Consider the following 55,985-nt stretch of genomic DNA (forward strand, 5'->3'; position numbering starts at 1 on the left):
AGCTTGTCAGACAGGCCTTGAAAGAGACCCACTGGGCCGGTCGATTGGAACGGATTCGTCCGCATATCTACCTAGATGGGGCTCACAATCTTCCAGCCTTGACTCGTCTGGTCGAGTTTATCCAAGGGAAAATTCAGCAAGGATACCAGGTTCATGTCCTTTTTGGTGCTCTTAAACGCAAGGATTATCAGGGGATGCTAGGCTATCTAACGGAGCAGTTGCCTCAGGTGGAACTTAAGGTAACAGGCTTTGACTACCAAGGCTCTTTAGAAGAAAGCGATGTTTCTGGTTATAAACTGGTTGACTCTTATCGTGATTTTATCAGCGAATTTGAAGAAAATGCCAATGATCAGGACCTGCTTTTCGTGACGGGCTCCCTCTACTTTATCTCGGAAGTGCGAGCAAGTTTGGTAGGAAGCGATGAGATTAGTTGACCTTCTAGGTTTAGGTTGCTATACTGTAGCTAGGAGGTATATCTGGAAACGATTCCAGCAAAACATTGGCACAAAAGAAAGGAAATCGCTATGAAAACGAGAACATTCACACTTTCTATTGCTTCTTTAGCAATTCTTAGTCTTTTAGCAGCTTGTGGACCTAAGGCACAAGCCTCTACCCAGCAATCTGCTCAGTAATCATCTACTCAACAAGAATCATCTTCTAGCACTGTTACAAGTGCTAGTCAACCACAGGCATCCTCAAGTCAGGACACTACTGTAGCTCAACCTACGAACATCGATGGTACCTATACTGGAAAAGATGAGAATGACCAAATCACTCTTGTTGTAACAGGTGAAACTGGTAGATGGACTGAGGTCGAGCCAGATGGAGATAAGGAAATCCAGCAAGTCACCTTTGAGCCAGAAAATCAACGTGTCATTATCGGTGATGATGTCAAAATTTACACGGTTAATGGTAATCAATTGATTATCGATGATATGGATCGAGAGCCATCTGACCGAGTGGTATTAACTAAGCAATAATCATTCAGTAAAAGTTCCAATGAGATAAAATCCATCTTTTTGGAGCTTTTTTGTTTAAAAACGTGACCAGTAGTTCTTTACTATTTTTTTATTTAAAGCGCTTACAAATATTTGTAAAATGAAGGGTAAGGTCGTATACTTAAGGTAAATAATCAAATAGCGCAAAGGCGCAGGAGGAAAAACATATGGCTACATTTTACGTTCCGGCAGTTAACCTTATTGGTAAAGGTGTTGTAAATGAAGTAGGTCCGTATATCAAGGAACTGGGGTATAAAAAGGCTCTTTTGGTGACAGACAAGTTCATCGAAGGCAGTGATATTTTACCCAAAGTCCTAAAACCATTAGATGCTGAAGGGATCGAATATGTGATCTTTAGCGATGTGGAGCCAAATCCGACTTGCAAGAACGTCACAGACGGAGTGGCTGCCCTGAAAGAGCATGGATGTGACTTTATCATCAGTCTTGGTGGTGGGTCTCCACAGGATGCGGCTAGTTGTATCTCTATCATCGCTACAAATGGTGGCAAACCACAGGACTACGAAGGACTTCACAAGTCTGCTGAAAAAGGGTTGCCAGTGGTTGCTATCAATACAACAGCTGGAACTTCAGCAGAAATCACCATCAACTATGTCATTACTGACGAAGAACGCAAGGCCAAGATGGTAATGGTTGATAAGAACAGCCTCGCCCTCATCTCTGTCAATGATCCAGAACTCATGCTTTCAAAACCTCAAGCGCTTACAGCAGCGACAGGTATGGATGCTCTTACCCACGCTGTCGAAGCCTTGGTAACACCGGGTGCTTATGATGTGACCAAGAAACTCTCTATCGGAGCGATTGAACTCATCAAGGAGTATCTTCCTCGTGCTGTGGCAAATGGCCATGATATTGAAGCGCGTGAGGGTATGGTCAATGCTATCTTCCTCGGTGGTATGAGCTTTAACAATGCTGGTTTGGGCTACGTTCACTCTATGGCTCACCAACTCGGTGCAGTATATAACTTGCCACATGGTGTCTGCTGTGCCATGCTTCTCCCAGTTGTAGAACGTGAAAATGCCAAGCGTGTACCAGAAGCTTTCCGCAATGTAGCCAAGGCCTTGGGACTTCATGTGGAAGGGAAAACAGACCAAGAATGTGCTGACTATGCTATCACTGAGATTGAGAAACTTTCTGAAACTGTTGGTATTCCTAAGAAACTCACTGAACTCGGTATCCAAGAAAAAGACTTTGACTTTGACTACCTTTCTAAGAATGCTTTGATTGATGCATGTGCGCCAGGCAATCCATTTATGCCAACTTTAGAAGAAACCATTGCTCTCTACAAAGAACTCTTCTAATTTTTAAAGTGAAAAAGAAACTAAATAATGCTGGAAAGAACTATCATTTTGGTAGTTCTTTTTTTAAAAATTTGCTATCCTAGACATATGAGAAAAATCAAAATTGATGTGGTTGTAGTGCCCTTAAGTGGGCATCTCTTCCCAACCTTGAATCTACTCGCACCCTTGTTGAAGGATCCCTTGTATGAGATTCGATTATTTACAGGACCGCAACGAAAAGCTGTCGCAGAGGAGATGGAATTCCAGGTGATTCCCATTTTAGAAAATTCTGTAGATGAATTTGAGCGCGTAGCCAACAATGAAGGGCAATTAAACCTTATTTCTGCTTATCGACAGTTGTCAGCTAGTCTTGATTTGATCGATGTGGTGTCTGACCAACTAGTGCAAGAGTGGCAGAAAAATCGACCAGATATTGTGATTGCGGACTTTATAACCCTCTCTGGAGGACTTGTAGCGGAAGAGTTGGGGATTCCTTGGGTTACCACTATGGCGACACAGTTTGCCATTGAAACAACAGATGGACCGCCTTGTTTCTTTGGAGGAATGGGTAGTCCAAAAACATCTTTCCAATCTGCTCAGCAATGGCTAGGAAGAAAAGGGACTCGTTTAGGGAAACGAATCGTAAGCTTTTTATTGAGAGAACGATTGAAACGTTACGATTTTAAGCTCTACAATCAGAAAGGTCAGGAAACCATCTATTCACCCTATTCCATCTTGGGGATTGGGATGAAAGAGTTGGAGCTGAAAAGTGGTTTTCCAGAGCACTACCTTTGGGTGGGACCTTTTGGCTCTTCGATTGAGAGGGCAGAGAATTACCTCCTCGATTTGGCTCCTTATGCAGGGTATAAGAAGGTCCTTGTCTCCTGCGGCACTCAGCTAGCATGGGCCAAAGACAATCTCCTCTATCAGACACAACAATTGGCTAAAGCCCATCCAGATTGCCACTTCTTTGTAACTCTGGGGTTTGGCGGACAAGACTTCCAATGTGAAGAGCTCATGGACAATGTTTCGGTGGTATCCTATCTTCCCTATAAGGAGTACATTCCTCAGATGGATTATGTGATTCATCATGGCGGTGCGGGTATTTTTTACCAGTGTATCATCTATGGCAAGCCTGCCTTGATTCTCCCCCATGACTATGATCAGTATGACTATGCGGTTCGTGGCTTAGAGGCAGGGATTGCTTTGACCGCTAAACGAGAGGATACGGAAGCGATTGGGCGAGCTTTTGATGAATTATTGGCTCGGGAGAACTGGCCAGATTTGAAGAACCTCAGTCGTGCAGCTCAAATCTATCAGCCAACAGAGATTCTGAAGAGCGAAATACATCGGCTCTTAGGGGACAAGGAGAAGTAAAAAATGAAGAAAGTATTGGTAACAGGTGCTACGGGCTTTCTAGGCAAGTATGTTGTTGAAGAGCTCAGTCAGCAGGGCTATCAGGTACGCGCTTTTGGACGCAATCCCAAGGCAGGTCAGTCTTTGGAAAATTCCTTAGTAACATTTTTTCAGGGAGATTTGACCAAGCAAGAGGATTTGGCTCAGGCTTGTCAGGGGATGGACATGGTTGTGCATGCGGGTGCTCTTTCTACCGTTTGGGGTCCTTGGGAGGATTTCTACCAGACAAATGTCTTGGGAACCAAGTATGTTCTGGATGCTTGTCGAGAGGCCGGTATTCAGCGTTTAGTTTATGTATCATCGCCGAGCATCTATGCTGCGCCTCGAGATCAGCTTGCTATCAAAGAAAGCGAAGCTCCGCAGGAAAACAAGCTTAACAACTATATACGTAGTAAACTGGCTTCGGAGAAGCTGTTTAAGGATTATCCGGATGTACCTAGCATCATCTTACGCCCCCGTGGGCTTTTTGGGATTGGGGATACCAGTATTTTACCCCGAGTTCTCAAACTCAGTCAGAAGATTGGCATTCCCTTGATAGGGGACGGTCGCCAGCTCATGGATATGACCTGTGTGGAAAATGTTGCTCTGGCCATTCGTTTGGCTCTAGAGGCCCCTCAAGCTAGTGGCGAAGTCTATAACATCACCAATGGAGAACCAAGGGAATTTAGGAGTCTGATAGAAGAAACTTTGAGAGGGCTAGGCTATCCGATAACATACCGAAAAGTGCCAGCTTCTCTTCTTTCAGCTATTGCGAGTACGCTAGAGTTTATTTACAAGATCTTGCATCTCAAAGGAGAACCGGTTCTGACACGCTATACCTATTACTTGCTGAGGTATAGCCAGACGCTGGACATCAGCAAGGCGGAGCGAGACTTGGGTTATCGCCCTCGAATCAGTATTTCAGAAGGGATTGACCAATATGTCCAAGATTATCGAAAGCATTGATTATTTCCCGGCCGGCTACTGTACCAGCTATGCGGGTTTACTGTTTAAGGGAGTCAAGAATAAAAAAATGACCTTCCCAGCGGGAGTATTTCTGATCAAGCATAGAGATAAGGGGTATCTGCTCTATGATACGGGTTATCACTATAACATTAAGACGAAGCTACGCTATGGTTTTTACCGTCTAGGAACTCCTGTTCAAATGACGGAAAAGGATCAGATTTCATACTTATTGAAGGCAAAAGGAATTAGGCCAGAAGAGATTACCTATGTCATGTTGTCTCATCTCCATCCAGACCATTTAGGAGGGGCTAGTTTTTTCCCGAACGCTCAATTTATCCTGACTCAAGAGGTTTTTGAAGTTTATCAGAAACCCAAGCTTAAGGATTTGATCTTTAAAGAGTTTTTACCAGCTGATTTTGAGAAAAGACTGACCGTTATCAAGGCAAATCAGCGCTATTCAAATTTTCCCTATGGTCCAATTTGTGACCTCTTTGGAGATGGCAGTATCCTAGTAGCATCAGTAGATGGACATGCCAAGGGGCAAGCCTGTCTCTTTATTCCTGATCATGACCTTCTCATTGCAGCAGACCTCTGTTGGGGAATTGACCTCTTACCTTATACCAAGCAGATGCACCTGATTCCTTCCTTGGTGCAGGACAACAAGGAAGCCTATATCAAGGGGGCAGAGTTCTTAGAAAATGTTCTAAGAGATGGTATCGAGGTACTGGTCAGCCATGACCCTGTAGAAAGGATTGAGCGAATTTTGTATGAAAAAAATAACCTTTCTTAAAACTTTTATCCAAACGCGTTGGCTTCATAATTTTAAGTCTCGAGAAGCCTTAGAAAACTATCAGAAAAAGCAATTAGCTAACTATATGGCCTTTCTAAAACGTGAGTCACCTTATTTTAAAAATGGGGTTCCTAGCGACTTTGATCATATGGACAAGGCCTTTATGATGGAACATTTCAATAAGCTCAACACTCAAGGAGTGGATCGAGATGAAGCTCTAGCTCTGGCCATAGAAAGTGAGAAAACACGTGACTTTACGGAACTAAAAGGTGAAGTAGCGGTTGGGCTATCTTCAGGGACGTCTGGACATCGAGGTCTCTTTATCACGACCGAGAAAGAGCGCAGTATGTGGGCGGCGGCTATTTTAGCCAAGATGTTGCCCAAGGGCCAGCTGTTTGGCCATCGCATCGCTTTTTTTCTGAGAGCTGATAATGAACTCTATCAGACTATTAATACAGCGCTCATTCGGTTAGAGTACTTTGATATTTTTAAAAATACGGATGACCATATCGGCCGTCTCAATAGCTACCAACCGACCATTGTGGTGGCGCCTGCCTCTATGTTGCTCGAGTTGAGCAAACGACTAAAGGCCGGAGAGTTAGCCATTCATCCACAAAAAATCGTTTCGGTGGCAGAAATTTTGGAAGATAAGGATAGGGAACGCATCGCAGAAGCCTTTTCTCTATCCATTATTGACCAGGTTTATCAGGCAACTGAAGGTTTTCTAGCCTGTACTTGCTCAGCTGGCAATCTCCATCTCAACGAAGACATTATCTTTGTGGAAAAGCAGTATCTGGATGACCGCCGTTTTTATCCAATCATTACGGACTTTAAACGAAGCAGTCAGCCTGTTTATCGCTACCAGCTCAATGATATCTTGGTTGAAAATCCGGAGCCTTGTCCATGTGGCTCCTGCTATACACGGATTGACAAGGTCGAAGGACGCTCTGACGACATCTTCTATTTCGATGGACTGGATGGGGGTCAAGTGACCATCTATCCAGACTTTATCAGACGGTGCATCCTCTTTGTGGAGAATGTAGGGGATTACCAAGTCAAGCAACATTCTGAGAAGTTAGTGGAAGTTTGCCTAAGTGAACGAGATGAGGCAGTGGAAGCATCTATTCTAGCACAGTTTCAACTCCTGGCCCAGCAAAAGCAGTTTATAGTTCCCGAAATCCAATTTTCAGATTATCACTGGGATACTAGCCGTAAACTCAAACGAATCCAACGTTTATGAAAGGATAATAGACAATGACAGAAGTAAAAAGACATGTAGAAATCGCTGGTTATGGTGTTTGCCTTCCCAAGCATACCGTCCAATTCAAAGACCAGACCCGTTATCGTGTAGTTGAAAATGAAGAAACGCAACTCGACTTGGCAGAAGGAGCTATCCAGCGCGCACTTGAACATGCAAATTTGGATATTAAAGATATCGATTGCCTTGTATCAGCTAGTGCAGTTGGAGTTCAGCCTATTCCTTGTACGGCAGCCTTGATTCATGAGCGCGTGGCAAAAGGACTCTCTATTCCAGCCATGGATATCAATACGACCTGTACCAGCTTTATTTCTGCTCTATCGACTATGTCCCACTTGATTGAGGCGGGCGAATACAATCGTGTCTTGATTGTGTCTAGTGAGGTTGGAAGTTTAGGGCTCAATCCCAAGCAAAAAGAAAGTTTTGAACTCTTTAGTGATGGGGCGGCAGCCTTTATTTTCCAAAAAAGTCATCAGGAAAAAGGGGTCATTGCTAGTCTCCAACGTACTTGGTCAGAAGGGGCTCACGATACGGAGATTCGTGGAGGTCTAACTTCTTTTCAACCAAAAGAGTACTCTGAAGCGAATAAGACCAACTATATGTTTGACATGAAGGGGAAGAAAATCCTCCTCTTGTCTGCTCGTAAAATCCCAGTCATGTTTGAAGAGTTTCAAGAAAAAACACAGCTAGCCTTGGGAGATGTGGACTATATCATTCCTCATCAAGCTAGTCGCGCCCTTCCTTTGGTTATGGAAAAGCTAGGTGTAGCTGAGGATCAATACCTCAACTTAGTTACTGACTATGGAAATATGGTGTCAGTCTCTGTACCGTTTGGCTTGGCTTATTCTTTGGGACATGGACTTATCAAGGAGGGAGATGTCGTCTACCTTATGGGGACTGCAGCTGGTATGACGGTCAATATGTTGGCTCTGAAATTGTAACAATCATCTAAACACGAAACGACTGGAATTTGAGCAAAGGCAAAAGGTTGCCATCTGCCCCTGAACTGAGGTATACTAGTAGAAAGATTAGTTTATCAAGCAGTTAAGGAGAATGTTAGAAAAGGAAGGGGATGTATGACGGCTAGAAAAATGCAGCTACTCATGTCCAAATATGGTTTTAGTATTACCGTTATGTTGGCAGAATTATTTATCGTCTTTGGTTTATTTCTCTATCTAGGGCGGATGGCTCCGATTGTCTGGATTATCCTAGTCATCTTAGTGAGCTTAGCGACCATTGTATCGATTGTGAATAGATCTATGAATCCTGAGAGTAAGGTAACATGGTTGTTAGTAGCCTTTGTGCCAGTTTTTGGCCCTTTGCTCTATATCATGTTTGGAGAGCGCCGTTTATCTAAAAAAGAATTGAAGCAGCTAAAGCAGCTCCAATCAATGGTTTACCGAGAGGACAATAGCAGGGCTCTCCGTTTGGAGTTAAAAGAACAAGACAAGTCGGCTTACGGGGTTATCAAATCTCTCCTCAGTATGGACACGAATGCAGATGTCTATAATCGAACGGATACCCAATTTTTTGCATCTGGTAAAAGCATGTGGCATCAGATGCTAGAAGATCTCAAGAAAGCAGAGAAGTTTATCTTTCTCGAATACTATATCATCGAAGAAGGTTTGATGTGGAATAGTATTTTGGAGATTTTGGAAGAAAAGGCAGCTCAAGGAGTAGAGGTGAAGCTCCTCTATGATGATATTGGTTGTATGGCCACTTTGCCTGGAGATTACACCATCCACCTTCGTGGTCGAGGAATTGAGGCCCATAAATTTAATAAGGTGATTCCGCGCTTAACCGTCGCCTATAACAACCGTGACCACCGTAAAATCATGGTTATTGATGGTCAAATTGCCTATACAGGTGGTGTCAATCTGGCAGATGAGTATATCAACCATATCGAACGCTTTGGTTATTGGAAAGATAGCGGTATTCGCCTAGATGGATCAGCGGTCAAGGCTTTTACTAGACTCTTTTTATCAACCTGGTATATCAACCGTGGAGAAATTAGCGACTTTGACCAATACCATCTCGAAAATCAACCAAAAGATGGGATGGGGCTCTGTATTCCCTACAGTAGCGGTCCCAAACCAATATACCGAGCCCAGGTTGGAAAAACGGTCTATCAAAATCTTATCAATCAAGCTACAGACTACGTCTACATCACGACTCCCTATCTGATCGCCGACTACGATCTAACTGAAAGTATCAAAAATGCAGCTCTGAGAGGGGTAGATGTGCGAATTGTGACGCCGTGTATCCCAGATAAGAAGGTTATTCAGTTAGTTACTCGAGGAGCCTACCCAGACTTGCTATCTGCGGGGGTTCGTATTTATGAGTATAGCCCGGGATTCCTTCATAGCAAGCAAATGCTTGTTGATGGAGAGGCGGCTACTGTGGGAACCATCAATTTTGACTATCGGAGTTTGCTTCACCACTATGAAAATGCCGTCTTGCTTTATAGAACGCAGGCCATCATCGATATTGAAAGGGACTTTGAAGAGATTTTTAAAGTTTCTCAAGAAATTTATCCCCACACCATCAAAACAAGCTGGTATCAAAGCCTGATCAAGGAAATTGTCCAGTTGTTTGCACCTATGCTCTAACTATCCATCAAGATCTAGCCCAAGGCTGGATCTTTTTTGTCTTCTTACGAATAGATAGGTAAAGGAGAAAACCATGCTTAATCTAGAAGATGACGATTTTATTAGAGAGTATAGAGACAGTCGATTCCACCGTTTTCGTGAAATCGAACGCTTTGCGATATTGGATAAGAAATTCAGCAAATATCAATCCCAAGCTGACATTCCTGTAAGATTTTGATATACTAAAACAGATAAACTTAGAGGAGAAATTGAATGAATGTATATGGGAAAATAGATGAGAAACAAGAAGAATCTCATTACCAAGACTGGTCTGTTCCAGAAAAGCGAGAAGGAGCTCCGACCCCCTTTTTTAGTATCTTGCTTTGGAGTTTAGTGGCTACAGCTATTTCTGTGGTTATCCCCCTTATTTTTGGTTTAGTGAGTCCGCGACAAACTCAGGATCTTTATACCGGTTGGGCTTTGCATCAAAATGGTCAAATGTATACAGATTATTTTGGGACGGAGGGATTGCTCTATTACCTGCTTGCATATCTTTCACAAGGCAGTATTCTGATTGCTTTGGTTGAGTGGTTGGCCTTGTTTGGAGCAGGCGTTTTTCTTTTTAAATCTGCGGATAGTCTTACAGACCGTGTAGAAGAAGCCAAGCAGCTTGTGTTTGTGTTTAATTTGTTGGTAGCAGGTCTCGCTTTTGGTGGTGGCTATGCTCTCTTGCTAGCCTTGCCTTTCCTATTTTATTCACTTAGCATTGTTACGAACTACCTAGCTTATCCAAACGGTGACAAAGGATTTTTACGTGTTGGTATGAGCCTTGCTCTCGCTTTCTTCCTTGCGCCAATCCCAACAGCCTTATTTGCAGCTACACTAGCCTTGGGAATTATCGGCTTTAACTTAGGCAAAGGTCACTTTGTTCATGGTTTATATCAATTTTTTGCGTCAGCCTTAGGGTTCTCACTCTTATTCTATCCTTTGGGCTACTATACAGTGTTAACAGGTAGTTTTGGGGATGCCATTAGCCAGACCTTGTATCCGGTAAATACTCTTAGCTTCTTTTCAAATGCGCATTTGCTTGAAAATGCAGCCTTCTACGGCTTACTTGCCATTGGGCTAGGTTCCCTTAGTTTGCTCTTTTCTGGTTTGTTCCAGTCAAAATCAGCTAAGCAATATTCCCTATCGATTGCTGCTAGTTTGGGCTTATTGCTTTCTTTGGGGCTCTTGATTTTTTCCAAAGAACCCATCAACGGTACTCATCTTGTGGTACTAATTCCTTTCTTGGTCTTGCTCCTTCTGACAGGAATCAAGGAAGATGTTTCGGATGGAGGCAGTCGTCGTAGAAGAAGACGTGAGAAACAAACTTCTTTCCTTAAAGGAAATTTCTATCTACCACTGATTGCCCTTGCCTATCTTATTGTTCTTCCTATCGTGAGTCGCTACCTTTCGCATCCAGCGACTTATCAGGAGAGAGAACGTCTTGCTAGCATGGTAAAACAGCAAACGAGTTCTGAGGATCGTGTCTATGCTTGGGATGATCGTCCTGATTTCTACCGTGCAAGTGAACGCTTGGCGCCGACTTCTCTATCAACTCCAACACTCTATACTGCAAGCGACGAAAATAAAACCAAACTGATGAATGATCTGAAAGAGAATCAACCGAAGATGATTGTGGTCAATCAAAAAGTTGCCTTGTGGTCAGATGTAGAGAGCTGGCTCAGTGAAAACTATGAGCTTGTTCAGACAAGTACTAGCGAGTTCAAACTTTATAAATCAAAATAACAAAAATCAATATCTTGTGGAATTTTAAAAATTTTAGGATTTTTAACACAAGATATTGATTTTTATTTTTAGAGTGGTATAATACTGAATATAAACTATTTAACAATATTTTAGAAAAGAGCATGGATATGATTGTATTAGAAGAAAAGCTTGCAACCGTTCCCACCTTGTTCGTTGAAAAACGAGATGGTAGACGTGTAGTATTTGATGTAGACAAGATTGACAAGGCTCTCCACAAGGCGGCAGAAAAAGTTATGGACGTTACGCCTCTAGTAGAAAAACGCCTAAATGGTCTAGTTGAAAGAATCGTTACCGAAATTCACAGTCGTTTCCCTAAAGGTGTGAAGATTTATGAGATTCAGAATATCGTAGAACATGAACTTCTTGAAGCCAAAGAATATGCCTTGGCTGAAGAGTATATCACCTATCGGACACAGAGGGATTTTGAGCGCTCAAAAGCGACAGATATCAACTTTAGCATTCATAAACTTCTCAATAAAGATCAAGCGGTTGTCAATGAAAATGCCAATAAAGACAGCGATGTCTTTAATACTCAACGTGATTTGACAGCAGGGATTGTGGGGAAATCAATCGGATTGCAAATGCTTCCTAAGCACGTAGCCAATGCTCACCAGAAAGGGGATATCCACTATCATGACTTGGACTACAGCCCCTACACTCCTATGACTAACTGCTGTTTGATTGATTTTAAAGGGATGTTGGAAAATGGCTTTAAAATTGGTAACGCAGAGGTAGAGAGTCCCAAGTCTATCCAGACTGCGACAGCTCAGATTTCGCAAATCATTGCCAACGTTGCTTCTAGCCAGTACGGGGGCTGTTCAGCTGACCGTATTGATGAAGTCTTGGCACCTTATGCAGAGAAGAATTACCAAAAGCACCTCAAAGATGCGGAAGAGTGGGTCTTGCCTGAAAAATGGGATGATTATGCTTGGAAGAAAACCCAAAAAGACATCTATGATGCCATGCAATCTCTTGAGTATGAAATCAACACCCTCTTCACTTCAAATGGACAAACACCTTTTACTTCACTAGGTTTTGGTTTAGGAACTAGTCGTTTTGAACGGGAAATTCAAAAAGCTATCTTGACCATTCGTATCAAGGGTCTTGGCTCAGAACACCGCACAGCCATCTTCCCTAAACTCATCTTTACGCTTAAAAGAGGCCTTAACTTGGAAGAAGGGACTCCAAACTATGACATCAAACAGTTGGCCCTCGAGTGTGCAACCAAACGGATGTACCCGGATGTCTTATCCTATGATAAGATTATCGAGTTGACTGGTTCTTTCAAGGTTCCTATGGGCTGCCGTTCGTTCCTCCAAGGATGGAAGGATGAGAATGGCGTAGAAGTCAATTCTGGTCGGATGAATCTAGGTGTTGTGACAGTCAATCTGCCTCGTATCGCCCTTGAGTCTGAGGGCGACATGAATAAGTTCTGGGAAATCTTCAACGAGCGGATGAATATCGCAGAAGATGCTCTGGTTTATCGTGTCGAACGAACCAAGGAAGCAACACCAGCAAACGCCCCTATTCTCTATCAGTACGGGGCCTTCGGACGCCGTCTTGGAAAAGACGAGAGCGTTGATCAGCTCTTTAAGAATCGTCGTGCGACAGTTTCGCTGGGCTACATTGGTTTGTACGAGGTAGCGACAGTCTTCTTTGGAAATAGCTGGGAACACAATCCAGAAGCCAAGGAATTCACGCTGGATATCATTCGCGATATGAAACGTCGGGTGGAAGAGTGGTCTGATCAATATGGCTATCATTTCTCTATCTACTCAACACCGTCTGAAAGTCTAACAGATCGCTTCTGTCGCTTGGATACAGAAAAGTTCGGTTCTATTCCTGATATTACAGACAAGGAATACTACACCAACTCGTTCCACTATGATGTGCGTAAAAATCCAACGCCGTTTGAAAAATTGGACTTTGAGAAGGCTTATCCAGAAGCAGGTGCAACAGGTGGTTTCATCCACTACTGTGAGTATCCAGTTCTCCAACAAAATCCAAAAGCCTTGGAAGCTGTCTGGGACTACGCCTATGATCGTGTAGGCTATCTAGGGACCAATACTCCGATTGATCATTGTTATAAGTGTGACTTTGAAGGGGATTTTGAACCGACAGAGAGGGGCTTTGCTTGTCCAAACTGTGGGAATAGCGACCCAAAAACAGTAGACGTAGTCAAACGAACTTGTGGCTATCTAGGTAACCCTCAGGCTCGTCCGATGGTTAATGGACGCCACAAGGAAATCGCTGCGCGTGTCAAACACATGAATGGTTCAACCATTAAAACAGCCGGACATGAAGTAACAAATTAGAAGGAAATGGAATGGGGAAATACCAATTAGACGATAAGGGACGTGCACAAGTGACCCGTTATCACGAGAAACATTCGAAAGGTGGAACAGGTAAAAAAGAACGCTTGCTCAATCTTAGAGAACAGTTTTTAAACAAGAACAAGAAAAAATAAAAGTGAGAGTCCGCTCTCGCTTTTCTCTTAGCAGGAGGTAAGGATGGAACTACGCAGACCAACATTGGCAGATAAAGAAACAGTTTTAGAGATGATGGCAGAGTTTGAACAGACTCAATCAGCCCACGATGGTGGGTTTTGGAACGCCAACAATTTTGTTTATGAAGAGTGGCTAGAAGAAAATCTTCAAGCGGAAGCGGGACTCAATATTCCTGAAAACTGGGTTCCTGCTATCCAGCTGGTTAGTTTTGACGTAGCAGGCCAAGCTCTTGGCTTTCTCAACCTTCGTCTCCGATTAAATGACTACTTACTAGAAAATGGGGGCCATATTGGCTACTCCATTCGTCCATCTGAAAGAGGTAAGGGTTATGCGAAAGAATCCCTCCGACAAGGTCTACAAGTTGCTAAGGGAAAGAATATCAAACGAGCTCTGGTAACTTGTAGCACAGAAAATCCTGCCAGCCGAGCTGTTATCTTAGCTAATGGTGGTGTCTATGAGGATGTTCGAAACGGAACGGAGCGCTACTGGGTTGATGTCGATTAAGGAGGAAGCATGGAGCTAAGACGACCAACTTTGGAAGATAAAGAAGCGATATTAGAGATGATTGCGGAGTTCGATGCAGCAAAATCCTATATGCACGGTGGCATGGGCTCCGCTTGGAAGCGAGCAAAGGATTATGAGGATTGTTTAAAGATTGTAGAGCAGCAAGAGGATGCTGCCAACCTGCCAGTAGGCTGGGTTCCTGCAATCAAATTTTTATCCTTTGGTGAGACTGGCTTGCCTTTGGGATTTTTAGCCCTGCGCTTGTCCTTGAATGACAAATTATTTGTGGAAGGCGGTCATATTGGCTATTCTATCCGTCCCAGTCAACGAGGCAAAGGATATGGGAAGGAGCAGTTGAGATTAGGACTAGCAGAGGCTCGAAAGCAAGGATTGGAACGAGTGCTGATTACCTGCGATGAAGACAACGAAGCCAGCCGCCGCACGATTCTCTCCGCTGGCGGTGTTTACGAAAATACAATCGATAGAAGTCAGCGCTATTGGATAGATTTGGAGTAGAAGGATGACATGGAATACACCAAAACCTGGTGAATGGAAAAGCGAGGAACTTAGTAAAGGGCGGATCATTGATTATAAGGCCTTTAACTTTGTCGATGGAGAAGGTGTGCGCAACTCTCTCTATGTATCAGGCTGTATGTTTCACTGCGAGGGGTGCTATAATGTTGCGACTTGGTCTTTCAACGCAGGCATTCCCTATACGCCAGAGTTAGAAGAACAGATCATGGAAGATCTTGCCCAACCTTATGTTCAAGGCTTGACCTTACTTGGAGGAGAACCTTTTCTCAATACTGGTATCCTCTTGCCCCTCGTTAAACGCATTCGGAAGGAATTGCCAGATAAAGACATCTGGTCCTGGACGGGCTACACGTGGGAAGAAATGATGCTGGAAACTCCAGATAAACTGGAACTCTTATCACTGATTGACATCCTTGTCGATGGACGGTATGATAAAAGCAAGCGTAATCTCATGCTCCAGTTTCGAGGTTCCTCTAATCAACGGATTATCGATGTGCAAAAATCTCTCAAAAGTGGGCAAGTAGTGATTTGGGATAAGCTTAATGACGGAAAAGAAAGCTATGAACAGGTGAAGAGAGAATGAAGAAAAAAGACCTGATAGAACAACTGGTTTCAGAGATTGAAACGGGAAGGGTTAGGACGCTGGGGATTTACGGTCATGGGGCTTCAGGTAAATCAACCTTCGCTCAGGAATTATATCAAGCCCTAGATTCTACTACAGTAAATTTGCTAGAAACAGATCCCTATATCACCTCAGAACGTCACCTGGTAGTACCAAAGCAAGCACTTGATCAAAAGGTGACAGCTTGTCTGCCTGTAGCGCATGAACTGGCAAGTTTGCAGAGAGATATTCTCGCCTTGCAGGCAGGTATGGATGTCTTAACAATCGATGAACCGTGGAAGGCTAGTGAAATCTTATCTGGAGCAAAACCAATTCTGATTGTTGAAGGGATGTCTGTGGGCTTTCTACCCAAGGAACTCTTTGACAAAACTATCTGCTTCTACGCGGACGAAGAAACAGAAATAAAAAGGCGTCTAGCTCGAGATACGATTATGAGAAATCGAGATACTTCCTTTATACTAGCTAGCCATCAAATGAGACGGGAGCAGTATCTGCGTTACTATAGAGAAACCGAGTCTAAAGCAGATATCTTAGTGGATCAATCGCAAGACAAATTCAAAGTCAAAATGACTCGTATTATATAGAAGAAAAGATTGGTTTTAATAGTCGTAAATTAGTAATTGTATGAAGATGAAATAGGAAAACAGTTTCATCCCAAAAAAACGAAAAAAACCTAACAAATCCCTTGCAATCGCAGGGGCTTTGTGTTATTCTATTATGGTGCTGTAAATTACAGCCTTAGCTTTGATGCAAGAGGTTGCGACACGCTCGGTTGCATTGCCACGCAACGCGCGTCGGTTTTCTTGTGGAGCTAGCCTATTATCTTAAATAGACGAAAAGGAGAAAAAGATGGCAAACAAAAAAATCCGTATCCGTTTGAAAGCTTACGAACACCGTACGCTTGACACAGCGGCTGCAAAAATCGTAGAATCAGCTACTCGTACAGGTGCACAAGTTGCGGGTCCAATCCCACTTCCGACTGAACGTAGCCTCTACACAATCATTCGTGCGACTCACAAATACAAAGACTCTCGCGAACAATTTGAAATGCGTACACACAAGCGTTTGATCGATATCGTTAACCCAACTCAAAAAACAGTTGATGCGTTGATGAAATTGGATCTTCCAAGTGGTGTAAACGTAGAAATCAAACTTTAATTTAAAGCTTGATACCTTGAGCATGAAAAACGCTCGTTAAAAACTTTTTGAATAAAAAATATAGAAAAGGAACTATTTTCTCATGACAAAAGGAATCTTAGGGAAAAAAGTGGGAATGACTCAAATCTTCACTGAAGCTGGCGAATTGATCCCTGTAACAGTTATTGAAGCAACTCCAAACGTTGTTCTTCAAGTTAAAACTGTTGAAACAGACGGATACAACGCTATCCAAGTTGGTTTTGATGACAAACGCGAAGTATTGAGCAACAAACCTGCTAAAGGACATGTAGCGAAAGCTAACACGGCTCCTAAGCGCTTCATTCGTGAATTCAAAAACGTTGAAGGCTTGGAAGTTGGTGCTGAAATCACAGTTGAAACATTCGCAGCTGGAGACGTTGTTGACGTAACTGGTACTTCTAAAGGTAAAGGTTTCCAAGGTGTTATCAAACGCCATGGACAATCACGTGGACCAATGGCTCACGGTTCTCGTTACCACCGTCGTCCAGGTTCTATGGGACCTGTTGCACCTAACCGCGTGTTCAAAGGTAAAAACCTTGCAGGACGTATGGGTGGCGACCGCGTGACAATTCAAAACCTTGAAGTTGTACAAGTTGTTCCAGAAAAGAACGTTATCCTTATCAAAGGTAACGTACCAGGTGCTAAGAAATCTCTTATCACTATCAAGTCAGCAGTTAAAGCTGGTAAATAATAAGGAAAGGGGAATACAGTCAAAATGGCAAATGTAACATTATTCGACCAAACTGGTAAACAAGCTGGCGAAGTTGTTCTTAACGATGCAATCTTTGGTATTGAACCAAACCAATCTGTTGTGTTTGATGTGATCATCAGCCAACGTGCTAGCCTTCGTCAAGGAACTCACGCAGTTAAAAATCGCTCAGCTGTTTCAGGTGGCGGACGCAAACCATGGCGTCAAAAAGGAACTGGACGTGCTCGTCAAGGTTCTATCCGCTCTCCACAATGGCGTGGTGGTGGAACTGTCTTCGGACCAACTCCACGTAGCTATGCGTACAAACTTCCTCAAAAAGTTCGTCGCCTTGCGCTTAAATCTGTTTACTCAGAAAAAGTTGCTGAAAACAAATTTGTAGCCGTTGATTCTCTTGAATTTACAGCTCCAAAAACTGCTGAATTTGCAAAAGTTCTTGCAGCTTTGAGCATCGATTCTAAAGTCCTTGTTATTCTTGAAGAAGGAAACGAATTCGCAGCTCTTTCAGCTCGTAACCTTTCAAACGTGAAAGTTGCGACTGCTACAACTGCAAGTGTTCTTGACATCGCAAATAGTGACAAACTCCTTGTTACTCAAGCAGCTATCTCTAAAATCGAGGAGGTTCTTGCATAATGAATTTGTATGATGTTATCAAAAAACCTGTTATCACTGAAAGCTCAATGGCTCAACTTGAAGCAGGAAAGTATGTATTTGAAGTTGACACTCGTGCACACAAACTTTTGATTAAGCAAGCTGTTGAAGCTGCTTTTGAAGGTGTTAAGGTTGCAAATGTCAATACAATCAACGTAAAACCCAAAGCTAAACGTGTTGGACGTTACACTGGTTTTACTAACAAAACTAAAAAAGCTATCATCACACTTACAGCTGATTCAAAAGCGATCGAGTTGTTTGCTGCTGAAGCTGAATAATCTAAGGAGGAAATATCGTGGGAATTCGTGTTTATAAACCAACAACAAACGGTCGCCGTAATATGACTTCTTTGGATTTCGCTGAAATCACAACAAGCGCTCCTGAAAAATCATTGCTTGTTGCTTTGAAGAACAAGGCTGGTCGTAACAACAACGGTCGTATCACTGTTCGTCACCAAGGTGGTGGGCACAAACGTTTCTACCGTTTGGTTGACTTCAAACGTAACAAAGACAACGTTGAAGCAGTTGTTAAAACTATCGAGTACGATCCAAACCGTTCTGCAAACATCGCTCTTGTACACTACACAGACGGTGTGAAAGCATACATCATCGCTCCAAAAGGTCTTGAAGTTGGTCAACGTATCGTTTCAGGCCCAGAAGCAGATATCAAAGTCGGAAATGCTCTTCCACTTGCTAACATTCCAGTTGGTACTTTGATCCACAACATCGAGTTGAAACCAGGTCGTGGTGGAGAATTGGTGCGTGCAGCTGGAGCTTCTGCTCAAGTATTGGGTCAAGAAGGTAAATATGTTCTTGTTCGTCTTCAATCTGGCGAAGTACGTATGATTCTTGGAACTTGTCGTGCAACAGTTGGTGTTGTCGGAAACGAACAACATGGACTTGTAAACCTTGGTAAAGCAGGACGTAGCCGTTGGAAAGGTATCCGCCCAACAGTTCGTGGTTCTGTAATGAACCCTAACGATCACCCACACGGTGGTGGTGAAGGTAAAGCACCAGTTGGTCGTAAAGCGCCATCTACTCCATGGGGCAAACCTGCTCTTGGTCTTAAAACTCGTAACAAGAAAGCGAAATCCGACAAACTTATCGTTCGTCGTCGCAACGAGAAATAATAGTAAACTAGTCGCTTAAGCAACTAGGAAATCCGCCAGCTCGGTAGCGCTCCATGTGAGCGCAAGCCGCTGTGGTACAACATTTAAAGGAGAAAACATAAAAATGGGACGCAGTCTTAAAAAAGGACCTTTCGTCGATGAGCATTTGATGAAAAAAGTTGAAGCTCAAGCTAACGACGAAAAGAAAAAAGTTATCAAAACTTGGTCACGTCGTTCAACGATCTTCCCAAGTTTCATTGGTTACACTATTGCAGTTTATGACGGACGTAAACACGTACCTGTTTACATCCAAGAAGACATGGTAGGTCACAAACTTGGTGAATTCGCACCGACTCGTACTTACAAAGGTCACGCTGCAGACGACAAGAAAACACGTAGAAAATAAGGAGAACATAAATGGCAGAAATTACTTCAGCTAAAGCAATGGCTCGTACAGTACGTGTTTCACCTCGTAAATCACGTCTTGTTCTTGACAATATTCGTGGTAAAAGCGTAGCCGACGCTATTGCAATTTTGACATTCACTCCAAACAAAGCTGCTGAAATCATCTTGAAAGTTTTGAACTCAGCTGTAGCTAACGCTGAAAACAACTTTGGTTTGGACAAAGCTAACTTGGTAGTATCTGAGGCATTCGCAAACGAAGGACCAACTATGAAACGTTTCCGTCCACGTGCGAAAGGTTCAGCTTCACCAATCAACAAACGTACAGCTCACATCACCGTAGCTGTTGCAGAAAAATAAGGAGGTAACATCGTGGGTCAAAAAGTACATCCAATTGGTATGCGTGTCGGCATCATCCGTGATTGGGATGCCAAATGGTATGCTGAAAAAGAATACGCGGATTACCTTCATGAAGATCTTGCAATCCGTAAATTCGTTCAAAAAGAACTTGCTGACGCAGCAGTTTCAACTATCGAAATTGAACGCGCAGTGAACAAAGTTAACGTTTCACTTCACACTGCTAAACCAGGTATGGTTATCGGTAAAGGTGGCGCTAACGTTGATGCACTCCGTGCAAAACTTAACAAATTGACTGGAAAACAAGTACACATCAACATCATCGAAATCAAACAACCTGATTTGGATGCTCACCTTGTAGGTGAAGGAATTGCTCGTCAATTGGAGCAACGTGTTGCTTTCCGTCGTGCACAAAAACAAGCAATCCAACGCGCAATGCGTGCTGGAGCTAAAGGAATCAAAACTCAAGTATCAGGTCGTTTGAACGGTGCAGATATTGCCCGTGCTGAAGGATACTCAGAAGGAACTGTTCCACTCCACACACTTCGTGCAGATATCGATTACGCTTGGGAAGAAGCAGATACTACATACGGTAAACTTGGTGTTAAAGTATGGATCTACCGTGGTGAAGTTCTTCCAGCTCGTAAAAACACTAAAGGAGGTAAATAACCAATGTTAGTACCTAAACGTGTTAAACACCGTCGTGAATTCCGTGGAAAAATGCGCGGTGAAGCAAAAGGTGGAAAAGAAGTAGCATTCGGTGAATACGGCCTTCAAGCTACAACTAGCCACTGGATTACTAACCGCCAAATCGAAGCTGCTCGTATCGCCATGACTCGTTATATGAAACGTGGTGGTAAAGTTTGGATTAAAATCTTCCCACACAAATCATACACTGCTAAAGCTATCGGTGTGCGTATGGGATCTGGTAAAGGGGCACCTGAAGGTTGGGTTGCACCAGTTAAACGCGGTAAAGTGATGTTCGAAATCGCTGGTGTATCTGAAGAGATTGCACGTGAAGCGCTTCGTCTTGCTAGCCACAAATTGCCAGTTAAAACTAAATTCGTAAAACGTGAAGCAGAATAAGGAGAAGGCATGAAACTTAATGAAGTAAAAGAATTTGTTAAAGAACTTCGTGGTCTTTCTCAAGAAGAACTCGCGAAGCGCGAAAACGAATTGAAAAAAGAATTGTTTGAACTTCGTTTCCAAGCTGCTACTGGTCAATTGGAACAAACAGCTCGCTTGAAAGAAGTTAAAAAACAAATCGCTCGTATCAAAACAGTTCAATCTGAAGCGAAATAATAGACTAGGGAAGGAGAAATTTCAATGGAACGCAATAATCGTAAAGTTCTTGTTGGACGTGTTGTATCTGACAAAATGGACAAGACAATCACAGTTGTAGTTGAAACTAAACGTAACCACCCAGTCTATGGTAAACGTATTAACTACTCTAAGAAATACAAAGCACATGATGAAAACAATGTTGCCAAAGAAGGCGATATCGTACGTATCATGGAAACTCGTCCGCTTTCAGCTACAAAACGTTTCCGTCTTGTAGAAGTTGTTGAAGAAGCGGTCATCATCTAATCAAACCTGAAAGGAGAAAACTGAAATGATTCAAACAGAAACTCGTTTGAAAGTCGCAGACAACAGCGGTGCACGCGAAATCTTGACTATCAAAGTTCTTGGTGGTTCTAAACGTAAATTTGCGAACATCGGTGATGTTATTGTGGCATCTGTAAAACAAGCTACTCCTGGTGGTGCGGTTAAAAAAGGTGACGTTGTAAAAGCTGTTATCGTTCGTACTAAATCAGGTGCTCGTCGTGCTGATGGTTCATACATCAAGTTTGACGAAAATGCAGCCGTTATCATCCGTGATGATAAAACTCCTCGCGGAACACGTATCTTTGGCCCAGTTGCACGTGAATTGCGTGAAGGTGGCTTCATGAAGATCGTGTCACTTGCTCCAGAAGTACTTTAATTTTTAGAAACAAACTAGTCCCCTAGCTTCAAGCTAGGGTGCCCTTGTGGGCGTAAGAAAAATCAAGGAGAAACCTAATGTTTGTAAAAAAAGGCGACAAAGTTCGCGTAATCGCTGGTAAAGATAAGGGAACAGAGGCTGTTGTCCTTACTGCCCTTCCAAAAGTAAACAAAGTTATCGTTGAAGGTGTTAACATCGTTAAGAAACACCAACGTCCAACTAACGAGCTTCCTCAAGGTGGTATCATCGAGAAAGAAGCAGCTATCCACGTATCAAACGTTCAAGTATTGGACAAAAATGGTGTAGCTGGTCGTGTTGGTTACAAATTTGTAGACGGTAAAAAAGTTCGCTACAACAAAAAATCAGGCGAAGTGCTTGATTAATCACGAAGGAAAGGAGAAGTATAATGGCAAATCGTTTAAAAGAAAAATATCTTAATGAAGTAGTTCCTGCTTTGACAGAACAATTCAACTACTCATCAGTGATGGCTGTGCCTAAAGTAGATAAGATCGTTTTGAACATGGGTGTTGGTGAAGCTGTATCAAACGCTAAAAGCCTTGAAAAAGCTGCTGAAGAATTGGCACTTATCTCAGGTCAAAAACCACTTATCACTAAAGCTAAAAAATCAATCGCCGGCTTCCGTCTTCGTGAAGGTGTAGCGATCGGTGCAAAAGTTACCCTTCGTGGGGAACGTATGTACGAATTCTTGGATAAATTGGTTTCAGTTTCACTTCCACGTGTGCGTGACTTCCACGGTGTTCCAACAAAATCATTTGATGGACGCGGAAACTACACTCTTGGTGTGAAAGAACAATTGATCTTCCCAGAAATCAACTTTGATGACGTTGACAAAACTCGTGGTCTTGACATCGTTATCGTAACAACTGCTAACACTGACGAAGAGTCACGTGCATTGCTTACAGGCCTTGGAATGCCTTTTGCAAAATAATATAGGAGGTAAATCTAATGGCTAAAAAATCAATGATTGCTAAGAACAAACGTCCAGCGAAGTTCTCTACTCAAGCTTATACTCGTTGTGAAAAATGTGGTCGTCCACATTCAGTTTACCGCAAATTTAAACTTTGCCGTGTTTGCTTCCGTGAATTAGCTTACAAAGGACAAATTCCTGGTGTAACAAAAGCATCTTGGTAATTTAAGATATCAAGGGCGTCAAAACTCCAGGTGAAAATAGGAAACTTGACGAAGAAACTGAAGTTTCTAGGAAAGTTTATCTTTTTCACGCAGAGTTTAGCCCGGGTTCAGTTGGGCTTGCCAATTTGAACACGAGCTACAGCTTTGGCAAAAAAGACCAATTTGCTTTGGAGCATCGCTCCTGCATCAAATTGCCTATTTTTGCTCTTGCTGTTACGCTCTTTGTATCATGTGTTAACTAGCAAGTGCAACTTGCAAACTACTAGTAAGAGGAGAAAAACAAAATGGTTATGACTGACCCAATCGCAGACTTCCTAACTCGTATTCGTAACGCTAACCAAGCGAAACACGAAGTACTTGAAGTACCTGCATCAAATATCAAAAAAGGGATTGCTGAAATCCTTAAACGCGAAGGTTTTGTAAAAAACGTTGAAATCATCGAAGATGACAAACAAGGCATCATCCGTGTATTCCTTAAATATGGACCAAACGGTGAAAAAGTTATCACTAACTTGAAACGTGTTTCTAAACCAGGACTTCGTGTCTACAAAAAACGTGAAGATCTTCCAAAAGTACTTAACGGACTTGGAATTGCTATCCTTTCAACTTCTGAAGGTTTGCTTACTGATAAAGAAGCACGCCAAAAGAATGTTGGTGGGGAAGTTATCGCTTACGTTTGGTAATTGATGATGTGAGAGCGTTAAAAGAATGCTGTGGAAATAGAAAGTTTGTAGCAGGAGTGATGCTCTAAGACAAACTTATCTTTTTCACCAAATTCTTAGCTCGAACTCAAATCAGATACAAAGCTCGTAAAGAACAAAGCAAAATTAGGAAGTCGGAGAAGTTTGTTTACAAACAAGCCAACTTATTTATTTTGCACAGTTCTTAGAGCGAGTTCAATTTAGCTATTGAACTCAATGAGTATCTTTAACCCCGTGAAAACTGGCCATTTAGGCCTGACAATTTAACAGGAGAAAATAAACATGTCACGTATTGGTAATAAAGTTATCGTGTTGCCTGCTGGTGTTGAAGTCACTAACAATGACAACGTAGTAACTGTAAAAGGACCTAAAGGAGAACTTACTCGTAAGTTCTCAAAAGATATTGAAATTCGCGTGGAAGGTACTGAAGTAACTCTTCACCGTCCAAACGATTCAAAAGAAATGAAAACTATCCACGGAACTACTCGTGCCCTTTTGAACAACATGGTAATTGGTGTATCAGAAGGATTCAAGAAAGAACTTGAAATGCGTGGGGTTGGTTACCGTGCACAACTTCAAGGATCAAAACTTGTTTTGGCTGTTGGTAAATCTCATCCAGATGAAGTTGAAGCTCCAGAAGGGATTACTTTTGAACTTCCAAACCCAACAACGATCGTTGTTAGCGGAATTTCAAAAGAAGTGGTTGGTCAAACAGCTGCTTACGTACGTAGCCTTCGTTCACCAGAACCTTACAAAGGTAAAGGTATTCGTTACGTTGGAGAGTACGTTCGTCTTAAAGAAGGTAAAACAGGTAAATAATGTTGAGTGGTTGATTTTTAACCACCAACCTATTTTCCAACTTTGTGCATAGCACGCGATTTAAAACTAAAGAGGTGAAAACTGTGATTTCTAAACCAGATAAAAACAAACTCCGTCAAAAACGCCACCGTCGCGTTCGCGGAAAACTCTCTGGAACTGCTGATCGCCCACGTTTGAACGTATTCCGTTCTAATACAGGCATCTACGCTCAAGTGATTGATGACGTAGCGGGTGTAACGCTCGCAAGTGCTTCAACTCTTGACAAAGAAGTTTCAAAAGGAACTAAAACTGAACAAGCCGTTGCTGTCGGTAAACTCGTTGCAGAACGTGCAAACGCTAAAGGTATTTCAGAAGTGGTGTTCGACCGCGGTGGATATCTATATCACGGACGTGTGAAAGCTTTGGCTGATGCAGCTCGTGAAAACGGATTGAAATTCTAATAGGAGGACACTAGAAAATGGCATTTAAAGACAATGCAGTTGAATTAGAAGAACGCGTAGTTGCTGTCAACCGTGTTACAAAAGTTGTTAAAGGTGGACGTCGTCTTCGTTTCGCAGCTCTTGTTGTTGTCGGTGACCACAACGGTCGTGTAGGATTTGGTACTGGTAAGGCTCAAGAAGTTCCAGAAGCAATCCGCAAAGCAGTAGAAGATGCTAAGAAAAACTTGATTGAAGTTCCTATGGTTGGAACAACAATCCCACACGAAGTTCTTTCAGAATTCGGTGGAGCTAAAGTATTGTTGAAACCTGCTGTAGAAGGTTCTGGAGTTGCCGCTGGTGGTGCGGTTCGTGCCGTTGTGGAATTGGCAGGTGTGGCAGATATTACATCTAAATCACTTGGTTCTAACACTCCAATCAACATTGTTCGCGCAACTGTTGAAGGTTTGAAACAATTGAAACGCGCTGAAGAAGTTGCTGCCCTTCGTGGTATTTCAGTTTCTGATTTGGCATAAGAAAGGGGATAAAATGGCTCAAATTAAAATTACTTTGACTAAGTCTCCAATCGGACGCATTCCATCACAACGTAAAACTGTTGTAGCACTTGGACTTGGCAAATTGAACAGCTCTGTTATCAAAGAAGACAACGCTGCTATCCGTGGTATGATCACTGCAGTATCTCACTTGGTAACAGTTGAAGAAGTAAACTAATGATTTTTAGGGGATGTGCAGTATACCATCCCCTAAAACTGGATATAGTCATCTATGATGACATCGTATAGGCGAGTTGATAAGGGAGACAACCTTTTCTCCCTTATCGGCGCTAGCATTTTACAAAAGAGGAGAAAATAAAAATGAAACTTCATGAATTGAAACCTGCAGAAGGTTCTCGTAAAGTACGTAACCGTGTTGGTCGTGGTACTTCATCAGGTAACGGTAAAACATCTGGTCGCGGTCAAAAAGGTCAAAAAGCTCGTAGCGGTGGCGGAGTTCGCCTTGGTTTTGAAGGTGGACAAACTCCATTGTTCCGTCGTCTTCCAAAACGTGGATTCACTAACATCAACGCTAAAGAATACGCAATTGTAAACCTTGACCAATTGAACGTCTTTGAAGATGGTGCTGAAGTGACTCCAGTTGTGCTTATCGAATCAGGAATTGTGAAAGCTGAAAAATCAGGCGTTAAAATTCTTGGTAACGGTGAATTGACTAAGAAATTGACTGTTAAAGCAGCTAAATTCTCTAAATCAGCTGAGGAAGCTATCACTGCTAAAGGTGGTTCTGTAGAAGTCATCTAAGAGAGGTGACCCATGTTTTTTAAATTATTAAAAGAAGCGCTCAAGGTTAAACAAGTTCGATCAAAAATTCTCTTTACGATTTTTATCATTCTTGTTTTCCGTATTGGGACAAGTATTACTGTTCCAGGTGTGAATGCGAAAAGTTTGGAAGCTCTCAGCGGATTATCTTTCTTGAACATGCTTAGTCTTGTTTCAGGGAATGCCATGAAGAACTTCTCCGTTTTCGCACTCGGAGTAAGTCCGTATATCACTGCTTCCATCGTTGTTCAATTGCTACAAATGGATATTTTACCGAAGTTTGTAGAATGGGGCAAACAAGGAGAAGTAGGACGGAGAAAACTAAACCAAGCTACTCGATATATTGCACTTGTGCTTGCATTCGTTCAATCTATCGGGATTACAGCAGGGTTTAATACCCTATCTGGAGCGAAATTATTAACGACAGCTTTAACTCCACAGGTTTTTGTTACCATTGGTATTATCCTCACAGCAGGTAGTATGATTGTAACTTGGCTTGGAGAACAAATTACGGATAAAGGATACGGAAATGGTGTGTCTATGATTATCTTTGCAGGTATTGTTGCTTCAATCCCTGAGATGATTAAAGGCATCTATGTTGACTACTTCGTCAATATTCCAAGTAGCCGTTTGACTTCATCTATTATCTTTGTCGTTATTTTGATTATCGCTGTCTTGTTGATTGTTTACTTTACAACCTATGTTCAACAGGCAGAGTATAAAATTCCAATCCAATATACAAAAGTTGCTCAAGGTGCCCCATCTAGTTCATACCTTCCATTGAAGGTGAACCCAGCGGGGGTTATCCCAGTTATCTTTGCAAGCTCTATTACAGCTGCACCTGCAGCCATTCTTCAATTTTTGAGTGCTACAGGTCACGATTGGGCTTGGGTACGTACAGCACAGGAAATGTTATCTACAACATCTCCAACAGGTGTTGCTATGTATGCCTTGCTAATCATTCTCTTTACATTCTTCTATACATTTGTACAGATCAATCCAGAGAAAGCAGCAGAAAACTTGCAAAAGAGTGGGGCCTACATTCATGGGGTCCGTCCTGGTAAGGGTACTGAAGAATTCATGTCGAAGCTTCTTCGTCGTCTTGCGACAGTCGGATCACTCTTCCTTGGTGTGATTTCAATTTTGCCGATTGTGGCAAAAGATGTCTTTGGACTTTCAGAAGCAGTTGCTTTTGGGGGAACTAGTCTTTTGATCATTATCTCGACAGGTATCGAAGGAATCAAACAATTAGAAGGTTACCTATTGAAACGTAAGTATGTTGGTTTCATGGACAAAACAGAATAAAAGCAAGATTACTTTTGCTTAGAGAGTGGAGTATGAAGGTCTATCGATTAGAGAGATTTTCGTCTCCCCTCTTCTATTTTGTTTTTAAATAGGGGTTGAAACAAATTTCTGCTTCTATTTAAATACAAAATAAGGAGATCCTATCATGAATCTTTTGATTATGGGCTTACCTGGAGCAGGTAAGGGAACGCAAGCAGCTAAAATTGTGGAGCAATTCCACGTGGCACACATTTCAACTGGAGATATGTTCCGTGCTGCTATGGCTAATCAAACTGAAATGGGTGTACTTGCAAAGTCATACATTGACAAAGGCGAGTTGGTCCCAGACGAAGTTACAAATGGTATTGTTAAAGAACGCCTTTCACAGGACGATATCAAAGAAACAGGTTTCTTGTTAGATGGTTACCCACGTACGATTGAACAAGCTCATGCCTTGGATGAAACATTGGCTGAACTTGGTATTGAACTTGAAGGAGTAATCAACATCGAAGTGAATCCAGACTGTCTCTTGGAACGCTTGAGTGGCCGTATCATTCACCGCAAAACAGGTGAAACTTTCCACAAAGTTTTCAATCCACCAGTTGACTACAAAGAAGAGGATTACTACCAACGTGAAGATGATAAACCTGAGACAGTTAAACGTCGTTTGGATGTGAATATTGCACAAGGTGAACCAATCATTGCTCACTATCGTGCTAAAGGTTTAGTTCATGATATCGAAGGAAATCAAGATATCAATGATGTGTTCAAAGACATCGAAAAAGTATTGACAAATTTGAAATAAAGCGTTTTTCGTACTTGCAAAAAATCGCGACAAATGTTATACTGAAATAGTCTGACTTATAATTGTTGCCTCTGTGTCTTGAGGCATCGAATCGAAATTTATGGAGGTGCTTTTGCGTGGCAAAAGACGATGTGATTGAAGTTGAAGGCAAAGTAGTCGATACAATGCCGAACGCAATGTTTACGGTTGAACTTGAAAATGGACATCAGATTTTAGCAACAGTTTCTGGTAAAATTCGTAAAAACTATATTCGTATTTTAGCGGGAGATCGTGTTACTGTCGAGATGAGTCCATATGACTTGACACGTGGACGTATCACTTACCGCTTTAAATAATCGAAAAACTTGGAGGGATAAGAAATGAAAGTAAGACCATCGGTCAAACCAATTTGCGAATACTGTAAAGTAATTCGTCGTAATGGTCGTGTTATGGTAATTTGCCCAGCAAATCCAAAACACAAACAACGTCAAGGATAAGATAGAAAGGAGAAAACATGGCTCGTATTGCTGGAGTTGACATTCCAAATGACAAACGCGTAGTAATCTCATTGACTTACGTTTATGGTATCGGACTTTCAACATCTAAGAAAATTTTGGCTGCTGCTGGAATCTCAGAAGATGTTCGTGTACGTGACCTTACATCAGATCAAGAAGATGCTATCCGTCGTGAAGTGGATGCAATCAAAGTTGAAGGTGATCTTCGTCGTGAAGTAAACTTGAACATTAAACGTTTGATGGAAATCGGTTCATACCGTGGTATTCGTCACCGTCGTGGACTTCCTGTCCGTGGACAAAACACTAAAAACAATGCTCGCACTCGTAAAGGTAAAGCTGTTGCGATTGCTGGTAAGAAAAAATAATATAGGAGGTAAAAGTCTTGGCTAAACCAACACGTAAACGTCGTGTGAAAAAGAATATCGAATCTGGTATTGCTCATATTCACGCTACATTTAATAACACTATTGTTATGATTACTGATGTGCATGGTAATGCAATTGCTTGGTCATCAGCTGGTGCTCTTGGTTTCAAAGGTTCTCGTAAATCTACACCATTCGCTGCTCAAATGGCTTCTGAAGCTGCTGCTAAATCTGCACAAGAACACGGTCTTAAATCAGTTGAAGTTACTGTAAAAGGTCCAGGTTCTGGTCGTGAGTCAGCTATTCGTGCGCTTGCTGCCGCTGGTCTTGAAGTAACAGCAATTCGTGATGTGACTCCAGTGCCACACAATGGTGCTCGTCCTCCAAAACGTCGCCGTGTATAATCATCGCATTACACTGCTTTTCGTTTAAGAGGGAGTAACTAAATGATTGAGTTTGAAAAACCAAATATAACAAAAATTGATGAAAATAAAGATTATGGCAAGTTTGTAATCGAACCACTTGAACGTGGCTACGGTACAACTCTTGGTAACTCTCTTCGTCGTGTACTACTAGCTTCTCTACCAGGGGCAGCTGTGACATCTATCAATATTGAAGGTGTCTTGCATGAGTTCGACACAGTTCCAGGTGTTCGTGAAGACGTGATGCAAATCATTCTGAACATTAAAGGGATTGCAGTGAAATCATACGTTGAAGACGAAAAAATCATTGAACTTGACGTTGAAGGTCCTGCTGAAATTACAGCTGGAGACATTTTGACAGACAGTGATATTGAGATTGTAAATTCAGATCATTATCTCTTTACAATCGGTGAAGGTTCTTCCCTAAAAGCGACAATGACTGTTAACAGTGGTCGTGGATATGTACCTGCTGATGAAAATAAAAAAGATAATGCACCAGTTGGAACACTTGCTGTAGATTCTATTTATACACCAGTTACAAAAGTCAACTATCAAGTTGAACCTGCTCGTGTAGGTAGCAATGATGGCTTTGACAAATTAACCCTTGAAATCTTGACTAATGGAACAATCATTCCAGAAGATGCTTTAGGGCTTTCAGCACGTATCTTGACAGAACATCTTGATTTGTTTACAAATCTTACTGAGATTGCTAAGTCAACTGAAGTGATGAAAGAAGCTGATACTGAATCTGACGATCGTATTTTGGATCGGACGATTGAGGAACTGGACTTGTCTGTGCGTTCATACAACTGTTTGAAACGTGCCGGTATCAATACTGTGCATGATTTGACAGAAAAATCTGAAGCAGAGATGATGAAAGTACGAAATCTTGGACGCAAGAGTTTGGAAGAAGTGAAACTAAAACTCATTGACTTGGGTCTTGGATTAAAAGATAAATAAAGGAGGAATACATGGCTTACCGTAAACTAGGACGCACTAGCTCACAACGTAAAGCAATGCTTCGCGATTTGACAACTGACCTTTTGATCAACGAATCAATTGTGACAACTGAAGCTCGTGCTAAAGAAATCCGTAAAACTGTTGAAAAAATGATTACTCTAGGTAAACGTGGTGATTTGCATGCACGTCGTCAAGCAGCTGCTTTTGTACGTAATGAAATCGCATCTGAAAACTATGATGAAGCAACTGATAAGTACACTTCTACTACAGCACTTCAAAAATTGTTCTCAGAAATCGCACCTCGTTATGCTGAACGTAACGGTGGATACACTCGTATCCTTAAAACTGAACCACGTCGTGGTGATGCTGCGCCAATGGCGATCATCGAATTAGTATAAAATCATCAATTTTGTTGAGTGTTATGATGATGGAGTCTTGTGCTCTTAGTCTAGCTCTGGTCTACCGCTGGGACTTCGGTCCTAGCGGGAACACTCATCATCATTTGATAGGGTAGACGCTTGTTTACGAAATTGTTTTTTTGTTTAAGAACAACTTCGTAAGCAGGCGTTTTTTATTATTCTTATTATATAGAAATAATTTGAAAATTAAACTTTTTTGACTTGTCTTAATTAAATAAATGTGCTATGATGTAGATAGGGCTGTATTTATCAAGATTTCACACTTGTATAAGTATGTAACACAACCAATGATTGAAAGTTTCCAGTGTGTAAGAAAGCGTTAACTTGTTTCAGCTAACAAACACCATGAGGGACTCTCGTTTGTTGGGATTTTCTTTTGGGCTTCGTTAAATCAAGGTCCTAGAGGGAATAGCATAACTTCCATACAGAAATGAATTTCATCCGGAAGGTGAAATAATTTTAGAAAAGGAGAGGCAATGAAGAAAAAAGGCAGTATATTTTTAGTTCTGATTCTGCTTATGAACACAATTTTACAAGGAGTGAGTGGTGTTTCTCTTGCTTTCGCACAAGAACAGACCAGCCCGTCTTCTGCTCTAGTAAGTAATCCTGCTGAAACTGCCAAAAAAGAAGGCTCGGAAAGTTCTAGTAGTGAAACTCAGAAAAGCACTGTCAACGTGAGTCAGGAAACCCCTAGTAGTTCTAGTCAAGAAAGTAGCAGCTCAACGAGTCAAACAACTCCAGCTGCGACTACATCAGAAGATGATGACGATGCATTACCACCGGGCCCTCCTCCTACGCCAACGGCAATATCAGGTGCTCCTAAAGTAACAATAACTCCCAACCCTCCGTCAGCCTATCGAACAGGTGAAGCAATTACCTCTTACGTTAACATTGATGGCTCTACGATAGGCTCCTCAACACCGTTAGAGGGGGCTTACCTAGATATTGAGATTCCAACAGCTTTGTATCCAAAAGGAAAGGTGTTAGAGACCAACGCTTATATAGAGGATATTGCCATAGGAGACGCTAAGAGCGGGAATGCAGCTGACCCGGGTCTGGTGAAAAATACAGAACTGATTAAGAAAAACGACAAAACTATTTTTCGTGTTTATTTCAATCCGATCTCTTCAACCGCTCAAATCAGCATGCCCTATGTTTTCAGATTCACTAAGGGTCTAGTTCCAAAAGACTATAAACTGCAACCTAAAGTTACGCTAAAGAATAAGAAAGGGAACATTTTAGCTACGGCAACGGATAAAGAGTATACTCCAACCTATCCAGATATGAACCTAAGGAAGGTGGTTGGTGTTAGCGATCAAGATGGTCAACTTTTCTACGGTGGGACGGCTAAGATTGGGGATTCAACTAGGATTTCTGAAACAGGCGCAGAACCAATAGCATTTAATTTTACTTACACTGTACAGCCAAACTCAGGTCAGCAGCGGATGATGCAAAAAGTTGTCATCAAGGACAAGTTGCCAACTTATATAGATAGTCATGGTCATCAGGTTACCGCTAAATTTGATCCGAGTCTGAATCCGGATTGGACAGATAACGGTGATGGGACAGTCACCTATACAAAGACTTTTTCAGAAAGTGAATTTGATACAGATTTCCGTCATAATATTGATGTCAGCAAGGCTACATTGTACCTGTCTTTCCCAGATGCTCAATACAAAAAGGATAATGGAGACAAACCTGATTTTACAAATCAGGCAGAAATCACAGCAACTCCTTTTAACCCATCATCAAATGAGCAATATACTGCCAGTGACAACATCACTTTTAATCTCATTGCGGACAATTTTGATGGAACAGGGATTCTTGCAAAAAGAACAGAACATGAAACAGTAAACTATGATGTGCTGGGACTTTATGCACAGCGACTAGACTATACAGTTAAGGTAGAAAATAAACTGTCAAAACCACTTAAAGAAATTGTGCTGACTGAAGATGCTAGTAAATTCGACAAAAGGCTTTATTTGACTAGTGTCAGTTCTTTCTTTGAAAGAGGTTCAACAGGGGATGTTCCTATCAGTAATGACAAGATAGAAATCCGTGCCTATAAGAGCGATGGTAATTATGATACTTTTAAGCCAGGACAGCAGATTAATGAAGAAGCACAAAATGAGCTAAATGCCGCTGCCCAAAAGATCCAAAATGGAGAAATGACAGAATCGGAAGCGCCGGCTGTCACTCCAAAATACACTAAAATAACTATCCACTTTATTAACGGATATGAATTACCAGTTGGAAAGTACATTGATGGTTTCGTCTATATGGCTTTCAAAGACCCTTATCATGTTTCCTACTCTCCTGAAAAAAACATTGAAAATGTGGTAAGCCTTGATGCTAAAGTAACGAACTTTAAAAATCAAGATGTTTCAATTAATACATCCGCTAAATGGAGTAAGCAATTCGTACCGTTTCAAGAAAAGATTAAACTTTCAAAAACGACTGACCAAGCAGGTAAAGCAGGTTTAGTAGGAGAATCTTTGACCTTTGCAATAAGTCTAGGGTTAGAAAATCTTTCCAAAGCGCGCTATCTAAAGAATCCAACGCTTGTTGATCTTCTTCCTAAGGGGGTTAGTATTGCATCAGGTGTAGACACAACAAAAGCAGAAGATATGCTTGAAGCAATCGGGCTAGCAAATCTGAGCATGATTGATAAATTTTCAGTCATTGAAAACTATGGTGGTACGGGTCGTACAGCTATAAAGATAAGGCTAAAATCAGGTTTAGTAAAAGACTTAAATAATGGTACGGGTTACAGCTTTAAATTAAAGAATTTTGTCATTAACGATGAAATCATTAAATCAACATCGGAGACAACAACTTTTAACAACAATAATGAACTTTATTTCTACCAAGACAATGGGGAACCGTTCCCAAGTGCTATTCAAGCAGATTCGGGTCAGATTGTGGATGACGACAAAGATATCAACATGAATGGCGAAACGACAGATAAAATCTTAAAAACAACTTCAAAAGTTTTGGGGAATACAGTATCAAGTCGACAAAGTTTCAAATATATCCGTAGTATAGAACCACTGGTTGAAGGTGGAGCTTTGTACTATGGCAGGTCTTTCACCAAAGCTGAGATTGAAACAGATTATAGTGGTGTAACGACTAATTCAGGTCACTTCCAATATGACCTACAAATTCAAAATTATATCAATGAATCTTTGACTAAAGTTGAGTTTTATGATGTTCTTCCCCATGTCGGTGATGGTAGAACGAAGGGAACCGAGAGTACGGCCTTCTCCAATACTTTGACTGGACCGGTCAAGCTGGAAATGGCAGGAAACGACGTAACAAATCAGTTTGATATTTATTACCGGACAGATAAATATCCGAGCATGAACGCCGCTACGGAGATGAATAGTCCAAATTGGACAAATACTCCAACTCACTGGGAGGATGTCACCGCAATCAAGATTGTTTCTAAAACGGGCACTGTTATTCCTCAAGATAACTTGCTCCATGCTCTTCTTGATATGAAAGTTCCGGCTTATGATAAGGATAATAATATCGGTGGCAAGATTGCTATCAATACTTTCCAAGTGAAGTATAATAACGGACCAAACTTTGGTGAGTCCAATGCAGTTACCAACAGGGTTAACAAGCGGATTACCATTCCGGTTGAGAAGAAGTGGCGTGACACTGAAACAACACATTCTAAAATAACGGCACAGCTCTACGCGACTTGGAAGGAAGACGGTGTTGCAAGAGAAAAGCTTAAAGAAGAAAAAGAGCTCTCTGAAAACAATAACTGGAAAGATACCTTTAGTCCGCTACCAGATGAAGAATCTGCCGCTAAATTATTACAAAAAGAAGCAGCAGAGAAGAAAATCACCGACTTTAAATACGTGGTCAGGGAAAAGGAGATTCCGCCTGAATATGATGTCGATTACAGTGGTGACGCTCAAAATGGCTTTGTCATCACCAACACGAGGTATCCGTCAATCAAGATCCAGAAACTCTGGTATGACAAGGACAGCAATCCGATTGCCAATGACCAGCTACCGAAGAAACTAGAGGTTAAGTTGTACCGGACAACGGACGGGCAAACTCAAAATGGAGAGCTTGTTGAGAAAATTCAGTTGGAACGAACTGCAACAACTCCATATCTATGGGAAGCTACAAAACGCTACCCACCTAAGGATAAGACCACCGGTAAGTACTACACCTACTACATCGAGGAGGTTGTTCCAAAGTATTATTTGGAAATCAGTAATGCCTCTGAAAAGAAAGTTACCTTTACAGATACAAATATCAGTGAAACGGCAACCCTGACGGTGAAAAACAAGGTGAACCCGACTTATCCAAACACAGGTGGCTCAGGTATCCTACCATATATCTTGATGGGAACTTTAACATTAACATTGGCAGTAATTTTACATTATATGCAAAAAAACAGAAAGGCTTTTTAGGAGGCAAAACAATGAAAAACGTAAAACGATATTTCCTCTCGTTCTTAGCAGCTCTTAGTATCGTGCTTTTAGCATTTGGAGCAGTTAAAGCTTTTGCGCAAGACAACGCACCTGGCGAAAACGATACCTACGATGTTGTTTTGACAAAGGTTAAACTGTCAGACTTGACAGGTTGGCCAAAACAAACTGGTGTAAACAATGAAGATTACACTGGTCAAAAATTGAATGTGACAGACTATTTTGGTTCTGGAGCTAAAACATTGGCAAATGTTTGGTTTGATGTCTACAAAGACACTCCAACAGGTACTCATGTAGCTGGAGCAGCAACAGGAGCTGATGGTACTGTTACATTTACTGGTCTCAAAGCTGGTAAATACTATATCGTTGAAAACAAAGCAAAATCAACACTTACTTCAGATGAACAATTGGCTAACTCAGCTGCTGTTCCTGTGGAAATCAATCTTCCAGTCTTTAAGGCTACAGGTGGATGGTACACAACTGGTACTGACGCTGTTCATGTTTATCCCAAAAATACCGTTGACAAACCAAGTATTGACAAAGTAGTTAGCGAAGACGCTAAACACGATACTGCTCTTGTTGGTGAAACAAAGACCTTCAAGGTCACTTCTACAATGCCAGAAGGTATTAAAGACTATAAAGTTTTAAAATTCACCGATAAGTTCTCAGCAGGTTTGACTTACACAGGTAAACTTGTTGTAAAAAAAGGTGACACTGTTGTAGATCCTTCTAACTATTCAACTGATGGTACGTCTGTAGCTGGTACAAAAGCCGCAGCAATCAATGTTGCCTTCAAAGAAGATTACATCAAAACACTATCTCCAAAAGATGTTATCACTATTACTTATGACGCAGTCATCAATGAAGAAGCAGTTATGGGTGCAGCCAACCCCAATGATGTTAAGTTGACTTATGGTACTAACCCAGATTCAACAAAAGAAGTTAAACCCAATGAAAACCCAGAACTCCACACTGGTGGTGCTAAGTTTGAAAAAGTTGACAAAGCGACATCAGCTAAACTTGCAGGGGCTAAGTTTGTTGTTACAAATGCAGAAGGCAAATATTTGAAAGTGACTGATGCAACCGCAACAACTATTGCGAAAAACGAGTGGATTGAAGCTACAGATGCTAAGGCTGCTGTTAATGCAGGTGCGAAAGTCTTCACTTCAGCAGCTGATGGTACTTTTGAAGTTAAGGGGCTTCCTTATGGTAAAAAAGGAGATGACAACGCCACTGGTGAAACTAAGTACAAATTGGTCGAAGTTGAAGCACCAACAGGTTACGCTTTGTTGCAGCAACCAGTTGAGTTCACCATCTCTTCAACAACTTACACAGGTGCAATTAACCAAGTTAACAACAACAAAGTTACTATCCCACAAACGGGTGGTATCGGTTCCGCTCTCGTGATTGCAGCGGGTGTCTTGGTTGTCGGTTTAGGTTTCATTGCGAAACGTCGTTCAGCTAAGTAATAAAATGAAGAAGTAAGGACAATCCTTACCTCTTCACTAGGGTATTTAAAAGAGTTGAATATCCTAGTGAAGAGTGCAAGTGCTATGTTTTAGGAGGATACTATGACAAGAAAAAGTATATTGAGCAGTCTGCTATCCATACTTACGGCCATTGTTATTTTGGTAGCTTTGCGGCCATTTACAACCGTCTCATCTCAGGAAAATCAAGCCTCGTCAGATGCAACCTACGATATTGTGTTAACCTTGGTTAAGTTAAAAGATTTGAATGGTTGGCCCAAAGGTGGAGGAAAAGATAGTTATTCTGGACAACCTTTAGACATTGAGAATTATTTTGGTAGTGAGGCCTCAACCATTTATGGCGTTGCCTTTGATATTCACAAGGATAAGGCGGATGGAGAGCTTGTTCAAACAAAGATAACTGAAAATGGTGGTCGTCTCATCTTTAGCGGTTTGAAGGCAGGTAAGTACTATATTGTTGTCAATAAAGAAAAATCAAAGTTAGCAGGAAATCAGATGTTGGGTGATACGACACCAGTTCCATTAGAAGTAGAACTGCCTGTGACAAAACCCGATGGCAGCTATTTCACGGTAGGAAATGACGCCGTTCATGTCTATCCCAAGCAAGTTTTAAAACAGAGAGAAGACAAGACGAGTTTTAAAGTTCGGAAAGAATGGAAAGGTAAAAAGCTAAACAGTATCACTGTTCATCTCAAACAAAATGGGCAAGTCATTGATGAAATTGAGCTGAATGACAGCAACAACTGGGAACATACCTTTATGAATTTAGAAAAAACAGATGCGGCAGGGAAAGATTACACCTACACAGCTGAAGAAGATGTTCCTAACGGCTATACAGCAACTTATCAAAACATGGTAGATAAAACTGGCACTGTGATTACCAATACACTGGTGCCACCGACTACGCCAAGAACACCGATTATCAAAACGGGAACCTTAGCCATTTATTGGTTTTTAGGAATTGCCGTTGTCTTAATCGGGATAGGATATAAGCTTTATAAAAGCGAGAAAAAACACTGATGAATGAACTGCACCCCAAAAGTTAGACAGAAAAAATCTAACTTTCGGGGTGTTTTATTATGAAATTAACTTATGAGGATAAAGTTCAGATATATGAACTAAGAAAGCAAGGACAAAGCTTCAACCAGCTTTCAAAAAGATTTGGAGTGGATGTTGCTGGTCTAAGATACATGATGAGATTGATTGACCGTTATGGAATAGAAATCGTTAAAAAGGGGAAGAATCGTTACTATTCCTTTAAATTGAAACAAGCTATTGTAGACTATATTGATTACTACAACAATAAACGAATTAAGACAAAACTAAAAGGACTTAGTACCGTGCAGTACAGAACTAAATCCTTTGGATAAATTAATTGTCTAACTTTTTGGGGTGCAGTTCAGAATCAGTGTTTTTTTATGATATTCCATAGTCGCTTGGTAAAAAAGAGAAAAATAACTGTTCCAACAATCACAATCAAATAAGGGGCTAGCCTTTGTAACTTGAAACCAAGTTTAATATGTTGATTGCTAACAAAGGGAATCAAGGGATTAGTAGATACATTTTGCTTTTTTTCACTATCTGAAACAACTCTTTTTGCATTGACAAGGAGGCGTTTGTCATAGCTTGGTTCGTTCATACAGGTCATGAGCGTAACCATGTCTTCGTTTTCGATTGGTTTAAGTTTTTCGCCTTCGTATTCATCAATGATCTCGCTATCGGTCACTTCGTATTCTAGATTTTTTCCAAGAATTTCGAAATAAATTTTATCTCCTTTTTTGAGAGAGGGGAGAAAGTAGAAAGACACGTCATTATAATTAATTCTATGTCCTGCGATAATCGGTCGCTGCCCTTTTATACCCAGAGGAGCAGATGTTCCGACGAGAGTCGCTACGCCCTTTAGGAGCTTATCATAGTCAGCGTCAAGATAGAGGTCGAAATGCTGTCCTAAAGCAGGAATGGTCATGCGTCCAGCGACTTGATTGGTATCTAGCAGATCTGAGTAGGGCGTTTTTTGCTTGGCGTCGGTCTCTTTTTTTGTTAGGAAAATATCTTGGATAGCTCCGGTGACAGTGGTTTGTTCTAAGGCTGTTCGTAGTTTTTGGAATGTTTCCTCGCTGGTCTGCTGATAGGTGCGCTGAGCATTGGATTGCCAAATGTCCTCTTTAATCATAGATAAAAAAGGAAAGAGGAAGAGCGCAATTCCAATTAACAGGAGGCTCAGCCCAAGTAATTGTTTTTTCTTTTTCATGAAAGTGATGTTTCTTTTCCTTTCTTTCTTAACATTTTAAAGAGTAGATAGCCTAAGAGTAGGAGGATGAGTCCGGTAGCAAGAAGGATAAACCATTTGTATTGGGCAAAAAAGTCAATCTTTGTTTTTTTCTCCTTTTCAGCTTCGTGGAAAGGTATGCGTTTGCCTTGAACGAGTAGGCGATGAGAATTGATCATATAAGGTGTGCAAGTCAAAAGAGTGGCACGATCTTCGTCTTCTTTAACCAGTATTGGTTTGAAATCGGTAGGCTCAACGGTTAAAATCTTATCTACCTGATAAGCCAAGGTTTCCTTGATATTGGTGATGTAAAAGACATCTCCGACCTTTACCTTATCCAAGTCGGTGAAAAGTCTGGCTGTGGGAAGTCCTCTGTGGGCGGTGATGACCGTATGGGTGCTAACTCCACCGACGGGTAGGCTGGTTCCTTCTAAGTGGCCTGCTCCGTTTTGCAAGACATTCTCAGATGACCCTGCCCGGATGGGAATTTTTTGATTGATAGAAGGGATAGTGACATAACCAATTTTTTCTTGCAGTTGCAACATGCGAGCATATTCAGCTACACCTTCCTCTTTTTTTCTGCTTGAGAAAGGGTCTCCTATTTTTTCTGGGGACAAGGTGCTATTATAGGCTTTGGCGAGTTCAATACGATTTTCAACATCTTGGTCAACTAATTTACCTTTCTCGTCATCAAATTGCTTTGTCTCTTGCATAGTCACATATTGGTAATAAATCTGACTGACAAAGGGATAACAGATCATCAAGCACCCCAGAATGGTAAGTATCTTATAGGTTAGTCGCAGCCGTTTTTGGTTTTTCTTTTTTCTTGACATGATAGCTCTTTCTATGCTTTTTTCGATTTCCACTTATTCCAAGCCAAAATAATGAAAATGAGAAATAGAATTGCGAAAACGACTAGATAAAGCGGTGGAATAGAAATATGACTAATCGGATTTTTTACTTTTTCTTCACTTGGTTTGTAAGGGATCCGGTGGCCCCGTACAAGTAAACGGTGCGAATTGATCATATAAGGAGTACAGGTCAGCAAAGTCACGTAGTCTTTGTCAGGTACAATATTTAGAGAGTCAAACTGGGTCGGCTCGATCACCGTTATGGAATCAACCTCGTAAGCAAGTGTTTCAGCGATGTTTTGAATGAAAAACTTATCACCCACCTTCATTTTATCCAAGTCGGTAAAAAGACGATTGTTGGGCAAGCCCGTGTGGGCAGTTAGAACAGTGTGAGTATTCTGCCCGCCAATCGGCAAACTGGTTCCTTCGAGATGTCCCACCCCTTTTTGTAAGACTTCTTCACTTGAACCGGCATATATTGGTAAATCAACATCAATTTTAGGAATGGAAATTCTGCCTATTTTTTCATGGACAGTTAGCATTCGAGCATATTCTGCCTGCCCTTTGGCATTTTCTTCTTTGGTATAGGGATCCGTTACTGTCAAATTTTGCAAAGAACGATTGTAGGCAGTAGCTAGCTTTATCCGTTCCGTCACATCTTCAGAAGTTAATTTTTGTGCAGACGAGTCAAAGTCCTTAACCTCTTGTTTGGTCTGGTAATTGTAATAAATTTGGCTAATAACAGGGTAACTGATGATGAGGATACCGGCTATAATCGTTAAGTTTGTCAATAAATTAAAAAATTTTTTCATTATAATCCTTTGATGTTAGCGATATTTCTGTCATTAATAAAATGGTTATATTTTTATTTACCTAACCATTATAACATAATTGGCGGTTCTATTTGCTGATTCGTTACTAAAAAAAACCCGGCTCCAATCTTTACCTCCTTTTTCAAAAAATGCTATACTGGTCATAAGGAAATAAGTGAGGTGTTTTATGTACGATTTCAAAATCCTAGTGGTTACATGATTCAGACCTATTTGGAGATGAGCAAAGTGATTGCAGTTGTCGGACTTTCTGACCGTGAGGAAACGACTAGCAATCGTATTTCAAAGATCATGCAGGGACTGGGTTATCAGATCATTCCGGTCAATTCTAAGTTAGCGGGTCAAAAGATTTTGGGCGAGACGGCTTATGCGCGTTTGCAGGATATTCCTATTTCCGTGGATATTGTCAATGTTTTTCGGCGAAGCGAATTTTTGCCGGATGTGGCGCGTGATTTTATTGAGACGGATGCCAAGATTTTTTGGGCGCAGCTGGGACTTCAAAGTCAAGAAGCGGAAGAAATTTTGCGGGTGGCAGGTCGCAATCATATCGTCATGAACCGTTGTATCAAGCGCGAGTACAATCGTTTGGTGAAGGAGATTGACTAATGGCGCAACTAGTCATCATTCGGGGTAATTCCGACTCTGGGAAAACCAGCCTAGCTAAAAAATTACAAAATCATTTTGGTCGTGGGATGCTAAAGGAAAAGGTGGAACCAGATAACTTATCTATTTTTCTAACAGAAACGTTTCCACTTGTAGCCTTTCATCAATGATTTACTCTCGCGAATAACTCCAAGCGGCCTTGCATAACGTCTCTCAGTAATCTGATCGTAAAGAACCTACTCTGTTTGAGAATAAGCATAATATTTAGGCAGGTAGATAGATAGTCCAATGATACCGAGGGGAATACTAACAATGATTGCAATGATTGCTACGGTGATCAACCCGTTGTTTAGCAGGTACTCATTATTAAATGCATTAGGGAGCTGCTCAAAAGATTCACTAACTATTCTACCCCAGTGTTCAATTCCTCCATTAGCTACTACGATGTACCACATCAGTACATAGATTAATACCCCGAAGGTGAAAGTCATAATGGACAGCGCCCATATTAGACCCCATAGAAAAAGTAATAATGATTTAACAAGAACTGTTACAAAGATCTTTCCGATCAAATCACTTTGAAAGCCACGAAGAGAATCTTTAAAGCTGACAATTTCTGTTTGCTTGCAGATAAGTTCAATCGTTCGGAAAATAATAGATGCTAGCGCAATAGCAAGAATAAAACTGTTGAAAAAATGATTACTCTAGGTAAACGTGGTGATTTGCATGCACGTCGTCAAGCAGCTGCTTTCGTACGTAATGAAATCGCATCTGAAAACTATGATGAAGCAACTGATAAGTACACTTCTACTACAGCACTTCAAAAATTGTTCTCAGAAATCGCACCTCGTTATGCTGAACGTAACGGTGGATACACTCGTATCCTTAAAACTGAACCACGCCGTGGGGATGCTGCGCCAATGGCGATCATCGAATTAGTATAAAATCATCAATTTTGTTGAGTGTTATGATGATGGAGTCTTGTGCTCTTAGTCTAGCTCTGGTCTACCGCTGGGACTTCGGTCCTGGCGGGAACACTCATCATCATTTGATAGGGTAGACGCTTGTTTACGAAATTGTTTTTTGTTTAAGAACAACTTCGTAAGCAGGCGTTTTTTAGTATTTTCTACGGAAATATGCTATACTAAGGAAAAAGAAAATCAAAAACGTTCAGGTTTTCTAATAATCGTAGAAATGGGGTATAAGGATGAAGGCTATTATTACAGTGGTTGGCAAGGACAAGGCTGGTATTGTAGCGGGAGTGTCTACTAAGATTGCTGAGTTGGGTTTGAATATTGATGATATTTCTCAGACGGTGTTGGACGAATATTTTACCATGATGGCAGTCGTTTCTAGCGACGAAAAGCAGGATTTCACAACTCTTCGAAATGAGTTTGAAAACTTTGGTCAAACACTGAATGTCAAAATCAATATTCAAAGTGCGGCGATTTTTGACGCCATGTACAATATCTAGGAGGTAGCCATGGATATTAGACAAGTTACGGAAACCATTGCCATGATCGAAGAGCAGAACTTCGATATCAGAACCATCACCATGGGGATTTCCCTTTTGGACTGTATTGATCCAGATGTTGAACGTGCTGCTGAAAAGATTTACCAAAAAATTACAACTAAAGCTGCAAATCTAGTGGCTGTAGGTGATGAAATTGCTGCAGAACTAGGGATTCCTATTGTCAATAAACGAGTATCGGTGACTCCGATTTCCTTGATTGGAGCAGCGACTGATGCGACGGACTATGTCGTTTTGGCAAAGGCACTTGATAAGGCTGCCAAGGAGATTGGTGTTGACTTTATTGGTGGTTTTTCGGCCTTGGTACAAAAAGGCTACCAAAAAGGAGATGAAATTCTCATCAATTCTATCCCACGCGCTCTAGCTGAGACAGACAAGGTCTGTTCGTCTGTCAATATCGGATCAACCAAGTCAGGTATCAACATGACTGCGGTTGCAGATATGGGCCGTATCATCAAGGAAACAGCGAACTTATCAGATATGGGAGCTGCCAAATTAGTCGTATTTGCTAACGCTGTTGAGGACAATCCTTTTATGGCGGGGGCCTTCCATGGTGTCGGTGAAGCAGATGTCATCATCAATGTTGGAGTTTCAGGCCCTGGTGTCGTCAAACGTGCCTTGGAGAAAGTTCGTGGTCAGAGTTTTGATGTAGTAGCTGAAACGGTCAAGAAAACAGCCTTTAAAATTACTCGTATTGGTCAGCTAGTTGGTCAAATGGCAAGTGAACGGCTTGGAGTCGACTTTGGAATCGTAGACCTAAGTTTGGCTCCAACTCCTGCAGTTGGCGATTCTGTGGCTCGAGTACTGGAGGAAATGGGTCTAGAAACAGTTGGAACGCATGGGACGACGGCTGCACTCGCTCTTTTGAATGATCAAGTTAAAAAGGGTGGAGTCATGGCTTGTAACCAGGTTGGTGGCTTGTCAGGGGCTTTTATCCCTGTCTCTGAAGACGAGGGTATGATTGCTGCGGTGCAAAATGGCTCTCTGAATTTAGAGAAACTAGAGGCCATGACGGCTATCTGTTCTGTCGGGTTGGATATGATTGCTATTCCAGAAGATACGCCTGCTGAAACTATTGCTGCGATGATTGCGGATGAGGCGGCAATAGGTGTCATTAACATGAAAACAACGGCTGTCCGTATTATTCCAAAGGGCAAAGAAGGCGATATGATTGAGTTCGGTGGTTTGCTAGGAACAGCTCCAGTTATGAAGGTCAACGGTGCTTCGTCTGTTGATTTCATCTCTCGTGGTGGCCAAATCCCAGCTCCAATCCATAGTTTTAAAAATTAATAAAAAAGAGAGAGGATTTAAGTTGTTTTTAAGGATGGATGTGTATACTATAATCATTAAATGAAGACCTCCTAACTTTGTTTAATAGAAATCCTAAACTTTTTCATAATAATCTCCTGCAGAAGCTACCGATATGGGTGGCTTTTCTTTTGGATAATTTACAAATGTTGGCTTTGCTTTTGAAAGCCGAATATTTCTTTGATCCATGATATAATAGAAGAAAATGGAGGATAGAAAATGTCTAAAGTAAGATTGTACTTGGTCCGTCATGGGAAAACGATGTTTAACACCATTGGACGTGCTCAAGGATGGAGTGATACACCTCTGACTGCAGAAGGTGAGTTGGGAATCCATGAACTGGGAATTGGCTTGAGAGAGTCTGGCCTGCAGTTTGACCGCGCTTATTCCAGTGATTCAGGTCGCACTATTCAAACCATGGGAATTATCCTAGATGAACTTGGCCTGCAGGGGAAAATCCCTTACCGCATGGACAAGCGAATCCGTGAGTGGTGCTTTGGTAGTTTTGATGGGGCCTATGATGGGGACCTCTTTATGGGATTGATTCCGAGAATTTTCAATGTAGACCATGTTCATCAGTTGTCCTATGCAGAACTAGCAGAAGGTTTGGTAGAGGTTGATACAGCAGGCTGGGCTGAAGGTTGGGAAAAACTCAGTGGTCGAATCAAGGAAGGCTTTGAAGATATTGCTAAAGAAATGGAAGAACAAGGTGGCGGGAATGCCTTGGTTGTTAGCCACGGGATGACCATTGGTACGATGGTTTATCTCATTAATGGCATGCATCCGCATGGTCTAGATAATGGTAGTGTGACCATTCTAGAATACGAGAACGGTCAGTTTAGCGTAGAAGTTGTTGGTGACCGTAGTTACCGAGAACTAGGGCGTGAGAAGATGGAAGAGACAAATAATCAATAGAAGTTAGCTCCGATTAGGAGCTAATTTTTTCCTGTTAAATAAGTTGGATTTGTGACTCAGTATTTCTTGTTATCCAAGTCTAAAAGAACATTTCTCGTCTTTCAAATTCCCCCAAAAATGGTATAATAGTAACATCATAAAATTGGAGAAATAGCATGAGTTTTTACAATCATAAAGAAATTGAGCCTAAGTGGCAGGGCTACTGGGCAGAACATCATACATTTAAGACAGGAACAGACGCATCAAAACCGAAGTTTTATGCTCTCGATATGTTCCCATATCCATCAGGAGCTGGATTGCACGTAGGACACCCAGAAGGTTATACAGCAACCGATATCCTCAGCCGTTACAAACGTGCGCAAGGATACAACGTCCTTCACCCAATGGGATGGGATGCCTTTGGTTTGCCTGCAGAGCAATACGCTATGGATACGGGGAATGACCCAGCAGAATTTACAGCGGAAAACATTGCCAACTTCAAACGTCAAATCAATGCACTTGGATTCTCTTATGACTGGGATCGTGAAGTCAACACAACAGATCCAAACTACTACAAATGGACTCAGTGGATTTTCACCAAACTTTACGAAAAAGGATTGGCTTATGAAGCCGAAGTACCAGTAAACTGGGTGGAAGAATTGGGAACGGCCATTGCCAACGAAGAGGTCCTTCCTGATGGAACTTCTGAGCGTGGAGGCTATCCAGTTGTCCGCAAACCAATGCGCCAATGGATGCTCAAAATCACGGCCTACGCAGAGCGCTTGCTTAATGACTTAGATGAACTTGATTGGCCAGAGTCTATCAAGGACATGCAACGCAACTGGATTGGTAAGTCAACTGGTGCTAATGTAACTTTCAAAGTGAAAGGGACTGACAAGGAATTTACCGTCTTTACCACTCGTCCTGATACGCTTTTCGGTGCGACTTTCACTGTATTGGCGCCTGAGCATGATTTGGTAGATGCTATCGTCAGTCCAGACCAGGCTGAAGCCGTAGCAGACTACAAACACCAAGCTAGCCTCAAGTCAGACTTGGCTCGTACCGACCTTGCCAAGGAAAAAACAGGGGTTTGGACGGGTGCTTATGCCATCAACCCTGTCAATGGCAAAGAAATTCCAATCTGGATTGCCGACTATGTTCTTGCTAGCTATGGTACAGGCGCGGTAATGGCTGTTCCAGCCCACGACCAACGTGACTGGGAATTTGCCAAACAATTTGATCTTCCAATCGTAGAAGTGCTTGAAGGTGGAAATGTAGAAGAAGCTGCCTATACTGAAGATGGTCTTCATGTCAATTCAGACTTCCTAGATGGCCTTAACAAAGAAGAAGCGATTGCTAAAATTGTAGCTTGGTTGGAAGAAAAAGGTTGTGGTCAAGAGAAGGTTACCTACCGTCTCCGCGACTGGCTCTTTAGTCGTCAACGTTACTGGGGTGAGCCAATCCCAATCATTCATTGGGAAGATGGGACTTCAACAGCTGTTCCAGAAAGTGAATTGCCACTTGTTTTGCCTGTAACCAAGGATATCCGCCCTTCAGGTACTGGGGAAAGCCCATTGGCTAACTTGACCGACTGGCTAGAAGTGACTCGTGAAGATGGTGTCAAAGGTCGTCGTGAAACAAACACTATGCCGCAATGGGCTGGTTCAAGCTGGTACTACCTCCGTTATATTGACCCACACAATACTGAGAAATTGGCTGATGAGGACCTTCTCAAACAATGGTTGCCAGTAGATATCTACGTGGGTGGTGCAGAGCATGCCGTTCTTCACTTGCTTTACGCTCGTTTCTGGCATAAATTCCTCTATGACCTCGGTGTTGTTCCTACGAAAGAGCCATTCCAAAAACTCTTTAACCAAGGAATGATTTTGGGAACAAGCTACCGTGACCACCGTGGGGCTCTTGTGGCAACTGATAAGGTTGAAAAACGTGACGGTTCTTTCTTCCATGTGGAAACAGGAGAAGAGTTGGAGCAAGCACCAGCCAAGATGTCTAAATCTCTCAAGAACGTTGTCAACCCAGACGACGTAGTGGAACAATACGGTGCTGATACCCTTCGTGTCTATGAAATGTTCATGGGACCACTTGATGCTTCAATCGCTTGGTCAGAAGAAGGTTTGGAAGGAAGCCGTAAATTCCTCGACCGTGTTTACCGTTTGATTACAAGTAAAGAAATCGCTGCGGAAAACAATGGTGCTCTTGACAAGGTTTACAATGAAACAGTTAAAGCTGTCACTGAGCAAATCGAATCCATGAAATTCAACACAGCCATTGCCCAACTCATGGTCTTTGTCAACTCGGCTAATAAGGAAGACAAACTCTATGTGGACTATGCTAAAGGCTTTATCCAATTGATTGCCCCATTTGCACCTCACTTGGCAGAAGAACTCTGGCAAACTGTTGCTGCAACAGGTGAGTCTATCTCTTACGTGACTTGGCCGACATGGGACGAAAGCAAATTGGTTGAAGACGAAATCGAAATCGTCGTCCAAATCAAAGGAAAAGTCCGTGCCAAACTCATGGTCGCTAAAGACCTGTCACGTGAAGAATTGCAAGAAATTGCTTTTGCTGACGAAAAAGTCAAAGCAGAAATTGACGGTAAGGAAATCGTGAAGGTGATTGCGGTACCTAACAAACTCGTTAATATCGTCGTTAAATAACGAGTTTATTAGCTCTATCTGCCACCTTCAATAGTCCATTGGACTATTTTGAAGCCAACTAAATTGGTTAATATCGTTGTGAAATAAGATAGGAATCCTTCAGAGTAGAATCTGGAGGATTTTTAAATTTGTGTGACTATTAGTCCGTCTCGCTCCGTAAGGTGCGAGACCAATAAACCACCCGCTATGCGGGTGCGCGTCGAAGGTTATACCAAAAAAACTCCAAACGCGATACAATAAGGTGTTCAAGCCAATTGTAAAGCGAAAGGAGAAAAATATGGCACAAAAGGCACATAGTTTATCACACACAAAGTGGATGTATAAATATCACATTGTGTTCCCCCCTAAGTATAGACGAAAAATCATTTATAATCAATATCGAAGTAGTTTGGGAGAAATATTCCACCGATTATGTAGTTATAAAGGTGTTGAAATTATCGAAGGACACTTAATGCCTGATCATGTACATATGTTAGTAAGTATTCCACCAAGGATAAGTGTTTCAAGTTTCATGGGTTATTTAAAAGGCAAAAGTGCACTCATGATGTTTGACAAACACGCCAATCTCAAGTACAAGTTTGGGAACCGACATTTTTGGGCAGAAGGTTATTATGTAAGTACAGTAGGACTTAATGAAGCCACAATAAAGAAATATATTCAAGAGCAGGAAAAGCATGATATAGCACTAGATAAATTAAGTGTAAAAGAATATGAGGATCCCTTTAGGGATGGTGGTAAGTAGTACCAAGGTCTCTTTAAGAGGCAAGTGACGAGTCAAGAGCAATGAGGCTTGAACAACGTGAAAGCCAGCGTCTTTAGGCGCTGACTGGTGATTTGGGCTTATAGCCCTGGTGCAAACCACCCGTTAGACGGGTGGTTATGATTGGATTATGCTATAATAGTCCCAACTAAGATAAAAACACAGTTCTGGTTGGTAGTCCAGACGTAGGCAAGCCTACCAGTAACCTTCCTCCTTGGTTGTCCATTCTTAGGGATAGATTTAAGGAGGTGCTGTCATGGAAATCGTTTCAATTGGCTTGACAGTTTATTTTGAAGATGGATTTTGGCATGGATTGTTTGAACAAGAGTATGAGGAAACTTATCAAGTTTGTCGAGTGACATTTGGTCAGGAACCAAAAGAGGATGAAATTTTGAAACTTTTACAGACTCAGTTTGTTCGGTTATCTTTTAGTCCAGAGGCAACAATCAAACAGCATGTGAAGATTAAGAATCCGAAGCGTTTGCAGCGAGCTGTAAAGAAACAGGTGAAGCAGAAAGTTTCTTCTAAGTCACAAGAGCTTTTACAGTTGCAGTACGAGGAACGAAAAAAGCATTCAAAACAACAGTCTAGTCTCCAAAAGCAATTGCTCAAGCAAGAGAAATTTGAACGCAAACAGCAAAAACGTAAAGAGAAGCACAAGGGGCACTAGTGATTCTCTTTCATAAAATAGAACAGCTCTTCTTGGATAACAAGAGCTGTTTTTGCTTGTATTGAAGATTTCTTTCCTATTAGATAGACTTATCGTTAATGGCAGTTTCAAATTCAGGACCATACTTGCTTGCTTCAAATTCAATCCTGCCCCATTCAGCATTTTCATTTTACTAGAAGGGAGTGTGTGCCATGATTTCTGATTCATTTTTTATTGTTTGATTTGGTGAGAACAATACTATTGACTCTTGGATTTTTCTGCCGGATGCTATAAAACACCTCTTTTATAGCGCATGTTTAAAAATATAATGTGTGGTTATAAGTGATTTTAAACTTCCTCTAGTGATTCGATAGAAGAAAAACGGTTGCAGTCTGCACCACTGTAACTTAACCCCCATTATTTTACCACTTGTCCTTTCATTTTAACTGCTTATCTCAAAAGTCGATTTTTCTTTCATACTTTTTGTTAAACTAGTGTGGTAAAGAGGAGGGGAAAATATGATTTTACAAGCTAAACATTTGACTAAACGGTACGGTAATCATATGGCTGTCGATGATATTCAGTTAGAGTTTGAAAAAGGAAGTTTCAATGCTATTTTGGGACCCAATGGTGCAGGGAAATCAACCACCATTTCCATGTTAATCGGTTTGAAAAATCCGACACAAGGTCAGATTCGATATGCGCCAAATACGAAAATTGGAGTTGTTTTTCAAGCTAGTGTACTGGATGAGATGTTGACGGTTAGGGAAAATCTCACGATTCGTGCTCAACAGTATAAGGAGATTGCAGCAAGTCGTGTGGATGATTTGATTCATCAACTGGGTTTGACTGCTTTCCAGAAACAACTCTATGGAACTTTGTCAGGTGGGCAAAAACGTCGGGTTGATATTGCGCGTGCTCTTCTTTCGCGACCAGATATTCTTTTCTTGGATGAACCAACGACAGGTCTTGATATTCAGACTCGCAAATCCATCTGGGATCTACTGTATCGACTACAAAAGGATGAAGGGATGACCATTATTTTAACGACTCATTATCTGGATGAAGCAGATGAAGCGGATCAGATCTATATCGTTGATCATGGGAAAGTGATTGCGCAAGGTTCTGCGACTGCTATCAAAAGTCAGTATGCATCTAATATCCTAAAAATTCGTTTTAAGGAAATGAAGGATTTAGAAAAGTTGCTACAGACTGGAATGACAGTAGAGGAAGAAAACGAGTTGGAATATCTTTTTTATCCAAGGACGTCACAGGAAGCCATTGAATATTTGGCAAAAGTTCGAGAAGAAATTGATTCTTTTGAGTTTCGTCCAGGTACTATGGATGATGCCTTTATTGCACTTACAGGAAGAGAGGTTCGCTAATGCTAGCTTTATTGAAACGGAATTTTATCTTATATTTTCGTAATCGTTCGGGAGTATTTTTCTCATTATTGGGGGCATTGATTTCCTTCCTCCTTTATATCATTTTTTTGCAGAAGAACTTGACGGATGCTTGGTCCCAACTCCCTGATAATACGAAACTTTTAAACAACTGGCTGATGGGTGGGACCTTGGCTGTGACTGGGATTACAACCAGTTTTACGGCTCTTACACAAATGGTACAGGATCGTGAAAATCAAGTAGATCAAGATCTCTTCTTGACAGATTTAGGTAGCTGGGGCTTACAGGCGTCCTATCTAATCAGCAGTATTATCATTTCTTTTGTCATGCAGGTGTTTATGTTTGCTGTTATGAGCCTTTATTTTAAAGAAAGTCCAGTTATCAGTCATTTACCGGAAATCGCTTTGATTATGTTATTAAGCAGTCTGATTTCAAGTTTGGTAAATGTTCTCTTGATTTACCGTTTTCAATCTGTAGATAGCCTTGGCAAACTGGCAACTATAGTGGGGACTGCTTCTGGATTTTTAGTAGGAACTTATGTCCCTATTGGAGTATTACCTGATTTTGCACAGATTATCATGAAGTGTACCCCTGCAACTTATATTGCTTCTCTCTATCGACAAGTCTTAATGAAAGAGCCATTAGAGACCACATTTACAGGAAATAGCGGTCTGTTACAGGAATTTCAAGAAAAAATGGGAATCCAAATCAACTGGCAAGAACTATTGACAAAGGAAGAAACATACTTTATAGTGGTTATTATCAGTCTCGTCGCTATTCTTCTTTGGATTTTATTTGTTAAAGTGTTTAGCAAGAGAAAATAAAGATGTATTGGAGAGAAAATGAAGATTCGTTTTGAAATGAAGACAGAGTTTTCAGAAAAAGACCCACACATTTTAATTCAGGCAGCTCAGTTAACCGACCAAGCAAGAGAAGTCATGGAGTATTTAGAACAATTTTCAACGACTAATCAGGTGGTCATTCCTATTCGAACGGATGATCATCTGGTTATGGTGAAAATTGAGGATCTTATTCTAGCAGATATCGATAAAAATTTGTTGACCATTTATACGGTAGACGGGATTTATAAAACTAAGGAAACATTGACAAACTTTCAGAATCGGATTAACCGGCGTAACTTTATACAGATATCACGTCATTCAATTATAAATATTGACCATCTAGAGTCATTATCGGATAGTTTTTCAGGAAACATGATGGCTAAGATGACTCGGGGTATCAAATCTAGTGTGAGTCGGAAATACGTTAAGTCCTTAATGGATTATCTAGGTTTATAGGAGAAAATCATGAAGCGATTGATTGCTTATTTTGTATCGGGAATGCGGACGGCCTCCTTTGTTTATTTGAGTTTGGTGTTATTGGCTCAGTTTTATTCAGGTATTACCTATCCCGCACCAACGACAAAAAATATTCTAGCTTTGTTTTTGATGAGTGGAATTATGGGGGTATTGACCTTAATCCTTGAAAGACTAGAGTTTCTTGCTTATAGTATGCGTGTAGGAGTTCATTTGTTAGCGACAGCTACTATTTTAGTATTGACCTACTTATTTTTTGGCTGGGGTTCAGCATTGTTGAGTCCCTTGCTTTGGTTCTTTTTCTTGTTAATTTATGGACTGATATGGTTGTACCAGATCTGGCAAACTCACAAGCTCACTCAACGAATTAATCAAGCCTTAGAAGATAAAAGAAAGAAAACGAATCACTAATGTAGTGTTGAGGATGAGGTTTGGGGAGAGTGCTAGTTTCCATATAGAGCAAATTATGATATAGTATTTTCAGCGTAAAACAAGGAGAAAACAATGCCAGTAAACGAATATGGTCAGATAATTGGTGAGTCAATGGAAGGTTATACACCAGGTGAATTGCCTTCCATTGATTTCTTAGAAGGACGCTACGCTCGGATAGAGGCTCTTTCGGTGGAAAAGCATGAAGAGGATTTGCTAGCTGTTTATGGACCCGATACTCCTCGGGAGATGTGGACCTACCTCTTTCAGGAGCCAGTGGCAGATATGGAGGAACTGGTTACCGTCTTAAATCAGATGTTGGCTCGTAAGGACCGTTTTTACTATGCGATTATAGACAAGGCAACTGGTAAGGCTTTGGGAACTTTTTCTCTCATGCGCATTGACCAGAATAACCGAGTAATAGAAGTGGGAGCTGTCACTTTTTCTCCAGAACTCAGGGGAACACGTATAGGGACAGAGGCTCAATATCTCCTAGCTCGCTATGTTTTTGAAGAGCTTAACTATCGTCGCTATGAGTGGAAATGCGATGCTCTAAATCTGCCATCAAGACGAGCTGCGGAACGTTTGGGCTTTATCTATGAAGGAACCTTCCGCCAGGCAGTTGTTTATAAGGGGCGCACGAGGGATACGGATTGGCTCGCTATGATTGATAAGGACTGGCCTCAAGTTAAAGCTCGTTTGGAAACATGGTTGGCTCCTGAAAATTTTGATAAAAATGGACGGCAGTACAAGAGCTTGAGAGAGTTCTAAGAGGTGATGACATGATTAGCGTGAGAAAGCAAGAAGTTGTCAAGTTAGAAGATGTTTTGCATCTCTATCAGGCAGTTGGATGGACAAATTATACACATCAACCCCAAATGTTGGAGAAGGCCTTGTCTCACTCATTAGCGATTTATTTGGCACGTGATGGAGATGCCGTGGTTGGCTTGGTCCGTTTGGTCGGAGATGGTTTTTCATCTATTTTTGTCCATGATTTGATCGTTTTGCCTAGCTATCAGCGCCAAGGGATTGGTAGCGACTTGATGAAAGAGGCTTTAGGTGATTATAAAGATGCCTATCAAGTCCAACTGGTGACAGACCAAACAGATAAAAACTTGGGATTTTATCGTTCCTTGGGCTTTGAAACCCTATCTACTTATGATTGCACAGGAATGATTTGGGTGGATCGAAAAAGATAAAAAATTATTTTTTATTAAGTAAAGTTTAAGTCTCCTCGTGTATTATATAGTTATTAGATAAAGACCTCCTAATACTTTTCGAAAATCTCATCAACCTTCGTTAGAGTCGACTTAGCTAACCATAGTTATGCTTGCGTCTATCTGCCTAGTCTGATTTCGATTTTCATTGAGTACCCTTTATTTAATGAAATCCCAAACTTTTCTTTTTCATCATAATCTCCTAAAGAAGTCACCCAATCAGGTGGCTTTTTTATGGCTTGGAGAGGAAAATTCCATTCGAAAAAAATTTTTAAAAAAATGATAAATCAGAGAAAAAATTAAGTTAGCTTTAAGATTCATCTTGTATTATATAATCATTAAATAAAGACCTCCTAACTTTATTTAATGAAATCCTAAACTTTTCTTTTTCATAATAATCTCCCTAAAGAAGCCACCCAATCAGGTGGCTTTTTTGTTTGAAAAAACTCCTTAGAAAAGACTAAGGAGAAAGAATCATGTTTTCTTTTTAAGTTGTTGATTTCGATACTGTCTAGGTGTTAAGTGATAGTGCTGCTTAAATTGACGGTTGAAGTTTGAAAGGTTGGTGAAACCGACCTGGCTTGCAATTTCTTGAATGCTGAGGTTGGTTTGGACGAGTTTCTCACAGGATTTTTCAAGACGTAACTGGAGCAGGTAGTCCATACAACTGGCTCCAGTATGTTGCTTAAAAATACTCATAAAGTGATTTTTACTATATCCAAATGTTGCAGCTAGTTGTTCGATATGAATGGGTTCTGCATAGTGCTGTTCAAGGTAGCAAATCACTTCTTTTAGTTTTTGGTATTTTTGGTAGGTATCATCTGTATAGTGTCGATTGACATATCGATACTTAAAGAGAAGATGAAGCAATTCGTATAGTTTAGACTTTATGAGTAGATCGTAGTATATGCCTCTTTCTTCAAGGATAGAAAAGAGGGAAAGAAGGCAGGATTGAATTTGATCATAAGCTTTATCGCCTGATGATATTCGAGGAGTGAGGCAAAAGTGGCCAGAGTGGAGGGGTTGAATATAGCGTTGGCTAAAACTGTCAATTTGACTTCTACCAAGATAATCTAGATGAATCCGAAAGCTGGTAGAAAATAGTTCTTGATCTTTGTGAGAATAGATAGCATGGAGAGAGGTCGGTTGGATAAGAAAAATATCTCCTTCACGACTTTCAAAGCGTTCTGAGTTGATATGAACGATGGCAGAACCCTTTGTAACGTAAATAATCTCTAGTTCAGGATGACAATGATAGATTGTGTCAGGTGACTTTTTGGATAAGATTTGTTTTTCAAAATCATATGGGAAGTCAGATGGGCTATCTCGTAAGAAACGTGAACGGTCTGCCATGGTAAATCCTCCCAATATACTATTACTACTTTTATTATACCAAAAAAACTTCCTTATCTAGGAAGTTTTCTGGCTTTAAGCTTTCTTTTTCATATAAAAAATAGTAAGTACAAGACCAATAAAGGCCAAAGTGATAGCTACATAAAATGCTATACTATAATTTCCATTATTAGCCATTGCCATTTGAACAGCGACTCTGGGAGCGAAAAATGCTGCTAAAGAATATCCAGTGAAGACGATACCGTAGTTGACCCCTTGATTTGCAGGACCGTAATTTTCCATGACGATAGATGGGAAGACCCCCATAACACCACCAAAGCAGATACCAAGCCCTATAATCCCTAAGGTAAACCCGAATTGACCAGGGACGATAGTTAGGGAGAATAAAGCTAGGACAATGACAGAATAGATAATCAATAGGGTCTTTGAACGGCCAATTTTATCAGAAAGTGATCCCCAGATAAAACGACCACTAGAGTTTGCGATTGAATAAAGAGAGACATAGAGAGCTGCAGTGCCTGCAGAGAGTCCAAACATTGATTGACCGATTGGTGATGCTTGAGAGGCAATCATCAAACCAGAAAAGGCGCCAACAAAGAACATGCTAATGATAATGTAAAACAGAGGACTTTGTAGCATTTGTTTCCAGTTTTTATTAGTAGGTCCTTGCTTAGTTTGTACTGGAGCTTTCCAGCCTGCTGGTTGGTAGCCGCTTGGAGCTGCCTTGATAAAGAAAATTGCACAGATGATAACAAGAATATAGACTAGCCCAATTGTCCGAAAGGCAAAGAAGGCATCTTGTTGTTGAATGAGACTGCTTGCGACTGGAGAAGCAATGACTGCAGCAAAACCCATGCCGCCTGTCAGAATTCCAGAGGCCAAGCCACGTTTATCAGGGAAGAGGCGAAGTGAATTGGAGAGGGCACCCGAATAGGCAAAACCTTGACCAAGCCCGGCCATTAATCCATAGGTCAAATAAAGCATGGCTGGTGAATTGGCATAGCCGGTTAAGTAAAATCCGCTAGCAAATAGGAGAGCGCCGAGGGCGATGGTCCATTTTACATAACCTTTGTCAACTAAATAACCTCCAAGAATCATGGGGATAGGGCCGATTGCAGAGTTGATAGCAAATGCT

65 protein-coding genes and 4 pseudogenes (2 of these 69 cut by a window edge) are annotated in these 55,985 nt (G+C 41.3%); 64 read left to right on the forward strand and 5 right to left on the reverse strand.

The genetic code is table 11. The annotated features are described in order from the left end of the window. From HMPREF9188_RS01545 to HMPREF9188_RS10710, 49 genes and pseudogenes are all read left to right on the forward strand, one after another. Window positions 1–434, forward strand: the final stretch of a protein-coding gene (locus HMPREF9188_RS01545) for a bifunctional folylpolyglutamate synthase/dihydrofolate synthase (RefSeq protein ID WP_009729676.1). It extends 817 nt beyond the left edge of the window; only the last 434 of its 1,251 coding nucleotides appear in the window; its start codon lies off the left edge, out of view; its stop codon occupies window positions 432–434. A gap of 90 nt (window positions 435–524) precedes the next feature. Next, window positions 525–980: pseudogene (locus tag HMPREF9188_RS01550) on the forward strand (SP_0198 family lipoprotein). Between the two features lie 185 nt (window positions 981–1,165). Further along, a complete protein-coding gene (locus HMPREF9188_RS01555) occupies window positions 1,166–2,317 on the forward strand; it encodes an iron-containing alcohol dehydrogenase (protein WP_009729678.1) in 1,152 nt (383 codons plus the stop codon). A gap of 87 nt (window positions 2,318–2,404) precedes the next feature. Beyond that, window positions 2,405–3,673, forward strand: coding sequence for a glycosyltransferase (locus HMPREF9188_RS01560; RefSeq protein ID WP_033588954.1), 1,269 nt, complete (start codon window positions 2,405–2,407; stop codon window positions 3,671–3,673). Between the two features lie 3 nt (window positions 3,674–3,676). After that, window positions 3,677–4,657 (forward strand): NAD-dependent epimerase/dehydratase family protein, encoded by a 981-nt coding sequence (locus tag HMPREF9188_RS01565; RefSeq protein ID WP_009729680.1) that lies wholly within the window; start codon window positions 3,677–3,679, stop codon window positions 4,655–4,657. Next, entirely contained in the window at window positions 4,632–5,447 is an 816-nt protein-coding gene (locus tag HMPREF9188_RS01570) for an MBL fold metallo-hydrolase (protein WP_009729681.1), read from the forward strand. Before HMPREF9188_RS01565 ends, HMPREF9188_RS01570 begins: the two co-directional genes overlap by 26 nt. Continuing rightward, window positions 5,425–6,687 (forward strand): F390 synthetase-related protein, encoded by a 1,263-nt coding sequence (locus HMPREF9188_RS01575; RefSeq protein ID WP_009729682.1) that lies wholly within the window; start codon window positions 5,425–5,427, stop codon window positions 6,685–6,687. Before HMPREF9188_RS01570 ends, HMPREF9188_RS01575 begins: the two co-directional genes overlap by 23 nt. Window positions 6,688–6,701: 14 nt before the next feature. Continuing rightward, complete coding sequence (locus HMPREF9188_RS01580; protein WP_009729683.1) at window positions 6,702–7,646, forward strand: 3-oxoacyl-[acyl-carrier-protein] synthase III C-terminal domain-containing protein; 945 nt, start codon at window positions 6,702–6,704, stop codon at window positions 7,644–7,646. A 135-nt stretch (window positions 7,647–7,781) separates the two neighbouring features. Further along, window positions 7,782–9,314, forward strand: coding sequence for a cardiolipin synthase (gene cls / locus HMPREF9188_RS01585; protein ID WP_009729684.1), 1,533 nt, complete (start codon window positions 7,782–7,784; stop codon window positions 9,312–9,314). 252 nt (window positions 9,315–9,566) lie between these two features. After that, a complete protein-coding gene (locus HMPREF9188_RS01590) occupies window positions 9,567–11,084 on the forward strand; it encodes a hypothetical protein (RefSeq protein WP_009729686.1) in 1,518 nt (505 codons plus the stop codon). Between the two features lie 128 nt (window positions 11,085–11,212). Continuing rightward, a complete protein-coding gene (nrdD, locus tag HMPREF9188_RS01595) occupies window positions 11,213–13,420 on the forward strand; it encodes an anaerobic ribonucleoside-triphosphate reductase (protein ID WP_009729687.1) in 2,208 nt (735 codons plus the stop codon). An 11-nt stretch (window positions 13,421–13,431) separates the two neighbouring features. Beyond that, window positions 13,432–13,572, forward strand: a complete 141-nt coding sequence (locus HMPREF9188_RS01600) for a hypothetical protein (RefSeq protein ID WP_000521625.1) — start codon at window positions 13,432–13,434, stop codon at window positions 13,570–13,572. A 43-nt stretch (window positions 13,573–13,615) separates the two neighbouring features. Beyond that, a complete protein-coding gene (locus tag HMPREF9188_RS01605) occupies window positions 13,616–14,116 on the forward strand; it encodes a GNAT family N-acetyltransferase (RefSeq protein WP_000423432.1) in 501 nt (166 codons plus the stop codon). 9 nt (window positions 14,117–14,125) lie between these two features. Then, a complete protein-coding gene (locus HMPREF9188_RS01610; RefSeq protein ID WP_000423438.1) occupies window positions 14,126–14,632 on the forward strand; it encodes a GNAT family N-acetyltransferase in 507 nt (168 codons plus the stop codon). A gap of 4 nt (window positions 14,633–14,636) precedes the next feature. Then, complete coding sequence (gene nrdG / locus HMPREF9188_RS01615; RefSeq protein WP_000220164.1) at window positions 14,637–15,233, forward strand: anaerobic ribonucleoside-triphosphate reductase activating protein; 597 nt, start codon at window positions 14,637–14,639, stop codon at window positions 15,231–15,233. Then, window positions 15,230–15,856 (forward strand): uridine kinase family protein, encoded by a 627-nt coding sequence (locus tag HMPREF9188_RS01620; RefSeq protein WP_009729688.1) that lies wholly within the window; start codon window positions 15,230–15,232, stop codon window positions 15,854–15,856. The genes nrdG and HMPREF9188_RS01620 overlap by 4 nt, the downstream gene beginning before the upstream one ends. A 265-nt stretch (window positions 15,857–16,121) precedes the next feature. Continuing rightward, window positions 16,122–16,430 carry a 30S ribosomal protein S10 gene (gene rpsJ / locus HMPREF9188_RS01625; protein WP_001284513.1) on the forward strand — a complete coding sequence of 103 codons (309 nt, stop codon included), beginning with the start codon at window positions 16,122–16,124 and terminating at the stop codon, window positions 16,428–16,430. Between the two features lie 82 nt (window positions 16,431–16,512). Beyond that, window positions 16,513–17,139: a 50S ribosomal protein L3 gene (gene rplC, locus HMPREF9188_RS01630; protein ID WP_000160197.1), complete on the forward strand. Its 627-nt coding sequence runs from the start codon at window positions 16,513–16,515 to the stop codon at window positions 17,137–17,139. A gap of 24 nt (window positions 17,140–17,163) precedes the next feature. Then, window positions 17,164–17,787, forward strand: a complete 624-nt coding sequence (rplD, locus tag HMPREF9188_RS01635) for a 50S ribosomal protein L4 (RefSeq protein WP_009729689.1) — start codon at window positions 17,164–17,166, stop codon at window positions 17,785–17,787. Continuing rightward, a complete protein-coding gene (locus tag HMPREF9188_RS01640; RefSeq protein ID WP_001055347.1) occupies window positions 17,787–18,083 on the forward strand; it encodes a 50S ribosomal protein L23 in 297 nt (98 codons plus the stop codon). Before rplD ends, HMPREF9188_RS01640 begins: the two co-directional genes overlap by 1 nt. Window positions 18,084–18,100: 17 nt before the next feature. Continuing rightward, the gene (rplB, locus tag HMPREF9188_RS01645) at window positions 18,101–18,934 is read left to right on the forward strand and encodes a 50S ribosomal protein L2 (protein ID WP_000512901.1); all 834 of its coding nucleotides are present in this window, start codon (window positions 18,101–18,103) and stop codon (window positions 18,932–18,934) included. 103 nt (window positions 18,935–19,037) lie between these two features. Further along, entirely contained in the window at window positions 19,038–19,319 is a 282-nt protein-coding gene (gene rpsS / locus HMPREF9188_RS01650) for a 30S ribosomal protein S19 (RefSeq protein WP_000533766.1), read from the forward strand. An 11-nt stretch (window positions 19,320–19,330) separates the two neighbouring features. Next, a complete protein-coding gene (rplV, locus tag HMPREF9188_RS01655) occupies window positions 19,331–19,675 on the forward strand; it encodes a 50S ribosomal protein L22 (RefSeq protein WP_000818137.1) in 345 nt (114 codons plus the stop codon). 12 nt (window positions 19,676–19,687) lie between these two features. Further along, window positions 19,688–20,341 (forward strand): 30S ribosomal protein S3, encoded by a 654-nt coding sequence (rpsC, locus tag HMPREF9188_RS01660; RefSeq protein ID WP_000529936.1) that lies wholly within the window; start codon window positions 19,688–19,690, stop codon window positions 20,339–20,341. A 3-nt stretch (window positions 20,342–20,344) separates the two neighbouring features. After that, on the forward strand, window positions 20,345–20,758 hold the full coding sequence (gene rplP / locus HMPREF9188_RS01665) for a 50S ribosomal protein L16 (protein ID WP_000960947.1): 414 nt from the start codon (window positions 20,345–20,347) through the stop codon (window positions 20,756–20,758). A gap of 9 nt (window positions 20,759–20,767) precedes the next feature. After that, window positions 20,768–20,974: a 50S ribosomal protein L29 gene (gene rpmC, locus HMPREF9188_RS01670; RefSeq protein WP_000772918.1), complete on the forward strand. Its 207-nt coding sequence runs from the start codon at window positions 20,768–20,770 to the stop codon at window positions 20,972–20,974. A gap of 24 nt (window positions 20,975–20,998) precedes the next feature. Beyond that, window positions 20,999–21,259, forward strand: coding sequence for a 30S ribosomal protein S17 (gene rpsQ / locus HMPREF9188_RS01675; RefSeq protein WP_000440801.1), 261 nt, complete (start codon window positions 20,999–21,001; stop codon window positions 21,257–21,259). A gap of 25 nt (window positions 21,260–21,284) precedes the next feature. Then, window positions 21,285–21,653, forward strand: a complete 369-nt coding sequence (gene rplN, locus HMPREF9188_RS01680) for a 50S ribosomal protein L14 (protein WP_000616547.1) — start codon at window positions 21,285–21,287, stop codon at window positions 21,651–21,653. Window positions 21,654–21,730: 77 nt separating this feature from the next. Beyond that, complete coding sequence (gene rplX / locus HMPREF9188_RS01685; RefSeq protein WP_000497691.1) at window positions 21,731–22,036, forward strand: 50S ribosomal protein L24; 306 nt, start codon at window positions 21,731–21,733, stop codon at window positions 22,034–22,036. A 23-nt stretch (window positions 22,037–22,059) separates the two neighbouring features. Further along, window positions 22,060–22,602 (forward strand): 50S ribosomal protein L5, encoded by a 543-nt coding sequence (gene rplE / locus HMPREF9188_RS01690; RefSeq protein ID WP_000013542.1) that lies wholly within the window; start codon window positions 22,060–22,062, stop codon window positions 22,600–22,602. Window positions 22,603–22,619: 17 nt separating this feature from the next. Further along, window positions 22,620–22,805, forward strand: coding sequence for a type Z 30S ribosomal protein S14 (locus HMPREF9188_RS01695; protein WP_001085697.1), 186 nt, complete (start codon window positions 22,620–22,622; stop codon window positions 22,803–22,805). 284 nt (window positions 22,806–23,089) lie between these two features. Then, window positions 23,090–23,488: a 30S ribosomal protein S8 gene (rpsH, locus tag HMPREF9188_RS01700; protein WP_000245504.1), complete on the forward strand. Its 399-nt coding sequence runs from the start codon at window positions 23,090–23,092 to the stop codon at window positions 23,486–23,488. Window positions 23,489–23,788: 300 nt separating this feature from the next. Next, on the forward strand, window positions 23,789–24,325 hold the full coding sequence (gene rplF / locus HMPREF9188_RS01705; RefSeq protein ID WP_000086642.1) for a 50S ribosomal protein L6: 537 nt from the start codon (window positions 23,789–23,791) through the stop codon (window positions 24,323–24,325). Window positions 24,326–24,408: 83 nt separating this feature from the next. Continuing rightward, entirely contained in the window at window positions 24,409–24,765 is a 357-nt protein-coding gene (gene rplR / locus HMPREF9188_RS01710; protein WP_000624044.1) for a 50S ribosomal protein L18, read from the forward strand. Window positions 24,766–24,782: 17 nt separating this feature from the next. After that, a complete protein-coding gene (rpsE, locus tag HMPREF9188_RS01715; protein WP_000874204.1) occupies window positions 24,783–25,277 on the forward strand; it encodes a 30S ribosomal protein S5 in 495 nt (164 codons plus the stop codon). A gap of 13 nt (window positions 25,278–25,290) precedes the next feature. Then, the gene (rpmD, locus tag HMPREF9188_RS01720; protein WP_000057241.1) at window positions 25,291–25,473 is read left to right on the forward strand and encodes a 50S ribosomal protein L30; all 183 of its coding nucleotides are present in this window, start codon (window positions 25,291–25,293) and stop codon (window positions 25,471–25,473) included. 143 nt (window positions 25,474–25,616) lie between these two features. Continuing rightward, window positions 25,617–26,057, forward strand: coding sequence for a 50S ribosomal protein L15 (rplO, locus tag HMPREF9188_RS01725; RefSeq protein ID WP_000766091.1), 441 nt, complete (start codon window positions 25,617–25,619; stop codon window positions 26,055–26,057). A gap of 12 nt (window positions 26,058–26,069) precedes the next feature. After that, on the forward strand, window positions 26,070–27,380 hold the full coding sequence (gene secY, locus HMPREF9188_RS01730) for a preprotein translocase subunit SecY (protein ID WP_000465388.1): 1,311 nt from the start codon (window positions 26,070–26,072) through the stop codon (window positions 27,378–27,380). Window positions 27,381–27,525: 145 nt separating this feature from the next. Beyond that, on the forward strand, window positions 27,526–28,164 hold the full coding sequence (locus tag HMPREF9188_RS01735; RefSeq protein ID WP_009729690.1) for an adenylate kinase: 639 nt from the start codon (window positions 27,526–27,528) through the stop codon (window positions 28,162–28,164). 116 nt (window positions 28,165–28,280) lie between these two features. Next, complete coding sequence (gene infA, locus HMPREF9188_RS01740) at window positions 28,281–28,499, forward strand: translation initiation factor IF-1 (protein ID WP_001029883.1); 219 nt, start codon at window positions 28,281–28,283, stop codon at window positions 28,497–28,499. 24 nt (window positions 28,500–28,523) lie between these two features. Next, window positions 28,524–28,640 (forward strand): 50S ribosomal protein L36, encoded by a 117-nt coding sequence (gene rpmJ / locus HMPREF9188_RS01745; protein WP_001808836.1) that lies wholly within the window; start codon window positions 28,524–28,526, stop codon window positions 28,638–28,640. 17 nt (window positions 28,641–28,657) lie between these two features. Continuing rightward, on the forward strand, window positions 28,658–29,023 hold the full coding sequence (rpsM, locus tag HMPREF9188_RS01750) for a 30S ribosomal protein S13 (RefSeq protein ID WP_000090786.1): 366 nt from the start codon (window positions 28,658–28,660) through the stop codon (window positions 29,021–29,023). A gap of 17 nt (window positions 29,024–29,040) precedes the next feature. Then, window positions 29,041–29,424: a 30S ribosomal protein S11 gene (gene rpsK, locus HMPREF9188_RS01755; RefSeq protein ID WP_001118385.1), complete on the forward strand. Its 384-nt coding sequence runs from the start codon at window positions 29,041–29,043 to the stop codon at window positions 29,422–29,424. A 42-nt stretch (window positions 29,425–29,466) separates the two neighbouring features. Continuing rightward, entirely contained in the window at window positions 29,467–30,402 is a 936-nt protein-coding gene (locus tag HMPREF9188_RS01760; protein WP_009729691.1) for a DNA-directed RNA polymerase subunit alpha, read from the forward strand. 11 nt (window positions 30,403–30,413) lie between these two features. Further along, window positions 30,414–30,800, forward strand: coding sequence for a 50S ribosomal protein L17 (rplQ, locus tag HMPREF9188_RS01765; protein ID WP_000331493.1), 387 nt, complete (start codon window positions 30,414–30,416; stop codon window positions 30,798–30,800). A 497-nt stretch (window positions 30,801–31,297) separates the two neighbouring features. After that, window positions 31,298–35,254, forward strand: coding sequence for a Cna B-type domain-containing protein (locus HMPREF9188_RS01770; RefSeq protein WP_009729692.1), 3,957 nt, complete (start codon window positions 31,298–31,300; stop codon window positions 35,252–35,254). An 11-nt stretch (window positions 35,255–35,265) separates the two neighbouring features. Continuing rightward, on the forward strand, window positions 35,266–36,741 hold the full coding sequence (locus tag HMPREF9188_RS01775; protein ID WP_009729693.1) for a SpaH/EbpB family LPXTG-anchored major pilin: 1,476 nt from the start codon (window positions 35,266–35,268) through the stop codon (window positions 36,739–36,741). Between the two features lie 102 nt (window positions 36,742–36,843). After that, complete coding sequence (locus HMPREF9188_RS01780; protein ID WP_009729694.1) at window positions 36,844–37,779, forward strand: Cna B-type domain-containing protein; 936 nt, start codon at window positions 36,844–36,846, stop codon at window positions 37,777–37,779. 242 nt (window positions 37,780–38,021) lie between these two features. Next, a pseudogene (locus HMPREF9188_RS10710) lies at window positions 38,022–38,129 on the forward strand (IS3 family transposase); the annotation flags it as partial. 35 nt (window positions 38,130–38,164) lie between these two features. Here the strand turns inward: HMPREF9188_RS10710 and HMPREF9188_RS01790 are convergent. From HMPREF9188_RS01790 to HMPREF9188_RS01800, 3 genes are read right to left on the reverse strand one after another with little or no spacing between them, the layout of a single operon-like run. Beyond that, entirely contained in the window at window positions 38,165–39,010 is an 846-nt protein-coding gene (locus tag HMPREF9188_RS01790; RefSeq protein ID WP_009729696.1) for a class C sortase, read from the reverse strand. After that, entirely contained in the window at window positions 39,007–39,861 is an 855-nt protein-coding gene (locus HMPREF9188_RS01795; RefSeq protein ID WP_000087616.1) for a class C sortase, read from the reverse strand. The genes HMPREF9188_RS01790 and HMPREF9188_RS01795 overlap by 4 nt, the downstream gene beginning before the upstream one ends. 11 nt (window positions 39,862–39,872) lie before the next feature. Further along, window positions 39,873–40,691: a class C sortase gene (locus HMPREF9188_RS01800; protein ID WP_000713119.1), complete on the reverse strand. Its 819-nt coding sequence runs from the start codon at window positions 40,689–40,691 to the stop codon at window positions 39,873–39,875. A 216-nt stretch (window positions 40,692–40,907) separates the two neighbouring features. On the opposite strand from HMPREF9188_RS01800, the gene HMPREF9188_RS01805 reads away from it, so the two are divergent. The 15 genes and pseudogenes from HMPREF9188_RS01805 (at window position 40,908) to HMPREF9188_RS01880 (ending at window position 53,479) form a co-directional block, all read left to right on the forward strand. Next, window positions 40,908–41,315 (forward strand): CoA-binding protein, encoded by a 408-nt coding sequence (locus HMPREF9188_RS01805; protein WP_029746018.1) that lies wholly within the window; start codon window positions 40,908–40,910, stop codon window positions 41,313–41,315. Then, window positions 41,315–41,455: pseudogene (locus HMPREF9188_RS01810) on the forward strand (toxin); the annotation flags it as partial. The gene HMPREF9188_RS01805 and the pseudogene HMPREF9188_RS01810, both read left to right, overlap by 1 nt. A gap of 537 nt (window positions 41,456–41,992) precedes the next feature. Next, window positions 41,993–42,256, forward strand: a pseudogene (gene rplQ, locus HMPREF9188_RS01820) (50S ribosomal protein L17); the annotation flags it as partial. 263 nt (window positions 42,257–42,519) lie between these two features. Then, a complete protein-coding gene (locus HMPREF9188_RS01825) occupies window positions 42,520–42,786 on the forward strand; it encodes an ACT domain-containing protein (RefSeq protein ID WP_009729700.1) in 267 nt (88 codons plus the stop codon). Between the two features lie 9 nt (window positions 42,787–42,795). Continuing rightward, window positions 42,796–44,133: a PFL family protein gene (locus HMPREF9188_RS01830; RefSeq protein ID WP_009729701.1), complete on the forward strand. Its 1,338-nt coding sequence runs from the start codon at window positions 42,796–42,798 to the stop codon at window positions 44,131–44,133. A gap of 237 nt (window positions 44,134–44,370) precedes the next feature. Next, a complete protein-coding gene (locus HMPREF9188_RS01835) occupies window positions 44,371–45,066 on the forward strand; it encodes a histidine phosphatase family protein (RefSeq protein WP_009729702.1) in 696 nt (231 codons plus the stop codon). Between the two features lie 155 nt (window positions 45,067–45,221). Next, window positions 45,222–47,723, forward strand: coding sequence for a leucine--tRNA ligase (leuS, locus tag HMPREF9188_RS01840; RefSeq protein ID WP_009729703.1), 2,502 nt, complete (start codon window positions 45,222–45,224; stop codon window positions 47,721–47,723). A gap of 277 nt (window positions 47,724–48,000) precedes the next feature. Next, the gene (tnpA, locus tag HMPREF9188_RS01845) at window positions 48,001–48,465 is read left to right on the forward strand and encodes an IS200/IS605 family transposase (RefSeq protein ID WP_009729704.1); all 465 of its coding nucleotides are present in this window, start codon (window positions 48,001–48,003) and stop codon (window positions 48,463–48,465) included. A gap of 274 nt (window positions 48,466–48,739) precedes the next feature. Next, the gene (locus tag HMPREF9188_RS01850) at window positions 48,740–49,153 is read left to right on the forward strand and encodes a YjdF family protein (RefSeq protein WP_009729705.1); all 414 of its coding nucleotides are present in this window, start codon (window positions 48,740–48,742) and stop codon (window positions 49,151–49,153) included. Window positions 49,154–49,650: 497 nt separating this feature from the next. Then, window positions 49,651–50,517, forward strand: coding sequence for an ABC transporter ATP-binding protein (locus tag HMPREF9188_RS01855; RefSeq protein WP_009729706.1), 867 nt, complete (start codon window positions 49,651–49,653; stop codon window positions 50,515–50,517). Further along, window positions 50,517–51,359 (forward strand): ABC transporter permease, encoded by an 843-nt coding sequence (locus tag HMPREF9188_RS01860; protein ID WP_009729707.1) that lies wholly within the window; start codon window positions 50,517–50,519, stop codon window positions 51,357–51,359. The genes HMPREF9188_RS01855 and HMPREF9188_RS01860 overlap by 1 nt, the downstream gene beginning before the upstream one ends. Window positions 51,360–51,377: 18 nt before the next feature. Further along, window positions 51,378–51,833, forward strand: a complete 456-nt coding sequence (locus HMPREF9188_RS01865) for a LytTR family DNA-binding domain-containing protein (protein ID WP_009729708.1) — start codon at window positions 51,378–51,380, stop codon at window positions 51,831–51,833. 9 nt (window positions 51,834–51,842) lie between these two features. Beyond that, complete coding sequence (locus HMPREF9188_RS01870) at window positions 51,843–52,262, forward strand: DUF3021 domain-containing protein (RefSeq protein ID WP_000825486.1); 420 nt, start codon at window positions 51,843–51,845, stop codon at window positions 52,260–52,262. A 93-nt stretch (window positions 52,263–52,355) separates the two neighbouring features. Further along, window positions 52,356–53,051: a GNAT family N-acetyltransferase gene (locus tag HMPREF9188_RS01875; protein ID WP_009729709.1), complete on the forward strand. Its 696-nt coding sequence runs from the start codon at window positions 52,356–52,358 to the stop codon at window positions 53,049–53,051. Between the two features lie 11 nt (window positions 53,052–53,062). Continuing rightward, complete coding sequence (locus HMPREF9188_RS01880) at window positions 53,063–53,479, forward strand: GNAT family N-acetyltransferase (RefSeq protein WP_000626619.1); 417 nt, start codon at window positions 53,063–53,065, stop codon at window positions 53,477–53,479. A gap of 492 nt (window positions 53,480–53,971) precedes the next feature. Here the strand turns inward: HMPREF9188_RS01880 and HMPREF9188_RS01885 are convergent, their stop codons facing one another. Both HMPREF9188_RS01885 and HMPREF9188_RS01890 read right to left on the reverse strand, forming a co-directional pair. After that, entirely contained in the window at window positions 53,972–54,850 is an 879-nt protein-coding gene (locus HMPREF9188_RS01885) for an AraC family transcriptional regulator (protein ID WP_009729710.1), read from the reverse strand. Between the two features lie 75 nt (window positions 54,851–54,925). Further along, window positions 54,926–55,985 carry the 3' portion of an L-lactate MFS transporter gene (locus HMPREF9188_RS01890; RefSeq protein ID WP_009729711.1) on the reverse strand. It continues 140 nt past the right edge of the window, so the window shows 1,060 of its 1,200 coding nt (coding positions 141–1,200); the start codon falls outside the window, past its right edge — the gene reads right to left on this strand; its stop codon occupies window positions 54,926–54,928.

It is taken from the genome of Streptococcus sp. F0441 (assembly GCF_000314775.2).
GTDB lineage: Bacteria > Bacillota > Bacilli > Lactobacillales > Streptococcaceae > Streptococcus.

Excerpts from the sequence above, each read along its gene's own strand:
- HMPREF9188_RS01555 (WP_009729678.1), top strand. The coding sequence starts at position 1,166 with ATGGCTACATTTTACGTTCCGGCAGTTAACCTTATTGGTAAAGGTGTT.
- HMPREF9188_RS01560 (WP_033588954.1), top strand. The coding sequence starts at position 2,405 with ATGAGAAAAATCAAAATTGATGTGGTTGTAGTGCCCTTAAGTGGGCAT.
- HMPREF9188_RS01565 (WP_009729680.1), top strand. The coding sequence starts at position 3,677 with ATGAAGAAAGTATTGGTAACAGGTGCTACGGGCTTTCTAGGCAAGTAT.
- HMPREF9188_RS01570 (WP_009729681.1), top strand. The coding sequence starts at position 4,632 with ATGTCCAAGATTATCGAAAGCATTGATTATTTCCCGGCCGGCTACTGT.
- HMPREF9188_RS01575 (WP_009729682.1), top strand. The coding sequence starts at position 5,425 with ATGAAAAAAATAACCTTTCTTAAAACTTTTATCCAAACGCGTTGGCTT.
- HMPREF9188_RS01580 (WP_009729683.1), top strand. The coding sequence starts at position 6,702 with ATGACAGAAGTAAAAAGACATGTAGAAATCGCTGGTTATGGTGTTTGC.
- cls (WP_009729684.1), top strand. The coding sequence starts at position 7,782 with ATGACGGCTAGAAAAATGCAGCTACTCATGTCCAAATATGGTTTTAGT.
- HMPREF9188_RS01590 (WP_009729686.1), top strand. The coding sequence starts at position 9,567 with ATGAATGTATATGGGAAAATAGATGAGAAACAAGAAGAATCTCATTAC.
- nrdD (WP_009729687.1), top strand. The coding sequence starts at position 11,213 with ATGATTGTATTAGAAGAAAAGCTTGCAACCGTTCCCACCTTGTTCGTT.
- HMPREF9188_RS01600 (WP_000521625.1), top strand. The coding sequence starts at position 13,432 with ATGGGGAAATACCAATTAGACGATAAGGGACGTGCACAAGTGACCCGT.
- HMPREF9188_RS01605 (WP_000423432.1), top strand. The coding sequence starts at position 13,616 with ATGGAACTACGCAGACCAACATTGGCAGATAAAGAAACAGTTTTAGAG.
- HMPREF9188_RS01610 (WP_000423438.1), top strand. The coding sequence starts at position 14,126 with ATGGAGCTAAGACGACCAACTTTGGAAGATAAAGAAGCGATATTAGAG.
- nrdG (WP_000220164.1), top strand. The coding sequence starts at position 14,637 with ATGACATGGAATACACCAAAACCTGGTGAATGGAAAAGCGAGGAACTT.
- HMPREF9188_RS01620 (WP_009729688.1), top strand. The coding sequence starts at position 15,230 with ATGAAGAAAAAAGACCTGATAGAACAACTGGTTTCAGAGATTGAAACG.
- rpsJ (WP_001284513.1), top strand. The coding sequence starts at position 16,122 with ATGGCAAACAAAAAAATCCGTATCCGTTTGAAAGCTTACGAACACCGT.
- rplC (WP_000160197.1), top strand. The coding sequence starts at position 16,513 with ATGACAAAAGGAATCTTAGGGAAAAAAGTGGGAATGACTCAAATCTTC.
- rplD (WP_009729689.1), top strand. The coding sequence starts at position 17,164 with ATGGCAAATGTAACATTATTCGACCAAACTGGTAAACAAGCTGGCGAA.
- HMPREF9188_RS01640 (WP_001055347.1), top strand. The coding sequence starts at position 17,787 with ATGAATTTGTATGATGTTATCAAAAAACCTGTTATCACTGAAAGCTCA.
- rpsS (WP_000533766.1), top strand. The coding sequence starts at position 19,038 with ATGGGACGCAGTCTTAAAAAAGGACCTTTCGTCGATGAGCATTTGATG.
- rplV (WP_000818137.1), top strand. The coding sequence starts at position 19,331 with ATGGCAGAAATTACTTCAGCTAAAGCAATGGCTCGTACAGTACGTGTT.
- rplP (WP_000960947.1), top strand. The coding sequence starts at position 20,345 with ATGTTAGTACCTAAACGTGTTAAACACCGTCGTGAATTCCGTGGAAAA.
- rpmC (WP_000772918.1), top strand. The coding sequence starts at position 20,768 with ATGAAACTTAATGAAGTAAAAGAATTTGTTAAAGAACTTCGTGGTCTT.
- rpsQ (WP_000440801.1), top strand. The coding sequence starts at position 20,999 with ATGGAACGCAATAATCGTAAAGTTCTTGTTGGACGTGTTGTATCTGAC.
- rplN (WP_000616547.1), top strand. The coding sequence starts at position 21,285 with ATGATTCAAACAGAAACTCGTTTGAAAGTCGCAGACAACAGCGGTGCA.
- rplX (WP_000497691.1), top strand. The coding sequence starts at position 21,731 with ATGTTTGTAAAAAAAGGCGACAAAGTTCGCGTAATCGCTGGTAAAGAT.
- rplE (WP_000013542.1), top strand. The coding sequence starts at position 22,060 with ATGGCAAATCGTTTAAAAGAAAAATATCTTAATGAAGTAGTTCCTGCT.
- HMPREF9188_RS01695 (WP_001085697.1), top strand. The coding sequence starts at position 22,620 with ATGGCTAAAAAATCAATGATTGCTAAGAACAAACGTCCAGCGAAGTTC.
- rpsH (WP_000245504.1), top strand. The coding sequence starts at position 23,090 with ATGGTTATGACTGACCCAATCGCAGACTTCCTAACTCGTATTCGTAAC.
- rplF (WP_000086642.1), top strand. The coding sequence starts at position 23,789 with ATGTCACGTATTGGTAATAAAGTTATCGTGTTGCCTGCTGGTGTTGAA.
- rpsE (WP_000874204.1), top strand. The coding sequence starts at position 24,783 with ATGGCATTTAAAGACAATGCAGTTGAATTAGAAGAACGCGTAGTTGCT.
- rpmD (WP_000057241.1), top strand. The coding sequence starts at position 25,291 with ATGGCTCAAATTAAAATTACTTTGACTAAGTCTCCAATCGGACGCATT.
- rplO (WP_000766091.1), top strand. The coding sequence starts at position 25,617 with ATGAAACTTCATGAATTGAAACCTGCAGAAGGTTCTCGTAAAGTACGT.
- secY (WP_000465388.1), top strand. The coding sequence starts at position 26,070 with ATGTTTTTTAAATTATTAAAAGAAGCGCTCAAGGTTAAACAAGTTCGA.
- HMPREF9188_RS01735 (WP_009729690.1), top strand. The coding sequence starts at position 27,526 with ATGAATCTTTTGATTATGGGCTTACCTGGAGCAGGTAAGGGAACGCAA.
- rpmJ (WP_001808836.1), top strand. The coding sequence starts at position 28,524 with ATGAAAGTAAGACCATCGGTCAAACCAATTTGCGAATACTGTAAAGTA.
- rpsM (WP_000090786.1), top strand. The coding sequence starts at position 28,658 with ATGGCTCGTATTGCTGGAGTTGACATTCCAAATGACAAACGCGTAGTA.
- HMPREF9188_RS01760 (WP_009729691.1), top strand. The coding sequence starts at position 29,467 with ATGATTGAGTTTGAAAAACCAAATATAACAAAAATTGATGAAAATAAA.
- rplQ (WP_000331493.1), top strand. The coding sequence starts at position 30,414 with ATGGCTTACCGTAAACTAGGACGCACTAGCTCACAACGTAAAGCAATG.
- HMPREF9188_RS01770 (WP_009729692.1), top strand. The coding sequence starts at position 31,298 with ATGAAGAAAAAAGGCAGTATATTTTTAGTTCTGATTCTGCTTATGAAC.
- HMPREF9188_RS01775 (WP_009729693.1), top strand. The coding sequence starts at position 35,266 with ATGAAAAACGTAAAACGATATTTCCTCTCGTTCTTAGCAGCTCTTAGT.
- HMPREF9188_RS01780 (WP_009729694.1), top strand. The coding sequence starts at position 36,844 with ATGACAAGAAAAAGTATATTGAGCAGTCTGCTATCCATACTTACGGCC.
- HMPREF9188_RS01790 (WP_009729696.1), bottom strand. The coding sequence starts at position 39,010 with ATGAAAAAGAAAAAACAATTACTTGGGCTGAGCCTCCTGTTAATTGGA.
- HMPREF9188_RS01795 (WP_000087616.1), bottom strand. The coding sequence starts at position 39,861 with ATGTCAAGAAAAAAGAAAAACCAAAAACGGCTGCGACTAACCTATAAG.
- HMPREF9188_RS01800 (WP_000713119.1), bottom strand. The coding sequence starts at position 40,691 with ATGAAAAAATTTTTTAATTTATTGACAAACTTAACGATTATAGCCGGT.
- HMPREF9188_RS01805 (WP_029746018.1), top strand. The coding sequence starts at position 40,908 with ATGATTCAGACCTATTTGGAGATGAGCAAAGTGATTGCAGTTGTCGGA.
- HMPREF9188_RS01825 (WP_009729700.1), top strand. The coding sequence starts at position 42,520 with ATGAAGGCTATTATTACAGTGGTTGGCAAGGACAAGGCTGGTATTGTA.
- HMPREF9188_RS01830 (WP_009729701.1), top strand. The coding sequence starts at position 42,796 with ATGGATATTAGACAAGTTACGGAAACCATTGCCATGATCGAAGAGCAG.
- HMPREF9188_RS01835 (WP_009729702.1), top strand. The coding sequence starts at position 44,371 with ATGTCTAAAGTAAGATTGTACTTGGTCCGTCATGGGAAAACGATGTTT.
- leuS (WP_009729703.1), top strand. The coding sequence starts at position 45,222 with ATGAGTTTTTACAATCATAAAGAAATTGAGCCTAAGTGGCAGGGCTAC.
- tnpA (WP_009729704.1), top strand. The coding sequence starts at position 48,001 with ATGGCACAAAAGGCACATAGTTTATCACACACAAAGTGGATGTATAAA.
- HMPREF9188_RS01850 (WP_009729705.1), top strand. The coding sequence starts at position 48,740 with ATGGAAATCGTTTCAATTGGCTTGACAGTTTATTTTGAAGATGGATTT.
- HMPREF9188_RS01855 (WP_009729706.1), top strand. The coding sequence starts at position 49,651 with ATGATTTTACAAGCTAAACATTTGACTAAACGGTACGGTAATCATATG.
- HMPREF9188_RS01860 (WP_009729707.1), top strand. The coding sequence starts at position 50,517 with ATGCTAGCTTTATTGAAACGGAATTTTATCTTATATTTTCGTAATCGT.
- HMPREF9188_RS01865 (WP_009729708.1), top strand. The coding sequence starts at position 51,378 with ATGAAGATTCGTTTTGAAATGAAGACAGAGTTTTCAGAAAAAGACCCA.
- HMPREF9188_RS01870 (WP_000825486.1), top strand. The coding sequence starts at position 51,843 with ATGAAGCGATTGATTGCTTATTTTGTATCGGGAATGCGGACGGCCTCC.
- HMPREF9188_RS01875 (WP_009729709.1), top strand. The coding sequence starts at position 52,356 with ATGCCAGTAAACGAATATGGTCAGATAATTGGTGAGTCAATGGAAGGT.
- HMPREF9188_RS01880 (WP_000626619.1), top strand. The coding sequence starts at position 53,063 with ATGATTAGCGTGAGAAAGCAAGAAGTTGTCAAGTTAGAAGATGTTTTG.
- HMPREF9188_RS01885 (WP_009729710.1), bottom strand. The coding sequence starts at position 54,850 with ATGGCAGACCGTTCACGTTTCTTACGAGATAGCCCATCTGACTTCCCA.